The following is a 55,464-nucleotide window of genomic DNA, read 5'->3' as shown; positions in this document are numbered from 1 at the left end:
GCCGTGATCCACCGCGTCGTTCGCTCGTCGGGGGCGCGGGTCGCCTCGTAGAGGGTGACCTCGGCGGGGCCGTTCCCCTCCTCGGTCCGGCGGGCGACGAGCTCCGGCGGCTCCTCACGGAACGCACGCGTGGATGACGGGGCCATGGTTCCACGTACCTTCGCCATGATATAAGGGGTGTTGGTTTCGACTTCACGTCCCCGGAAACCCGCCGACGGCGAGGTGGGAGACCGAACGACGGCAACAGAAGAGGCGAAACGAGAGCTCGGATGGAGCAGGACGAGGAGCCGGGCGGTCCGGCGTCTACAGCCGGACGGGGACGCCGCGCTCGTCGAGGTACGCCTTCGTCTCCTCGATGGAGTAGTCGCCGAAGTGGAAGATGGACGCCGCGAGGCCGGCGTCGGCGTTCGCCTCGGTGAACACCTCGTACATGTCTTCCGGGCTCCCGCAGCCCGAGGACGCGATGACCGGCGTGGAGACGGCCTCACACACCGCCGTCATGAGCGGGATGTCGTAGCCGTCCTTCGTTCCGTCCATGTCGATGGAGTTGACGAACAGCTCCCCGGCCCCGCGCTCCTCCGCCTCCTTGGCCCACGAGACCGCGTCGATCCCGGTCCCCTCGCGGCCGCCCTTCTTCGTGCATTCGAACCACACCGTCTCGCCGTCGGCGTCCTCGTAGAAGTGCTCTCCCTCGTCGTCGTGGCGGCGGCGCGCGTCGACGGAGATGACGATACACTGGCTGCCGAAGGCGGCCGCGCCCTCCTCGATGAGTTCGGGCCGTTCGAGCGCGCCCGTCGTGATCGACACCTTGTCCGCGCCCGCGCGGAGCGTTTCCTTGATGTCCGCGGTCGTCCGAATGCCGCCGCCGACCGTGAGCGGGATGAAACACTCGTCGGCGACCGCGTTGACGACGTCGAGCATCGTCTCCCGGCCGTCCGCGCTCGCGGTGATGTCGAGGAAGACGAACTCGTCCGCGCCGGCCGTGTTGTACTTCTTCGCCAGCTCGACGGGGTCGCCCGTGTACTCCAGGTTCTCGAAGTTCACCCCGGTGTAGACGGCGGCGTCGCCGTCGTCATCGAGGTCGACGTCGATACAGGGGATGATGCGCTTCGTGAGTCCCATTCGTTGGCGGGGATTGACGACGGGAGGGGTTAAAAGGCGCGGGACGGGGGACGACGGGACGCATCGGCTTATAAACGCCGACGGTCGGGCGATCGCTCTCGAACCCGTCGGTTCCCGCCGCCCACCCTCGCGCGTCATCCGCCGCCGTCCGCCGTCCGTCACCCGTGGTTCGCCCTCGTTCGTCGTCGCCCCCGCTTGCGCCGGCCGAGGCTGGGGAGATTCGAGGTGCCGTGGCGGCGCGGGAGCGATGCGGGAGCGATGCGGGAGCGGCGCGGGAGCGGTGCGAGCGGAGTGAACGACCCCGGCGGACGACCCTCGAACCTCCCGTTGAACCGCCGGGGGGCGGAGACGACGGCCCTTATAAACGGCTCGTGGGCCGGTCCATGGCTGGTCCACGCGCCGACCCGGGAGCGGAGGCGCGTCGTGACGGTTTCCCCGCCCGGAGCCGGGTGCTGCAACCGCCCAGGACCGAGCACTGCAACCGTTCGAGGACGACACCACTTATCAACCCGATCCGCCGTCTCACCAGGTCGGCGGCGAGAAGCCGGCCTCCTCGAGGATCGGCTTCCACCCCTGTTGGACGGAGAGGCGGGAAACGCCCATCGCGTCGGCGACGGCCGACTGCGACCGCTCCTGGCCGCGGATCAGGGCGGCGGCGTAGAGGCTCGCGGCGGCGGTCGCCGGCTTCGACCGATCCGTCTCGGGGACGCCCGAGAGGAACAGGTCCGTCGCCGTCGCACACGCCTCCCCGTCGAGGTCGAGGTCGGCACACGCCGACTCGATCCGCGCCACCCACTCCTCGTTGTCGACGCGATCACTCGCCCGATACATGCGACGACGTTTCGCGGCGACGTATATAAGCGATACGCGGCGACACCGGATCGATGGCGTCGAACCGTCGACACCGGATCGCCGGTACCGGACCGACCCGCGCCGCCGCCAGTCGATACCGGACCGACCCGCGCCGCCGCCAGTCGATACCGGACCGACTCACCCCGCCGCCCCCGTTCGTCAGGTTCTTGAGTCGGTTCCGTCTACGGGGAGGTGCGCGTGGGTAGCCAAGCCAGGAAACGGCGCAGCGCTTAGGACGCTGTCTCGTAGGAGTCCGCCGGTTCAAATCCGGTCCCACGCACTGAACGAGGCCGGGCGACGGACCCGAACCGTCCGTTCGGGCACGCGCCCGTCCGGGCACGGGCTCGTTTCGATCACGGAGACGTTTCAACGGAGAGGCACACCTAAGTGTCGAGTCGCGCAACGTCAGTGTATGTCGCCGAGCGTACTCATGTTGGGATGGGGGTATCCGCCGAACATCACCGGCGGCCTCGACGTCCACGTCGGTGAACTGTTCTCCGGGCTGCGCGACGACCTCGGGGTCGACGCAAGGCTCGTGCTACCCGCGGAGCTCGCCCCCGAAGACGAGCCGGGCGTCGAGGGGGTCGAGACGGGCGAGGGAGACATCGCCACGCGGGTCGGCCGGCTCAGCGACCGGTTCGTCGAGCTGGCGGACGATTACGACGTGATCCACACCCACGACTGGTTCGGCTACGGCCCCGGCCGCAGCGCCGCGCGCGCGTCCGACGCGACGTGGGTCTCGTCGTTCCACTCGCTCGCGAGCGACCGCAACATCGACCCGCCACGGCGGGAGGTCGAGACGGAGCGGCGGCTCGCGAACGCCGCCGACTGCAACATCGCGGTCAGCGAGATCGTCCGCGAGGACATCCGCGAGCTGTACGGGGCCGACTCCCGGGTCGTGTACAACGGCTTCTCGACGCCCGAGTTCAGCGGTACGGACGTCCGCGCGGAGCTCGGCATCGACGGCGAGATGCTCTTTTTCGTCGGTCGCCACACCGACCAGAAGGGGATCTCACACCTCCTGTACGCGATGAAGAAGCTCCGCCGCCCCGGCGTCACCCTCGTCGTCGGCGGGTCGGGCCACCAGACCGGACAGCTGAAGCGGTTCGTCGAGCTGGTCGGCATCGAGGACCGCGTCGAGTTCGCCGGCTACGTCCCCGAGGCGGAGCTCGGCGACTACTACGCCGCGTCCGACGCGTTCGTCTCCCCCTCGCTCGCCGAGCCGTTCGGCATCACGATCACGGAGGCGTTGGAGGCGGGAACACAGGTCGTCTCGACCCGCTGTGGCGCCGCCGAGGTCCTCCCCGAGGGCTGTCTGATCGAAGTGACGCCCGACTCGGAGTCGATCGTCGACGGGCTCGTCGAGGCGCTCGACCGCGAAGAGCCGCCGACGTACGAGCGTCGCGACTGGTCGGCGGTCGCCGAGGACACCCTCGCCGTCTACGAGGACGTCGCATAAGGAGAACGTCGGGTAGGGAGGGCGTCGGGTAAGGAGAACGGTGCGTCAGGAGAACGTCGCTACGCTTCGCGATAGACGTCGATCTCGGTCGGCGACTCGGCGTGGTGGATCCGGAAGCCGTCGGCGGTCGTGATCACGCCCCGAGTGCTCTCCGGAGCCTCGCGGTACGGGCTCTCCTCCTCGTCGCTTCGGGCGTAGGAACTCTGGTACGGCGATCGGTACGGTGACGCCTCGACCGGCTCCTCGAACCCCTCCGGCGGGAGGTAGATCCGCTCGCCCGACGCCGATCTGACGACGACGGTGACGTCCCGAGTTCCGACGACGTCGATGACGGTGCGCTCGTCGCCGACGTGCGTGTCGATGTCGACTTCGGTCATGGGGGTACGTGTGCGGGCGATCGGCTTAGGTGTGGCGACGAACCGCGCGACGACGGGTCGTGCGCGAGGGCCGTAGCCTTTTGTGCGGGCGCGACGAACCCGCGGACGATGGACGTCACCGACCATGCCGAGGAAATCGCCTCCGACCTCGGCGTTGACAAAGAGGAGGTCGAAAGCGACCTACGAGACCTACTGGAGTACAGCGTGCCGATCGGCGAGGCGAAACAGAGCGTCAGGCGGAAACACGGCGGCGGGGGCGGCGGCTCCTCGCCGAGCCCCGACACCGTCGACGTCGGCGGGGTCACCACCGACCACGGCAACGTGACCGTCACCGCCCGCGTGCTCTCGGCCGGCACCCGAACGATCCGCTATCAGGGCGACGATATCACCATTCGTGAGGGCGAACTCGCCGATGGAACGGGGAGCATCTCCTACACGGCGTGGCAGGACTTCGGGTTCGAACCCGGCGACTCGCTGACGATCGGCAACGCCGGCGTTCGCGAGTGGGACGGCCGCCCCGAGCTCAACCTCAACGAGTCGACGACCGTCGCGATCGCCGAGGAGACGGTCGCCGTCGACCGGCCGATCGGTGGAGACCGCGACCTGATCGATATCGAGGCGGGCGACCGCGGCCGAAACGTCGAGGTCCGAGTGCTCGAGGTCGACGAGAAGACCATCTCCGGGCGCGACGGGGAGACCGACATCCTCGAGGGCGTTCTCGGCGACGCGACGGCGCGGCTCCCCTTCACCGACTGGAACCCGCGCCCCGAGCTCCAGGCGGGCGCGGACCTCCGGGTCGAGGACGTCTACGTCCGCGAGTTCCGCGGGGTGCCCTCGATCAACCTCACGGAGTTCTCGACGGTGGCACCGCTTTCGGACGCCGTCTCGGTCGCGGACGACGCCCCGCGGCTCTCCGTCGCCGAGGCGGTCGGGTCCGGCGGGATGTTCGACGTCGAGGTCGTCGGCAACGTCCTCGAGATCCGCGACGGCTCGGGACTCATCGAACGCTGTCCCGAGTGCGGGCGGGTCGTACAGGGCGGCCAGTGCCGGAGCCACGGCGCGGTCGACGCCGAGGACGACCTCCGGGTGAAGGCGATCCTCGACGACGGCACCGACACCGTCACCGTCGTGCTCGACGACGAACTCACCGCCGAGGTGTACGGCGGCGGGCTCGCCGACGCGCTGTCGGCGGCCCAGGAGGCGATGGACAAGGAGGTCGTCGCCGACGCGATCGCCGACCGGCTCGTCGGGCGGGCCTACCGCGTGCGGGGGAACCTCTCGGTCGACGACTACGGCGCGAACCTCGACGCCACGGAGTTCGAGGTCGCGGACGACGACCCGGCCGCCGGGGCCCGTGCCGCCCTCGCGGAGGTGGCGGAATGAGCGACGACGGCCCCGGAGCCCGCGAGGTCGCCTACCGTCCGTTCGCCGCGGAGTTCGACGACGCGTCGCTGTCGTACTCCGAGAGCGACGAGGAGCGCGCCCCGAACTACGTCGTCACCCCGACCGGCGCGCGGGTCAACCGGCTGTTCGTCGCCGGCGTGCTCACCGAGGTCGAGCGGATCAACGACGACACGCGCCGCGGACGGATCGTCGACCCCTCGGGCGCGTTCGTCACCTACGCCGGCCAGTACCAGCCGGCCGCCCAGACGTTCCTCGAACGCGCGGAACCGCCGGCGTTCGTCGCGCTGACGGGGAAGGCCCGGACGTTCGAACCGGAGGACTCCGACCGGGTGTTCACGTCCGTACGCCCGGAGAGCATCAACGAGGTCGACGCCGACACCCGCGACCGATGGGTCGTCTCCGCCGCGGAGTCGACGCTCGACCGGCTCGCGGTCTTCCGGCTCGCCCAGGAGTCGCCGCTCCGCGGTGAGGACCTCCGGCGGGCCTTGGAGGCCGGCGGCGCACCCGCGTCGCTCGCGGCGGGGATCCCGCGCGCGCTCGATCACTACGACACCTCCCCCGCGTACGTGGAAGCGATCCGCCGCCTCGCCGTCGACGCCCTCGAACTGATCGCGGGCGAGCGAGACGACGTCCGCGCACCCGAGATCGCGCCGGACGAGGGCGGCGTCGTCGCCGTCGGTCCGCTCCCCGACACCGACGTCACCGTCGCCGCGGAAACGGTCGATCCCGCGGGGGACGACGCCGACACCGAGACGGCCGACGTCGACGTGGACGACAGCGAAACGGCCGGTGGCGAGACGGCCGACACCGAGACGGCAAACACCGAGACGGCCGACACCGAGACGGCCGACACCGAGACGGCCGACACGGACGTGTTGGACGCCGACGAGGCCGGCGAGACTGTCGAGGCGGACGACGCCGTCGAAACGGCCGACCCCACCGTCGACGACGGCGTTCGGACCGATACGGAGCCGGATGCGGAGCCGGCCGCTGGCGAGACGATCGACACCGCCGACGCCGCAGACATCAGCGACACCGCAGACATCAGCGACACCGAAGACATCAGCGACACAGAAGACGCCAGCGACGGGCTGGGTGACTTCGACGACGGTGGACTCGACGACCTCGAGGGGAACGATCCCAGCGACGCCGAGGGTACCGCCGACGCGGCGGCCGAAAGCGACGCGGACGACACGGCGGCGACGAGCGGCGAGGACGACGCGTCGGACGTCGCGGCCGCGACCGGCGTCTCCGGCGAGATGTACGAGCTGGACGACGCGGAGCGCGAGGAGATCGAAGCGGAGTACGGAACGGACTTCTCGACGGGCTCCGAGGTCGACGACCCGGGCGAGGCGGACATCGACGTCCCCGAGCCGGAACCCGCCACCGACGCCGATGGAGCCGATGAGGTCGATGGACCCGAGAGGGTCGATGAGAGCGGTGGGGACGAGGGGGACGAGGATGTGGACGACGCCGGCGGCGACGACGCGGCAGCCGACGTCGACCTCGAAGCCGTCGCCGTCGAGACGATGGCGGCGCTCGACGAGGGCGACGGCGCGGACCACGACGCGGTCGTCGATGCGGTCGTCGCCGAGTACGGGGCGGACGCGAGCGACGTCGCGGACGCGATCCAGGACGCGTTGATGAGCGGGAAGTGTTACGAGCCGGGCGACGGGGTCCTCAAGGCGATCTGATGGCTCGCGTCGAGCCGGTGGTCGGCGAGCCGGCCGCGGTCGCCGACCTTGGCACCGGACGCGCGCTGCTCGTCGCCGACGTTCACGCCGGCATCGAGGTCGCCCTTCGTTACGAGCGCGGCGTCGAACTCGAGAGCCGAGCCGAGGAGCGGCGCGAGCGGCTGTGCGGGCTGATCGGTCGGACGGAGGCCGACCGGCTCGTCGTGCTCGGCGACCTCGCACACCGGATCGCCGCACCCGACGGCGAGGATCTGGACGAGTTGGATCGACTGATCGGGGCGGTCACCGATCGGGTCCCGATGACGCTCGTCGAGGGGAACCACGACGGCGGCGTCGCGGCGGCGTTCGCGGACGAGATCGACGTGATCGGGCCGGCGGGCGGCACGTTGGGCGATGCGGCCAGCGAGAACTCGGACGGCGGCGTCGGCGTCCTCCACGGACACACGTGGCCGGACCCGAGCCTCCGTGCGACCGACGTCGTCTGCATGGGCCACGAACACCCGCAAGTCCGGCTGGCCGACGCGGTCGGCGGGGCGCGAACTGAACGCGCGTGGCTCCGCGGCCCGCTCGACCCGTCGGCGTGCTTCGAGGGAGACTCACACCCCGATACCCTGGCCTCAGACGTTACGGCATCGGACGTTACGACTCCGGGCGTTACGGCCCCCGATCTCGTCGTCTTCCCGGCGTTCAACGAACGCTCCGGCGGGACGTGGGTCAACGTCGAGGACGGGTCGTTCCTGTCGCCGTTCCTCCCGGACGGGCTCCCGTCCGGCGACGCCTACCTCCTCGACGGGACGCGATTGGGCGATTTCCGGCGGGTGTGATCTCTCCCTACGATACCGTCTTCACACGATTCAGCCCGACACGATACCGTCCCCGCACGACGCCGCCCTACACGACACCACCTTTCATACGACACCGCCTTTCACACGATGCCGTCGTCGAGCGGCGACTCCCGCGCCGGCTTTCCGGCGGTCGCGGCGAACTGCATCGTCTCGGCGAAGTCGGCGACGGTCACGATCCCGGCGACGTCGCCCGCGGCGTCCTCGACGAGGGCGTACTCCGCGCGGGCGGCGTTGATCGCGACGAGCGCCTCGAAGGCGTCGTCTCCGATCCCGACCCGAACCGGCGACGTCGACGACACCTCGGTGACGGTCGTCGTCGACCGGTCGAGCCCCCGGCCGCGCCGCAACGCATCGAGGCTCACGACGCCGACGATCTCGCCGTCGCGCTCGACCGGAAACGAGGTCCGCCGGGTCGCGAACATCCGGTCGGCGAACGCCTCGAGCGTCGCGTCGGCCGGGATCGTCTCGGGCTCGGTCGACAGCAGGTCCCGGACGGTGAGCCCCTCCAGCAGGTCCGCGATCGTCGTGATCCGCGACTCGCTTTTCGCGGCCCCGTAGACGAACAGCCCGACGACCACCAGTATCAGGTCGAACGCCAACACGCCGAACACGACGAACAGGAGCCCGAACCCGATCCCGACGCGGGCGGCGATCCGCGTCGCGGTAGCGTACGGACGGGTGCGCGCCAGGAGCGCGCGGAGGACGCGTCCACCGTCCATCGGGAACGCCGGGATGCAGTTGAAGACGGCGAGGACGACGTTGATCACGCCCAGCCAGCCGACGACGAACAGGAGGACCGGCTGGGACGTCGGGACGACTTGCAGGAGCCCGAGGAAGACGACGCCGACGCCGACGCTCGTGATCGGCCCGATGATCGCGATCCAGAACTCCCGGTCCCACTCCTTCGGAACGGACTCGAGCGCGGCGACCCCGCCGAAGATCCACAGGGTGATCGACTCGATACCGACCCCGTACCGGCGAGCCATCCACGCGTGTCCGAGCTCGTGGAGGAGCACCCCGACGAACAGCCCGACCGACGCCGCGATCCCGATCGTCCAGCGCGAGTCGGCGAGCGCGACGGGGTCCAGCTCGGTCCCCGCGAGGCCGCCGATGATCCCGGCGTACAGGCCGATTCCCTCGCCGCTGCCGATCAGGTAGGCCAGAAGCGGGAGGAAGACGACGAGCGAGACGTTGATCCGGATCGGGATCCCCCAGATCCGGCCGACGGTGTAGCTTCGCATACCCGATCAACCGGGAGCGATCGGCTTAAAAACTGTCCGGGTGGGAGCCACGTCGATGCCGCCCGGTCGCAACTGCAAAGGGGTCAGCGACCCACGGTCGGGTATGGAACTGGACGACACGGACCGGGCGATCCTTCGGCTCCTGCAGGCGGACGCCCGGACGCCGTTCTCGGAGATCGCTCGACGGATAGACATGTCGAGCGCCACGGTCCACGACCGCGTCGGCCGGATGGAGGACGCGGGCGTCATCGAGGGGTATCACGCCAAGGTGAACGCGAAGGCCGTCGGCTACGGCGTCAGCGCGCTCGTCGGCCTCCGGGTCGAACAGGGACGCGAGGAGGACGCGTTAGAGCGGCTCCGGGAGATCGAGGGGGTTCGAGACATCCACCTCACGACCGGCGAGTGGGACGTGATGTTGCGGGTCGTCGCCGAGGACACCGACCGGCTTCGCGAGCTGATGTTCGAGCGCGTCGCCAACATGGACGGCTTCTCCCGCTCACAGACGATGATCATCCTCGGGACCGACTACGAGGCCGCGGGGCTCCCGATCTGACCGGTCGGAGGCGACCGGAACGCTCAACTCCGGGACCCTCCGAACGTGGGGTATGAGTGCTTTCGCCGAGGAGCGGCTCGGGCTCAGCCCCCAACGGGCGTGGGGCGCGGCGGTCGCCGCCGTCACGGCCGTCCTCGCTCTCGGGTCGCTGTTGTTTCCACGACTGGTGTACGACCGGTTCCTCTGGCGGTACTTCTGGGGCCCCGTCGCCGCCGACGGCCAGGGCGCACAGTGTGCCGTTCGCCACGAGGGCGGGGTCACGGAGCTGGTGACGAGCTCCGCCGACTGCGCGGACGCGGTCGCCGCCGGGGCGGTCGTCGCCTTCCCGGGGTACACCACCGTCTCGACGCTGAGTTACGTGTTCATCCTGCTGGCGATGCTCGTCGGCGTCGTCTTCCTCCTCCAGCGGCTGGCGATCGGCGACGAGCTCCGGTTCTTCTACGCGCTGTTCCCCTTCATGCTGTTCGGGGGGGCGCTCCGCACCGTCGAGGACGCGGGCATCTCCGCGACCCGTGCGGGAACCGAGCCGCTGATCGCGTTCCCGTGGAGCGCGCTGATCATCAGCCCATTCATCTACTTCACCGTGTTCGCCGTCACGCTCGCGTGCGTGCTCGCGGCGTACGCACTCGCCGAGCGGGGGTATGCCGACGACTACGCCCGCCCGCTGTTCGGGATGGGCGTCGTCGCGCTCGCGGTCACGCTCGGCTACCTGGCGTTCCTCGCGGTCGTCACCGACCACGTGACTTTCTACCCGCAGGTGCTCGTGTTGACGCTCGTGCTCGCGACGCTGTCGACGTGGGTCACGTGGAAGCTGATCGAGGGCTGGGAGCCGACGATCAACCAAGGAACCGGCTTCGCCGGCTTCCTGATCATCTGGGGACACGCCGTCGACGGCGTCGCCAACGTCATCGGGCTCAACTGGATGCCGGCGCTGACTGGGAGCTCGAACCTCGTCCCGAAACACGTCGTCAACGAGCTCATCGTGACGTGGACCGGGCGGCTGCTCCCGGACTCGGTCGTCGCGGTCACGGGCGACGCGTGGCCGTTCCTGTTCGTGAAGCTCGGGGCCGCCACGTTCGTCGTCTGGGTGTTCAACGACGAGATGTTCGAGGAGACGCCCCGCTACACCCTCCTGCTTCTCATCACCGTGCTCGCGGTCGGGCTCGGCCCGGGGACCCGCGACATGCTACGGGCGACGTTCGGTATCTGATTCGGGACGGACCCGATCCGGGATCCGCCCGTCGAACGGACCGACCCGGTCCGAACGTTCGCCGGTCTAAAGTATCATTATCGCCCCGCGAGAAGCGCCACTATGGGATCTACTGACACTCCCGAAGACGAGCGGCGGAGCGACCTCGAGATCGCTCGCGACGCGTCGCCGCGGCCGATAGCCAACGTCGCCGCCGATCTCGGGCTCGGGCCGGACGACGTCGAAGCCCGCGGTGAGGGCGTCGCGAAGCTCACGCTCGACGCGGTTCGATCCGCGACGGCAGCCGGGTCCGACGACGGCGGGTCCGACGACGGCGGGTCCGACGACGGCGGCGACAACGACGGTCGGACGGTCCTCGTCACGGGAATGACCCCGACGCCGAAGGGCGAGGGAAAGACCGTCACCACGGTGGGGCTCGGGCAGGCGCTGTCGTCGCTCGGCGAGCGCGCGGTCGTCGCGACCCGGGAGCCCTCGCTCGGGCCAGTGTTCGGGATCAAGGGTGGCGCGGCCGGCGGCGGTCGCTCGCAGGTGCTCCCGATGGAGTCGATCAACCTCCATTTCACGGGTGACATCCACGCGCTCAGCGCCGCCCACGGTCTGCTGTCGGCCGCCCTCGACAACCACCTGCATCAGGGAAACGAGCTCGGGATCGACCCGCGACGCGTACACTGGCCCCGGGCGCTCGACGTCAACGACCGCGCCCTGCGCGAGGTCGTCGTCGGGCTCGGCGGGACGACCGGCGGCGTGCCCCGCGAGGACCGGTTCGTGATCACGGCCGCCTCGGAGCTGATGGCCGTCCTCGGGTTAGCCTCGGACCTCGACGATCTGAAGGCCCGAGTCGGCCGGATCGTGGTCGCGGACGACGCGGACGGCGAGGCGGTCACCGCCGCCGACCTCGGCGTCGCCGGCGCGGTAACCGCGCTGTTGCGCGACGCGTTCCGCCCGAACCTCGTCCAGACGATAGAGGGCGTGCCCGCGTTCGTTCACGGCGGCCCGTTCGCCAACATCGCCCACGGGACGAACACGCTCGTCGCCGACCGGGTCGCCGAGTCGCTCGGCGACTACCTCGTGACGGAGGCCGGGTTCGGGGCCGACCTCGGCGCGGAGAAGTTCGTCCACGTCCTCGCCCGCCAGGGGATAGCGCCCGACGCCGCCGTCGTCGTCGCCTCCGTCCGCGCGTTGAAACGCCAGGGGCTCGACCAGTGGCCGGCCGACTACGACCGGCTGGCCGAGACCGACCCCGAGGCCGCCCGCGCGGGCGTCGACAACCTCGCGAAACACGCGCGGATCGTCGAGTCGATGGGGGTCCCGCCCGTCGTCGCGATCAACGTCTTCCCGGACGACGACGAGGCGGAGCTGGCCGCCGTCGAGGAGGCGCTCGCCGAGCGGTCGATCCCCGTCGCCCGTTCGCGCGTCTTCGAGCTGGGCGGTGAGGGCGGGATCGACCTCGCCGAGGCGGTCCGGGACGCCGCCGAACGGGAGTCGACGGTGTCGCCGCTGTACGACCTTGAGGACACGGTCCGTGAGAAGATCGCGACGCTGGCGCGGGAGGTGTACGGGGCCGCGGACGTCGAGTACGTCGACGGCGCGGCCGACGAGATCGATCGGATCGAGGCGGCCGGCCTCGGTGACCTCCCGATCTGCGTCTCGAAGACGCCGTACTCGCTGTCGGACGACCCCTCGCTCACCGGCGTCCCGGAGGGGTGGACGCTGACGGTCCGTGAGGTCTCGCCGTCCGCCGGGGCGGGGTTCCTCGTCGTGAAGACCGCGGACGTCATGACGCTGCCGGGGCTGCCGGCCGAGCCGGCCGCCGAGGGGATCGACGTCGTCGACGGGGAGATCACCGGCCTGTTCTGACGGCACGACCCGTCAGGAGCCGGCGGACGGCGTCTCCCGTGCCGCCGCACCCCCCGCGTCCACTGCGGGCGTGCTCACGTCGTCGCCGACGCGTCGCTTCGTCCGTCGACGCGTCGTCCCGCGACCGTCTCAGGCCGCGTCCGTCTCAGGCCGCGTCCGTCTCAGGCCGCGTCCGTCCGCGACGGGAGCGGGTCCCAGCCGAGCCCTTCACGGACGAGGAACTCCAGGGCGTTGACGACGTAGTGGGCGACGATCACGAGGAGGAGGCTCCCGGTCAGGACGAAGACGGCCGCGAGCGCGAACCCGAGCAGCCCGGTGACGGCGATCCCGAGCCGCCCCTGTGCCCCGTGGCCCAGCCCGAACGCGACCGAGGAACCGACCGCGAGCAGCCACGGGTCGATCCCGAAGCCGAACGCGAACACGCCGATCAGCGCCCCGCGGAACAGCGCCTCCTCGAAGACGGCGATCACGGGTAGCACGACGCCGAGCAGCAGGGCCCACCCTCGGGCGTCGGACGGAGCCATCGCTTCCCGGAGCCGGTCCTCGGGGGCGACGCCGACGCGTTCTGCCGCCCCCGCGACGGCTTCGTTCGCGAGGTAGAGCGCGATCCCGAGCGCGAGTCCGCCGAGGAGGACCGCTCCCGTGAGGTCGGCGGAAGCCAGCCCGAACGCGGACGCCGGGACCCCAGTCCACCACGCGACGACGACGAGCGCCCCGAGCGCGAGCGACTGTGAGACCGCGACGTTCGCCAACAACAGCTCCGTCGTGAGGACGGGGCCGCCGCTGTCGCCGCCGCTCGGGTGTTCTCCGTCGCCCGGGCGCTCGTCGGTCGCGGCGTCGCTACCCGGGTGCTCGGTCGCGCTCGCGACGGCGTCGGCGCACGGTTCGGCCTCGTCGGTGAACGGTTCGGCCTCGTCGGTGAACGGCTCGGACTCGTCGGCGAACGGCTCGGCCGCGTTGGCGACCGGCGGGTCGCCGTGGAAGTCGCGGTCGATCGCGTCGGGGTGATCGAACGTGCGCGGCGGCCCCGCGTCGGCCGCGGCGGTCGCGTCGGCTTCGCGGATCGAACCCGCCGGCTCGTCGCGGTCGACGACGCGGACCCGGTCCAACGTCCGCCGTGAGCGATGGGTGAGATACAACAGCACCGCGGTGAGGGCGACGGTCGCGGCCGCGAACGTCGCCGGAACGGGCATCCGTTACTGCGGGCTCGGGCTGGAGGGCTGGGAGACGCCCTTGTCTTTGAGCGTCGAGCCGGTGATCGACTTGAGCCGGGAGACGAGCGAGTCCTTCTCGGTTTCGCCCTCCAGCGCGATGTCGAGCACCTCGCTGATGTGCGACACCGGGATGACCTCGATCATCTCCTCGTACTCCTCTTCGATCATGACGTCCTGCTCGTTCGCCTTCGGGATGATGACGCGCGTGCAGCCGGCCTTCGCGGCCGCCTCGATCTTGTGTGTGACGCCGCCGACGGGGAGCACGTCGCCCCGCACCGACAGCGAGCCGGTCATCGCGAGGCTCTGGTCGACGCCGACGTCCTCCAAGGCGCTGATGACGGCGGTCGCGACCGTGATGGACGCGGAGTCGCCGTCGACGCCCTGCTGGCCCGCCTGCACGAACTGGATGTGGATGTCCATCTCGGAGATGTTCTCGTCGGAGAACTTCTTGATGATCGCCGAGACGTTCGACACCGACTCCTGGGCCATCTCCTTCAGCTGGCCGGTGGCGATCACCTCGCCGGGCCCCTGTGAGGGCGCGACCTCGGCCATCACCGGGAGCATGATCCCGGAGTCCTCGCCCATGACGGCGAGCCCGTTGACGCGGCCGACGACGTAGCCGTCGGCGACCTGGAGCTCGTAGTCCTTGCGCCGCTCGATGAAGTCGTCGGCGAGCTGCTGCTCGATGGAGCGCGAACGCCCCTTCGCCTGCAGCACGTGGTCGCGCGTCGTCATCTCGGCGTCCTCGCCGCGGGCGATGTCGCCGGCGACGCGGACGAGGCCGCCGAGGTTCCGGAAGTGTAGCGTCAGGTGACCTTTCCGGCCGGAGCGGCGCTTGGCCTCGAGGATGACCTCCTCGATGGCGGTGGCGGTGAACTCCGGCAGCCGGCCGTCCTTCGCGACCTCCTGGGCGATGAAGCGGACGTACTTCCGGCGCATCTCGGGGGTGTCCTCGATGGTGTCCTCCATGTACACCTCGTAGCCGTACCCCTTGATACGGCTCCGCAGCGCCGGGTGCATGTTCTCCATCGCGTCGAGGTTCCCCGCCGCGATCATGACGAAGTCGGTCGGGACGGGCTCGGTCTGGACCATCGCGCCCGAGGAACGCTCGGACTGGCCCGTGATCGCGAACTCGCCCTCCTGGATCGCCGTCATGAGGTGCTGCTGGCTGCGGATGTCGAGCGTGTTGATCTCGTCGATGAACAGCACGCCCTTGTTCGCCTTGTGGATCGCGCCCGCCTCGACGCGGTCGTGGCTGGGCGTCTCCATCCCGCCGGACTGGAACGGGTCGTGGCGAACGTCGCCGAGCAACGCGCCGGCGTGTGCGCCCGTGGAGTCGCGGAACGGCGCGGACTTCGTGTCGCCGTTGTTCACCAGCAGGTTCGGGATCATCGCGTCCGAGCCGCGGTTCAGGTAGCGGAAGACGAGGTAGACGACCCCGGCCGCGATGATGCCGATGAGGATCTGGCCGACGATGATGAGCGCGTAGCCCAACACGACGGCGATGATGATCCACATGAGGAGCGAGCGCATCTGGTTGCGCTTACGGGCCTCCTCGCGGTGGGCGTCGGTGATCTGTTCGCCCTTGCCGGCGGGAACCGTCCGGACCTTCGGCTTGTTCCCGTCGTCGGGGTTGTGGTACACGAGGACGTCCTGCAGCTCCTCTTTCGGGAGCAGCTCGGACATCGCCTTCGCCAGCATCGACTTCCCGGTCCCGGGCGAGCCGATCATCATCACGTGGCGGCGCTGTTTGGCCGCCTTGATGATCACGTCGCGGGCGTGCTCCTGCCCGATGACCTGGTCGACGAGCCGGTCCGGGATCTCGATCTCGGAGGTGGTGCCTATCTTGAGACCGCCGAGGAGGTCGTCCTCGTCGGGGTCCTCGTCGATCTCCGCGCCCTCGACCTCGACGGTGCTGCCGAGGTCGTCGATGTCGCCGTCGTCGATCGGGCCTTCGGGCTCGTCGGGCTCGTCGGAGGTTCCGGGGGCCTCGTCGGGCCCGTCGGAGGTTCCGGGAGCCTGCTCGCCCACCGACTCCGGGTCCGGGTCGGGTTCGACGCCGTCGTCGTCCGGGCGGAAGCGTTCCGGGTCGTCGTCGACCCGGTCCCGCTCCTCGGAGGTGGGGGCGTCCTCGACGGGGGGATCCTCGCCGTTCCTCGTCGGGGTCGGCTCGCTCCGGTCGCCGTCGGTCGGCTCCGGGGCGTCCTCGCCCGCCGGGTCGTTCGTGTCCTTCTCGTTGCTCATAGAATCGGGATTCGCTACCGAAAACGAAGGGAGGGCTACTGATATACTTTCTCCCCGAGGACGGCGCGGATCGGACACGAGAACGGCCGATAGCGGCCGTATCGACGCCGATCGGCCGCCACGGTGCGTCCCGCCGTATTTATAAATCGGGCCCGCGCTAGCTGGATCCATGCGGGGGTTCTACATCGGACGATACCAGCCGTTTCACAACGGTCACCGATACATGGTCGAGGAGATCGCCGACGAGGTCGACGAGGTCGTGTTGGGAATCGGGTCGGCCGGCGACTCCCACAGCACCCGGAACCCCTTCACGGCGGGCGAGCGCGTGATGATGGTGACGAAGGCGATCCAGGACCTCGACGTGACGACGTACGTCGTCCCCATCGAGGACCTGGACCGCAACTCCGTCTGGGTGAGCCACGTCCGCAGCATGAGCCCGCGCTTCGACGTCGCGTACTCGAACAACCCCCTCGTCATCCGGCTGTTCGAGGAGGCCGGCGTCGAGGTCCGCCAGTCGCCGATGTTCCGCCGGGACGTCCTCGAGGGAACCGAGCTCCGCGAGCGGATGATCGAGGGTGACGATTGGGAGGCGTTGGTGCCCGCGGTCGTCGCCGACGTCATCGACGAGATCGACGGCGTCGAACGGATCCGGCGCATCGCCGAGAGCGACACTCCCGTCGACCAGTGAGGCGGTCCCGCCGATGATCACCCTCGCCACCGACTTCGGGTCGCCGTACCCCGCCGCGATGAAGGGCGTCGTCCGACGCCGGACCGATGCCGAGATCGTCGACGTCGCACACGACCTCCCGCGGGGTGACCCGCGCGCGGCCGCCTTCTGGCTCCGGTTCGTCCTCCCCGAGTTCCCGCCCGCGGTCCACTGTGCGGTCGTCGACCCCGGCGTCGGCACCGATCGGGCCGCGATCGCGGTCCGTGCGGGCGGACACGTCCTCGTCGCCCCGGACAACGGGCTCGCGCTCCCGCCCGCCCGTGCGCTCGCCGCGGCCGTCGACGCGGGCATCGACGTCTTCCGGATCGATCCCGGCGACCCCGCGAGCGCGACGTTCCACGGTCGCGACGTGTTCGCCCCCGCGGCCGCGGCGATCCGCGACACGCGGGGGACGGCCGGCGACGACGGCTGGGCCGCCGACCCGCCGACCGCGGCGGAGCTCGCGGCGCTCCCCTCGCTGACGCCGACCGACTCGTACGTCGACCGCCGGCTCCCCGAGCCCGACGTCGCGGACGGGGAGCCCGACGTGGTTACCGGCGAGGTCCTCGTCGTCGACGGCTTCGGCAACGCGATCACCAACGTCCCGGAAGCGTACCTCCACGGGCGCGACCGGGTTCTCGTCAACGGCGAGCCGATCCCCGTCGGCGCGACGTTCGCGTCGGTGCCCGCCGGCGACCGGCTCGTTACGGCCGGGAGCCACGGCTACGTCGAGTGTGACGTCAACGACGGCCGCGGCGACGACGCGTTCGGGCTGGAGCCGGGCGATCCAGTCCGGTTCGAGGGGTAGCGTTTCGGCGGCGACGACGCGAACCCACCAGGCCTCCCACGACGCCAGGCCTCCCACGACCTCGCCAGCCCTCCCACCCCGCCAGGCCTTCCACGACCTCGCCAGCCCTCCCACCCTGCCAGCCCTTATCGGCCCCGGACGCGTAGGGAGAACGTATGATCGAACGTGTTCTCGTTCCGATGGACGGCTCCGAGGCGGCCGAACGGGCCCTTCGGTACGCCCTCGAAGTCCATGACGACGCCGAGATCGTCGTGTTTCACGTCTCCGGGGAGCCCTCGTCGATGATGGGGAAGGCCGCCGGCATCGCGCTCTCGGACGACGCCGACGATTCGGTGCACGAGGACGCCCGTGGAGTGATCGACCGCGCTCGGGCGATCGCGGCGGAGTACGGCGCATCGATCGACGTCGAGGTCACGGTCGGACAGCCCGCACAACGGATCGTCGATCGGGCGGAAGGAGGTGATGGAGACGGTGGAGGCGATGGAGGCCACGAACGCGGCGAGGGCGACGGGATCGATGCGGTCGTGTTGGGAACCCACGGCGGCTCCCTCGTCGATCGGCTGATGGTCGGGAACGTCGCCGAGTCGGTCGTCCGGCGATCGCCGGTACCGGTCACGGTCGTACGCTAACGGGCCGGCGACGTGGAGAACGCCACGAGCGTGGTCACAGCCGTCGACGCGGCGAAACGCGACGGTTCGACGGTCTTTCGAGGCTATTCGGCGGCGATGACGTCGTCGATGCGGAGGATCATCGTCGCGGCCTCGGTCGCGGAGTCGACCGCCTCGCGCTTGACCGCGGCGGGGTCGACGATCCCGGCCGCGAGCGGGTCGCCGACGCGGGCGGCACGGCCCTCGGCGATGACGCCCGCGCGGCCCTCCTTGTCGTGGCGGGCCCGGAGGTCGACGAGCGTGTCGATCGGGTCCGCGCCCGTGTTCTCGGCGAGCGTGCGCGGCAGTGCGTCGACCGCGTCCGCGAACGCCTCGATGGCGAGCTGCTTCCGCCCCTCGACGCCGGCGGCCGCCCCGCGGACCTGGCTCGCGATGGCGATCTCCGTCGCGCCCGCGCCGGGAACGACGCCGCCGTCGTCGAGCGCGGCGACGACGACGTCGACCGCGTCGTTCATCGCGCGCTCGAGCTCGTCGACGACGTGTTCCGTCGAGCCGCGAACGAGCAGGGTCGCCGCCCGCGAGTCCTCGCCGCCGCGGACGAACGCGAGCTCGTCCTCGCCGTACGTCTCGATCTCGATCGATTCGACGCGCCCGAGGTCGGACGCCTCGATGCCGTCGAGCGTTCCGAGCCGCTTCGCGCCGGTGACGCGGGCGACGTCGCTCGCGTCGTCGGAGCCGACGCTCTCGAACGCGAGGATCCCGGCGTCGGCGAGGAAGCCGGCGACGCGGTCGTCGATCTTCTTCCGGCAGAAGAGGACGTCGACGCCCGCCTCGGAGAGCGTTTCCGCGTAGCCGCGCAGCTCCGCGTCCTCGGCGTCGATGGCGGCGCTGAGCCCTTCGACGGAGGTGATCGAGTACTCGGCGTCGACGTCGCTCTGGCGAACCTCCAGTTTCGCGTCGAGGATCGCGACGGTCCCGTCGGTCACGCTCCGGGGCATGTTGTCGTGGGCGGGCTCCTCGTCGATGACGACCCCGTCGACGACCTCGGTCGCCGAGGAGGCGGCTCCCGCCCGCGGGTGGATGTGGACGTGGTCACGGTTCACGCGCGCGCCGTCGTCGGTCGCGACGCTCCGGACCGCCTCGACGACGAGCGCGGCGAGGTCGCGGGCGGCGACGTCGCCGGTCCCCTTTCCGGTCATCGACGACTCGGCGACGGACACCAGCAGGTCGTCGTCGAGGTCGTCGTCGAGTACCTGCTCGTCGATCGCGTCGTGGGCGAGGCGGGCGGCCTCGGCGTATCCCTCGACGATCACGGTCGGGTGGATGTCGTCGTCGACGAGGTCCTCGGCGCGCGCGAGGAGCTCGCCGACCAACACGGCGGCGGTCGTCGTCCCGTCGCCGACGACCTCCTCCTGGGACTCCGCGACCTCCACGATCATCTGGGCGGCGGGGTGGTCGATGTCCATCTCCGCGAGGATGGTCGCGCCGTCGTTCGTTATCACGACGTCGCCGGTCGAATCGACCAACATCTTGTCCATTCCCCGGGGACCGAGGGTGGTCCGTACCGCCTCGGCGACCGCCTTGCCGGCGGCCACGTTCGAGTCCTGCGCGGCCCGACCGCGCGTTCGGGTGCTGTCCTCCGAGAGAACGTACATGGGTTGTCGCATACGGGAAGCCATACTCAATCGAACAGATGGTTTGCGGTTCTATATATACTTTTCTACCCTGGGTGCCGAAAAACGGGGGATGGCGTCGGGGTAGCGCGTGTCATGCCATGGCGTGTTCGTGACGATCGTTGCCCGCCGCATCGACGCGTGTCGACCACACCGACGACGTGTCCGCCACATCGACAGCGCGTGTCCGACGGACCGACAGGCACATGTCCGCCGAACGGGACGACTCGGTAGATGCTGGGGCTGGAACACGACTTCCGGATCGTCGACGCCCACGCCACCCTCGACGCCGACGAGGCCTCCGTGGCCGTCCACGGGCGCGACATCTCCCCCGAACGCTTGGAACGTGAGATGCATCAGGCCGGGGTCGTTCGCGCGGTGGCGAGCCCCGGTCGGCGCGCGTCCGGGCGGAGCTACCTCCGCGCGAACAACGCGGTCGCGCGGCTCTCCGTCGACCGGTCGTTCCTCGCGTTCGCGCGGCTCAACGGGCCGCGAGACCCGCGGGATCACCCGATCGCGAGGCTCCGGAACCTCCGTGCGGAGCGCGGCGACCACCACACGCGCCCCGACGACGTCGAGCAGTACTCCTACGACGACCGCTATCACGGGTTCACCATGGTGCCGGCGTACGACGGGCTCCCGAACGCGGACGTGCTGGAGCGATTGGAGACCGCGGACCTCCCCGTCCTCGTCCACGCCGGGACGCGGTTCCCGCCGGCCGCCGTCGAGCGCGAGCTGCTCGGGTACGAGTTCCCCGTCGTCCTCTCGAGTTTCGGCGGCTACCCGCTCGACACGGAGCTGATGAACCGGACGCTCGACCTCCTCGACGACCACGACCGGCTATACGTGGACACGAGCGCGGTCCGCTACCGGGAGGTGTTAGAGCGGGGGGTGTTGGAACACCCGGACCGCGTCCTCTTCGGCTCCGGCGCGCCGGGCGTCCACCCGAACGTCGGCGTGATGGAAGTGCTCACCCTCGACGTCCCCGAGGACCTGATGCGGCGCGTGTTCACGAAGAACGCCGCGCGGCTGATCCCGGGGCTCGCCGAGGGCGCTGATTTATAAGTGATCGACGCCGGATCGGACCGTATTGATAAAGGATCGAGCGGTCGGCGTTCCGAGATTATAAGGGATCCAGCGGCCGACTCTCCGGACTTATAAGCGACCGGCGTCGAACGCCACCGATTTGACCGCGGGTCGCCGACGGGAGCGTATGCCCGATCAGGAGGGCCGCCTCGTCGAGGAGATCCGCGCGAGGGGCCACGAGAACGTCACCGCCGAGCACGCGAGCACGTTCGAGTTCACGACCGACGACTGGCTCACGCCGGCGGGCGACTGCATCCTCGCCGTCGGCGCCGACCGGACTCCCCGCGACTTCGACTCGGCGTTCAAGGCGGCCTGCCGCGACGCCGACGCGACGATCTCGGCCACGATCGTCGTGGAGGGGACCGACGATGGCGAGCGGCACACGGCCACGATCGTCGGCCGCGGCGATCCCGACCTGACGCTGGTCGACGACCGATCGATGGTGGGTCGAACGAGCGACTACACCGACGACGAGCGAACGGTTCTCGTCGGCGCGGACGCGGCCGCCGCCGACCTCGACCGTGACCTCGTCGCCGCGCTCGCGGACGGCGCGGCGGCGACGCTGCGGCTCGCCGTCGAGGTCTGAGCCCGGCCCCATGCTCGCGGACCCTTATCAGTGACCGGCCCCATGCTCGCGGACCCTTATCAGTGACCGACCCCACCCTCGCGGACTCTTATCAGTGATCGCGCCCAACGGGGGCGTATGTCCGACGAGCCCCGCGAGGGCGTCGACGAGCCCGCGGAGAACATCAGCGGCGGGGCGACCGGCGGCGGCGCGTTCGACGAGTTCGCGCCCGGCGACGGCGACTCCCGCGCGGAGGCAGTCGTCGACGCGCTCGGCGACCTGTACTGGCAGAAGGCGTACGGCGGGAGCGACGGCTTCGAGTGTCTCGTCCGCACGATCCTCTCACAGAACACCTCCGACAAGGCGAGCCAGCCCGCCCACGACTCGCTGATGGCACGCTACGGCCCGGCCGACGGGCTCGCCGAGCGGCTCGCGGACGCCGACCGCGACGAACTGGCCGAGACGATCGCCGCCGCCGGGCTGTACAACCGGAAGTCGGCGGTCATCCAGGAGGGCGCGGTGTGGGCGCTCGCGGAGTTCGGTTCGACCGCGGGCTTCGACGAGTACGTCGAGCGAGGCGATCCCGAGGACGTCCGCGAGACGCTGCTGTCCGTCTCCGGCGTCGGCCCGAAGACGGCCGACTGCGTCCTGCTGTTCGCCGGCGGTCGCGGCGGCGTCTTCCCCGTCGACACCCACGTCCACCGGATCGCGCGGCGGATGGGATTGGCCCCGCCGGCGGCCGATCACGAGGGCGTTCGGGAGGCGATCGAGGCGGCGGTACCGCCCGGGAAGTGCGGCTTCGGGCATACCGCGATGATCCAGTTCGGGCGCGAGTACTGTCCCGCCCGGAAGCCGGCGTGTCTGGAGGGGCCGGAGGCGTGTCCGCTGTACGACCTGTGTGACCGCGTCGGGATCGACGAGGTCGACGGGTCGTTCGTCGACCCGGCGGACGCGCCGGCCGACGACTGAGTCCGACTCCGAGATGGCCCGTGCCGATCCACGACCCCTGCGCTCACACCGGCAGGTCGGCGTCGGGGTCGACGACGCGGTCGACCTCCGGGGGCATCCGCCAGTCGGTCGTTAACTCGAGGAGCTGCACCACCATCCGCCCGGTCGCGCCCCACACGGTGTAGCCGTCGACGTGGAAGAAGTGGATCCGGTGGTCCCCGTACTGCGGGTGGTCGCGCCGCTCGGACTCGTAGTTCGCGGGATCGATCAGCCCGGCGACGGGGAGGACGACGATCTCGGCGACCTCCGACTCGTCGGGGACGTACTCGCGGTCGGGCGCGACGGCGACGAAGGGGCGCACGGCGTACTCCGAGGAGGTCCGGATGTCGTCGATCCGGCCGACCACGTCCACCTCGTCGGCGCGGAGCCCGACCTCCTCGTCCGCCTCCCGGAGCGCCGTCTCGTTGAGCGTCCGGTCGATCACCTCGCGGCCGCCGCCCGGGAAGCTCATCTGGCCTGGGTGTCTCCCGAGGTGTTCGGCCCGCTTCGTGAACAGGAGATAGGCGTCGCCGCCGCGCTCGATCACCGGGGCCAACACCGCGGCCTCGCGGCTCGCGGTCGTGATCGACAGCGGCTCGTGTCGACGGAGCCCCGACAGGTCCATACCGGCCGAACGCGCTCACGGGGTGTTAACGTTTCTCCGTCTCCGACCGAACGGGAACGCCCGGGTCTGGACGGACGGAGTAAGCGGACGGGCCCTAACAGGGCCGAAACTTCCGCTTCAGTCGTCGAGCGCCTCGACGATCCGCTCCCGGATCCCGACCGTGTCGACGGGAGCCCACGCCTCGACGTCGTACGCCACGTCGAGCAGCGTCTCCAACCGGTCGTGGTCCGTCCCGTCAGCAATTTCGTCGGCCTCGCTTCCCTCGGCCGACGTTGCCTCGTCCCCCTCCCCGACCGACGTTGCCTCGTCACCCTCCCCGAGCGCCGCCTCGACTTCCGTTTCCAGTCGGTCGAGGACCGCCACGGCCAACGGCTCCCGGTCGACCGTGCGGTCTGGAACGTCGAGGATGTGCGGCAGGTCCTCGGCGTTCGGGGGCAACGACGGGAACGCGGCCGGCCCGACGGCGAGCGCGTCGGCGTCCGGCGGGAGCGGCTCCACCGATCCGGTCGGCGCGGGGACGAGGAAGTACTCCGCGACGGCGACGTCGATCGCCGCGGCGATGGCGTCGTCGTCGGCCTCGGCGCGGCGTTTGAACGCCAGCTCGGCGAGGGCGTCAGCCAGCTCCTCGCGGGTGAGCGCGCCGAACAGGTCGACGATACCGGCGAGGTCGTCGCGGGCGGCGACGCTCGCGCGGTCGGCACCCGTGTCGGCGTCATCGGCAGCGTCCGCGCCCGCGTCGTCCGCGCTCGCGTCACCGGTAGCGCCGTCCGCGTCCTCAGTCATCGTTCCCCCGTCGCCCTATCCTGCCGGGGGCGTTCGTCGCATCGGGGCCGTCACGGACCGCCGCGAGGTCCTCGCGGGCCGCGGCGGCCACCGCCGCCGGCGACACGGGCGCGTCGTTCCACGGCGGGAGCCGGGTGTCCGGCCCCGGCTTCGCGATCGCGTCGGCGTACGTCGCCACCTGTTCCCGCTCGCCCTCCCGATCGTACGTCAGCCCGTTGAACGCGGCGTCGGTCTCGTAGCCCCGGATCAGCCGGTCCGCGGCCTCGCGATACCGGTCGGGGAGGCTCCCGTAGTCGACGTCGACCCCGTGGTCCTCGACGGCCCGCAGCGTCGCCGCCGCGACCGCCTCGCTCATGTCGGCGAGCCCGGTCGGCCCCTCGACCGAGCGGTGGTCGTGTTCGTATCGGCCGAGGTCGACCTGTGCGCTCCCGGCGAACCCCGCGTGGGCGAACGCCTCGCCGAGGGTGCCGACCTCCAACCCCCAGCCGCGCTGGAGTCGCAGCCGCCCGATCAGCTCGCTCGTCGCGGCGAACTCGCCGGCGAGCGCGTATCGGAACGACTCGAGGTACCCGAGCACGTCGCTGTCGGGCGGGTCGTCGCCACCCGCCGTGCGGCCACGCGGGCGACCTTCCAGGCGATTTCCCTGACCGCCCTCCGGCCCCTCGGCGAGCGCGCGGACGAGCGGCCTGAAGAAGAGACGGAACAGCCGCCCGTAGAGCGCGTCGTCCTCGACGCGGGCGTAGTACCCCTTCGAGAAGTCGTGGCCGTGTGCGAGCGGGAACAACAGTCGGGTCACGAAGGAGGGCGAGTAGGTGCGCGTGTCGGCGTCGTGGACGACGACGAAGTCCTCCGCCAGCGCCCGCCCGAGCCCGAGCCACACGTCGCGACCCTTGCCGCGGTCGCCGTCGACGCCGGCGTCGGCGAGGAGGTCCGCGAGCCGGGGGCCGTCACACCACAGCGTCTCCACCTCGAGATCGAACCCGTCGAGCCAGTCCGCGAACGGGCCGGCGCGTTCGGCGGGAGCCCGGAGGGGGACGATCACCCGCGCGGGGTCGACCGCCTCGAGCGTCGACAGGACGTGCTCGGCCGCGAGCGTCCCGTACTCGCGCTCCGTCATCGGCACCACGACGGCCGCGCGGTCGGTCGGCGCGTCCGGGCGGTGGTCCGTCAGCGCGTGCAGCGTCGTCACGCGCTCTTGGACGTACTCCATTACCGATCCCAACGGGGAGAACCGCCTAAATACGCACGGTACCCGTCGGCGGTGCCGCGTTCGCGGGACGGTGGCGACGCCGGCGGCGCGGGAGGTGCCGCGTCCGTGAGACGGTGGCGACTCCGGTGGCGTGGGAGGTGCCGGCGGCGCCGGCGGCGTGGGAGGTGCCGATGACCCCGGCGACGTCCGCGGGCGAACGGTCAGTTCCCGACGCCGTCGCCCCTGTCCCCGCCCGACGACCGGTCGGAGGACCCGCCGGGAACGCGACCGAGGCGATCGAGGACGGCGTAGGCGACGACGAGGAGGGTCAACCCGCCCGCGAGCGCGAGGAAGACGGCGTCGTAGGCGATACCCGCCTCGACCGCCTCGCCGACGGTCCACGAGCCGACCGCCTGCGTCGTCATCGCGCCGGCCGAGAAGACCGCGTACGCGGACGCCCGAGTCTCGTCGGGCAGCGAATCGAGGATGTACGTGTCCGTCGCGGGGTAGAGCATGTGGATGGTGAAGCCGACGAGGACGCTGGCGACCACGACCGTCGCGAGCCCGGAGGCGAACACGACGAGGACGACGCTCGCGATGAACGCCGTCACGATCCCGAGGATGTACGGGACGTGCGGGAGCCGGTCCGCGAGGTCGCCGGCGATGAGGAAGGCGGGGACTCCGGCGGCGAAGACGACCGTCAGGAGGTTGCGCGCGGTCGTCGGCGGGAGCCCCTTGTCGATCATGTACAGCTCGTAGAAGTTGAACAGCCCCTGCCAGACGAAGCTGGTGAGCCCCATGATGACGACCCCGGCGACGATCAGCTTCCACGCGGAGCGCGCGCCGCCGAAGAAGTCGGTGTCGTCCCGGCCGGCGTCCGGGAGGTCCGTCCGCCCGGCGAGGAGGACGACGAGGAGCGTCGTCGCCGCGGCGACGACCGCCAGCCCGTAGAAGGCGTACCGCCAGTCGTACCACAGCGCCACCGTGACGACCGGCGCGGCGGCGACCGCGGCGAGCTGGCTCGCCATCCCGTGGATGCCGAGGACCCGCCCGACGTGGGAGGGGAACAGCTCGGAGACGAACGGGTTCGCCGCGATGAAGTAAATGCCGGACGCGCTGCCGACGAGGAACGCCGCGACCATCAGCAGCCGCACGTCCGGCGCGATCGCGACGCCCACCGCGCCGGCGGTGAGGATGACTCCCGAGAGGAGGACCACGCGGACCCGGCTCGTCCGGGTGAGCAGCCAGCCGGTCGGCAGTCGCGGGGAGGCGGAACCGAGCCACGTCAGCGTGACGATCAGTCCGGCGGTCCCCTCGCGGATGGCGAACTCGTCGATGAACTCGCCGACGAGCGGCGCGAACACCACGCGCGCGAAGCTGGCGAGGAAGACGAGCCCGCACAGCGATCCGAACAGCCGGGTTCGTGACACGGCGGCCGTTTCACGCGGGTCGGCACAAGCGTTCCGAAACGTCCCGACTCGGCCGGGGCGTCGGTTCGGCCGCCGTGTCGGGGCGTCGGTTCGGCCGTCGTGTCGGGACCTCGGTTCGGTCGTCGTGTCGAGCGTCGTTCCCGCACCGCGACGCCGGGCGGGGTTTTTATCCCACCCCGCGCCCAACCCCGGCGTATGAAATCCACCAGGAAGGCGCTCCGGGACGGCGACCTGTTCAAGGACACCTACGAGCGGCTCAACTGTTCGGAGTGCGAACAGGTGCTCAAGAAGAAGAACGACCCCGACGAGGTGTTTTCCGTCCGGATCTGCCCGGAGTGTAACACGAAGTACAAGGAGCTCCGCTAGCCGCCGGACCAACCTCCTCGAGGACCCGTCCCCGCGAATCGACCGTCCCCGCCTCTCCCCTTCTTCGTTCCGTCCGCGTCTCACTCGAAGACGGCGTCGAACGCGCTCGCCCCGAGCGGGTCGAACGTTCCGGCGGCGACGTTCTCGCGGACGTGGTCGACGTCGCTCGTGCCGACCAGCGAGCAGGTCACCCCGGGCGCGCTTCGCGCGAAGTTGAGCGCCCGCTGGGCCGGCGTGTCGCCGGACAGCTCGCCGTCGACGCCCGCCGGGATCGCCCCCGGGACGGCCAGCTCCCCCTGCGCGATGCTCGCGCTCGTGAACACCGACAGCCCGGCCTCGTGGGCGAACGCCAGCGTCGAGACGGGAGCTGGATCCGGTTCCGCCTCGCCGTCGACGGCGTCGCGGTTGCCGCCGCGGTCGACGCCGGCCGCCGGCCGGTGGTTCCGTCGCGTGAACGCGTCGGCCATCGCGACGTTGAACGGGAGCTGCACCGCCGCGAACCCGTGGTCGTCGTCCGCCCCCACCGCCGCCCCGGCGGCCTCGGCGCGCGCGAGCACCTCGGGCAGCGAGAGGTAGGCGTCATCGGTCGGGGACGCGCGGAAGGCGTCCCACGTCGCGACCCCGTAGCACCCGACGTCGCCCGCGAGCCGCCGCCGCTCTAACGCCTCGAAGGCGGCCTCCAGCGCGTCGTACACGTCCTCCCGCGACCGGGCCGCGAGCTGCGTCTCCGGGTTGTGGACGTAGTAACAGTCGACCTGATCGAGGCCGAGCCGGTCGAGCGACCGGTCGAGCGACCACTCGAGGTACGCCGGCGCGAGGCAGTGTGCCCCCCCGGCGAGGTCGTCGACGTCGACGATCCCCGGATCGACGAACCGATCGCGGACGTACGCCCCCGGGTCGTCGGGGCGGCTCCCGTCGAAGGGGAGGAACCCGCCCTTCGTCGCCACCACGACCGCGTCACGGTCGATCCCGGCGTCGCGGACCGCCTCGCCGACGACCCGCTCGGCGCGGCCGCAGCGGTAGTTGGCGGCGGTGTCGACGACGTTGACGCCGGACCGGAGCGCGAGCCCGATCGCCTCGCGGGAGGCGTCGTCGACGGCCGCGGTCGGCTCGCCGAGGTACGTCCCCAGCCCGACGCTGGAGATCACTCCCGGCCCGAACCGTCGGAAGTAGGTGCGGCCGAACGCGTCGCCGAACTCGTTACGGTAGTTCCAGAGGGCCTCGCGGGTCGCCATCGCTACCGGTCCGGACGGGCCGTTCGGTTATAAGCTACGGGTGACGGTGACGGGACGAGGGGTGACGGGACGAGGGGTGACGGGACGAGGGGTGGCGGAACGAGGGATGGCGGGATGAGGGATGGCGCTAGCCGGCGGCGAGGACGGGCGCGGTGTCGTCGGCCACCGACACAGCTCAAAACAGCAGGAGGAACGTCGCGTACGAGCCGATCGTCGCGAATATCGGGACGACGTTCTGCATGACGATCACGCGCGCGGTCGTCGAGGGATCGAAGAGGTCGGAGGCCGACGGCACCTCCTCCGGTTTCCCCTCGCCGATCGGCTCCGGTTCCGGTTTCGTCTCCTCGGAGACGGTCGGGTCCCCGACGGTCGCGGTCCCCTCGTCGGCCGCCAGCGCGCCGACCGACGCCCGAGGGGCTTCCTCGCCGGTGACGCCCTCGGAGAGCGTCGTCGTCCGCGTGGCCCGCCCCCAGCCGAGCCCGACGATCGACATCGTCGCGATGACGACGAAGCTCGCTGGGATCCCGACCGCCGACAGCCCGACGACGAGTACGGAGCTGATCGACGCGACGACGATCGCCGCGGTGAGCGGGAGGTGCGTGATGTCGTTGCCGAGCGTCTCCATCGTCCGTCGCGCGATGGTGAACGCGCCGACCGCGACCGCGATCGAGCCGATGACGATGCCGACGTTGATGTCCAGCTGGCCGCTGCCCACCAGCGGCGCGATCGCGTTGGCGATGTTGCTGGTGCCGGAGCTGAACGCCATCAGACAGCCGATGGCGATGACGATGAGGGAGCCGACCAGCTCGCGACGCGTCGTGTTCGGGCCGGCCACGACCTTCGGCACCGCGCCGCTCCGATCGAGCTCCACGAGCGCCCCCTCGGTCTGGTTTATCGCGATGAGGTCGTCGAGGTAGACGTAGAAGTAGCGGCCGATGATGCCCGCCACCCAGAACCCGACGATCGGGGCGACGATCCACCACGTGACGATCTCGCCCATCACCGCCCAGTTCAGCTGTCCCGACGCGAGTCCGAGCCCGGCGATGGAGCCGACGGCGGTCATCGACGTCGACGCCGGGACGCCGAACACGTTGCCGACGAACAGCGCGCCCCCGATGAAAAAGAGGACGACGATGCTCGCCGGGAGCGTGAAGATCGCCGGGTCGTGGATCAGCTCCTCGCCGAGCGTGTCAACGACGCGCCGCCCGATCGTCCACGCCCCGACGAAGAAGAAGACTGACATGAGCGCCGCGGCGGCGACCTTCGTGAGGACCCCCGCCCCGACGGCGGGAGCGAAAGCCGGTCCCGTCGTCGCCCCGCCGATGTTGTACGCGACGAAACAGGCGACGGCGACGCCGAGCACCAACAGGGCCGAATCTATCATTGTTCAGTAATTAACTCGTTCCCGACGCACAAATACGTGTCCACTCGTCGCTTCGTGGTCGCGCCGTTTCGGCTTCGACGTCCCGTCCGTCGGGGCGTCGGTCGAACGGAGAGCCGACTCAAACCCCCCAGAAGAACAACAGCCCGAGCGTCGTCACGACCGCCAGTATCAGCTGGAGCGGCGCGCCGACGCGGAAGAAGTCGCCGAACCGGTAGCCACCGGGGCCGTACACCATCAGGTTCGTCTGGTAGCCGATCGGCGTGAGCATCGCGGTCGACGCGCCGAACGTCACCGCGAGGACGAAGGTGAACGGGTCCGCGCCGATCGCGAGCGCGGCCTCGATGGCGACCGGGATCATCAACACCACGCTCGCGTTGTTGCTGACGACGTTCGTGACGAGCGCGGTGAACAGGTAGAACAGCCCCAACACCACCGCCGGGGAGAGCCCGACCGCGAACACGAGGACCGTCGTCGCGAGCCATTCGGCCGCCCCCGTCCGCTCCATGGCGACGCCCAGCGGGATGAGCCCCGCGAGCAGGAAGATCACGCTCCAGTCGACCGAGTCGTACACCTCGTTCGGCTTCACACAGCCCGTCGCCACCATCGCGACGATCCCGCCGAGCGCGCTGATGACGATCGGCAGGACGTCGAGCGCCGCGAGCCCCACCACGGCCGCGATGATCCCGAGCGCGACCGGGATACGCCGGTACCGGAAGTCCGGGAGCGTCAGCTCCTGTGCAACGATGAACTCGCGGTCGTTCGCGAACCGCTGAACGGTCCCCTCGGAGGCCTGAATGAGGAGCGTGTCGCCCGCCCGGAGCCCCCGCTCGTCCATGCGCGCGTGAATGATCTCGCCGCCGCGACGCAGCGCCAACACCGTCGCGTCGTACCGCTGTCTGAAGTTCAACGACTCCAGCGTCTGCCCGAGGATCCTCGCCTCCGGGGAGACGACGATCTCCACCAGCCGCTGGTCGTCCTCCGGTTCGACGTCCTCCTCTTCGGCCTGGAGCCGCTCCTCGGTGACGTCGGCGTCCGGCGCGAGCTCGAGGCCCTCGGTTTCGATCAGCGTCAGCAGACTCTCGCGGTCGGTCCGCAACACGAGCACGTCGCCGGGGCGGACCTCCTTGCGCGCCAGCGGCTCCGTGAAGACCTGGTCGTGGCGCACGAGCTGGACGATGTCGGCGTCGAGGTCCAGCTCGGCGAAACACTGGTTGACGGTCTTCCCCACGAGGTGTGACTCCTCGGTGACGACGACCTCCGTGAGGTACTCCGTCATGTCGAAGCCCTCGATCAGCTCGTCGTCCATCTTGATCCGTTCGGGGATCAGCAGCCGGCCGACGGTCGCCAGGTAGACGACGCCCGTGACCAGGACGATCAGCCCGAGCTGGGTGAACTCGAACATCGAGAAGGGGCGGCCGATGAGCCGCCCGGAGACGTCGGAGGCGAGGATGTTCGTCGAGGTGCCGATGAGCGTCAGCATGCCGCCGAGCATCGCCGCGAACGACACCGGCATGAGCAGCTTCGACGGGGAGATCCCGGTCTTCCGGGAGAGCGTGTTCACCATCGGGATCATCACGGCGACGACCGGCGTGTTGTTGATGAACCCCGCGCTCCCGCCGGAGAGCCCGAGTACGGCGAGCAGCTGCTTGTACGGGCTCGTTCCGTACCGCTCGGCGATCTCCGTGCCGACGATGTTTATCAGCCCGGAGCGGCGGATCCCCTCGCTGAGGACGAACATCGCGAGGACGGTGACCGTCGCGGTGCTGGCGAAGCCGCCGATCCCGGTCGCCGCGTCGACGCCCGTCCACGGTTCGAGGACGACGAGCGACACCATCACCGCGATCGCGACGACGTCGATCGGGACCGGCTCCGTGATGAACAGCACGAGCGCGACCGCGATGATCCCGAACATCAACAGGATCTCCGGCGTGAGCGCCGGTATCTCGCCCGTCGACTGTCCGATCACGGATCCACGCATCTACGTTACGGAACACCGACGGAAGGTAAAAACGGTGCGGCTCTCGACCTCGGCCGACCCCGGTCGGCCCCGACCACCCTCACGTGACACCGCCCTCACGCGACGTTCCGCTCCACGGGTCCGTCGCCCGACTCGAACCGGTCGCTCGCGAGCGCGTCGACCCCGTCGAGCGAGGCCGCACCGTCGACACACAGCTCGGCGACGACTTGTCCGGTCGCGGGCGCGTGCTGGAAGCCGTGCCCCGAGAAGCCCGCGGCGGTGACGAAGCCGGGGAGCGTCTCCTCGAGTATCGGGTGGTGGTCGGGCGTCACGGCGTACAGCCCGGCCCAGCCCCGCTTGAGCCGGGACGCCTCGCCGAAGTACGACGCGTAGTCGGCGGCGCGGTCGAGGGCGGTCGCCGCCCAGTCGAACGCCATCGACTCCCCGTAGGCGTCGGGGTCGACGTCGGGGTCCTCGTCCGTGAAGTGACCGCCGACGAGGGCGGTCCCCTCGCGCTCCGGGCGGAAGTACGACCCCGTGTCGATGTCGATCGTCAGCGGGACCGTCTCGGGGATCCCGTCGGACGGCTCGACGATCGCGACCTGTCGCCGCCGCGGGGCGATGGGCAGCGAACGACCGGCCAGGCTGGCGATCCCCGCCGCCCACGCGCCGGCGGCGTTGACGACGGCGTCGGCCGCGATCGGGCCGTCGTCGGTTTCGACGCCCGTCACGCGCCCGTCGGCGACTCGGACGTCCCGGACGGCGGTACCCGCCCGCAGGTCGGCCCCGCCCTCGCGGGCGGCCCGGGCGTAGCCTTGGACCGCGAGGTTCGGATCGGCGTAGCCGTCGCGGGCGTGGTACGTCGCCGCGCGGAACGGCTCCGGATCGAGCCCCGGACACCGCTCGGTCGCCGCCCGTGGCGTCAGGAGCTCGCTGTCGACGCCGAGCCGGTTCTGCATCGCCACGTGCTCCGCGAACGCGTCGGCGCTCGCGGCCGTTCGGGCGAGCAGGAGGTACCCGTGCTGTCGGAAGCCGACGTCGACCCCGAACCGCTCCTCGAACGACTCCCAGACCGGGAGGCTCTCCCGGGAGAGCCGGACGTTGATCGGGGTCGAGAACTGCGCCCGGATCCCGCCGGCCGACCGCGCCGTGCTCCCCGCGCCGAACGACCCGCGTTCGAGGAGGGTGACGTCGACCCCCGCCTCGACGAGCGCGTGTGCCGACGACAGCCCGACGATCCCGCCACCGATCACGACGACGTGCATACGGCCCGCAGGGAAGCCGGCGGGATAAGCGTTCGAGTCGGGGAAGACGCTTCGGAGAGCGGGGACGCGCCGGAGCGGCACGAAAGGGACCCCGACCGGTTTGAGGAAGGTTCCGTCGGCGTGACCGGATTACCGCTCTTCGGAGTCGAGCACGCGGATCTGGTCGCCGCGGACCGTCACGGGGATGGGGACGGTGGCCTCGTACAGCTCGACGGTCACCTGGTCTTTGCCCTCGTCGATGCGCTGGACGCGCGCCTTCTCGCCCTTGAACGGGCCGGCGATGAGCTCGACGATGTCGCCCTCGCCGATCCCCTCGACGTCGGGGGTCGGCGAGAGGAAGTGTTCGACCTCGGAGAACGGGCTCTGGGCGGCCCCGTCGGGGCCCTGAATGACGCCGCGAGCGTGCGGGATCTCGTCGAGGATGCGGGCGAACACGTTGCCGTCGGAGGCCTCGACCATCACGTAGCTCGTGAGCTGGTCGGGGGCGATGACGGCGTGGATCTCCGGCATCTCCTTTTCGGCGAGCATGTCCGCGACGGTGCGCTCCTGTCTCGCGGTGGTCTTGACGGAGAAGATCGGCATCAGACTCCGACCCCCGGGAGGAGGCTCATCACCGCGAAGATCATGAAGCCGAGGAACCCGACGAGCACGATGCCGGCACCGGCGATCTTCGACACCTGGAGGAACTCGTCGGTGCTCGGCGTGCTGGCCAGCTTCAGCACCCGAATGTAGCTGTTGAGGTCGTACGGAACGTCCATGTTACGAGCGGCTTCGAGACGAGACGGTTTTTACCTTTTGATGCGGTCCGGTCGCCGACGTCGGTTCGGCTCGACGCGTGCGCGATCGTGGCCCGTGACCGTGACCGCGAGCCCCGAGGCGGCGTCACGGGTCGCCGACGTGCCCGAACAGCCACCCGACCCCGCCGGCGATCGCGGCCGCGGTCAGCGCGTTCGAGACGACGCCGGGCGCTTCGCTCCACGTGACGGGGTCGCCGGTCAGCCTCCCGACGACGACGAGCGTCGTCAGGACGGCGGCGAACGCGATAACGGACACGTCGACGCCGTCGGGGAAGCCTCGATCCGTGTCCGGCTCGGGAGCGTCGACGGGCGGTACGGCGTCGGGGCTCGTGCCGGGAATGGCGGTGCGGATGGACATCGTGGAGGGGGCGGCAGCGGACCGGAGGGGTCAAGCGGCGGGGTGAAGGGGGACGGAAGCGGACTGGAGGGGTCAAACGGCGGGGCGGCCGGGAGCGGCGGGAGCGAGAACGTTCGGAAGGGCCTACTCGACGTAGTCGATGTCTTCCATCTGCTGGGCGGCCTCCTCGTCGCCCCCGTTTCGGCCGTAGATCTGCGGGGAGTCGACGCCGGTGACGACGATCATCGTCCGCATCTCGCCCTCGAGCTCCTCGTCGACGGAGGTGCCCCAGATGATCCGGGCGTCGGGGTCGATCCGGTCGTAGATCTCCTCGACGACGCCCTCCGCCTCCTCGATCGACATGTCGGTGCCGCCCGTGACGTTGACGAGCGCGGAGTTCGCGCCGGAGATGTCGACGTCGAGCAGCGGCGAGCGGAGCGCCGACTTCACGGAGTCCTGCGCCTTCGAGTCGGAATCGGACTCGCCGAGGCCGATCATCGCGACGCCGCCCTTCTCCATGACGGTGCGGACGTCGGCGAAGTCGAGGTTGACGAGGCCGGGTTTCGTGATGAGCTCCGTGATCCCCTTCACCGAGCGCATCAGGACCTCGTCGGAGACCTTGAACGCCTGCCGGACCGGGAGCTTCCCGACGGCGTCGAGCAGGCGGTCGTTGGGGACGACGATGACCGTGTCGGAGACGTCACGGAGCCGCTCCAAGCCGGCCTCCGCGTTCGTCCGGCGGACCTCCCCCTCGGCGGTGAACGGCGTGGTGACGATGGCGATGGTGAGCGCGCCCGACTCGCGGGCGGCCTTCGCGACGACGGGGGCCGAACCGGTGCCGGTGCCGCCGCCGAGGCCGGCGGTGACGAACACCATGTCGGAGCCGTCGATCGCGTCCTGGATCTCCTCTTGGGACTCTATCGCGGCCTCCTCGCCGACCTGCGGGAGCGACCCCGCGCCGCGTCCCTGGGTCTTCTGTTGACCCATGAGGATCTTCGTGTCCGACTCGATGTTGACGAGGTGTTGCACGTCCGTGTTGGCGGCGACGAGCTTCGCGCCGTGGATCCCCTCCTCGGTCATCCGGTTGACGGTGTTGCCGCCCGCCCCGCCGCAGCCGACCACGGTGATGTTGGTCTGGAGCTCCTTGAGAACGTCCTGAAGCTCGTCGTCGGTCATCGTCCCGGTTCGAGGGGTCCCGCCGGAGGGGTTGCCGCCGTCGCCGGACCCGCCGCCGAACCCGTCGTCACCCTCCGCGGGTGACTCCTCGGCCTCGTCGATCGCGTCCTCTACGATAGAGTCCATTATGTGGACCAGTTGCGACCCCCGCCTATTTATCTTTGCCCAATCGTCATACGCGGGTCAGACGCCCCGTGGCGTGCGAACGGCCGGGTTTCACGCGCCGGATCCGCCGGCCGGATCACCGGTGCCCCTCTCCCCGGCCTCGAGGGCGTCGCCGGCGACCGGGAACCGGTCCGCCGTCGAGCGGGTGACGTCGGCGGGCGTGACGACCTCGCCGTCCACCTCCACGGGCTCGCCGGCCGAGAGCCGGCCGAACGCCGGCCCCTCCGGGACGCCCCGTCGGGCCGCGAGGGCCGGGTCGAACGCCGCCTCGCGGGCCACCACCGCGCCGCCCTCGATCGCGACCTCGTCGTATCGCCCGCGGAGGACGTCGACGAGGTCGGCGACGAGCCGGGCGTACCCGTCCGCTCCCGCCGGGAACGCCGCGCGGCCGGCGGCCACGGTGCCCGCCTGCTCGGTCTCGAACGCGACGGTCCGCGACCTCACCGCGGCACGGGCTGCCTCGGCGTCGATCCCCTGCGCCCGCGCGAGCAGCTCGCCCGGGAGCCGCCGGACGACGACCGCGTCCCGAAACCGACGAGGGTCGACCGGGGCTCGGTCCGGCGACGGCGTCCCTTCCGCGGTACGGTCGATCGACGGGAGGACGTCGCCGAACCGAAGCCCGTCGTCGACCGGACACAGCGCCTCCTCCAGCGCCGACACGAGCGCCAGCGGCCGGTCCCCGACCGCCCGGACCCACGTCTCGCCGACGACCCGATAGCCGAGGTCCTCGATGACCGCGGCGAGGGCGGGGCGGTCCCCCTCGATAACGGCGTGCTCGGCGCGGCTCCGCTCGAACGCGCGAGCTATCACGTCGCGGTTCGCCTCGGGCGCGCCCATCGCCGCCAGCGCCCAGTCGACCCCGACGTGGCCCACCGCCCACTCCGTCTCGGCCACGATCCGGGTGAACCGGGGCGCGTAGTGGCCGCCGCCGAAGCCGACCACGTGGCGGGGCTCGCCGTCCGTGCCGAGCAGGTCGGGGCCGGCGGACGGGTCGTCGTCGCCGTGCTCCCGGACCGGTTCGCTCGTCCCGTCGCCATCGCGCCCGCCGTTCGCGGCGTCGCGGAGGTCCAGTACCGCCCTCGCGACCGCGCGGGCGGCCTCCTCGTCGGCCCATTGGGGCTCGTCGGAGCCGAGCTCGACGAACAGGGACGGGACCGACACGTCCGTCGGGCCGTGGTGGGTTCCCTCGATGCCGACGTCGTAGCCGTCGGGGGCGTGTCGCGCGAGCGCGTCGACGACGCGTTTCTGGGTGCCGGGGGCGGCCCGCGCCAGCCCCCCGTCGTCGCCGCCGTACTCCGCGGGCCCGAAGTTCCCCGTGAAGTGGGCCGTCAGCAGCGGGCCGGTGTCGCCGGAGTGTCTGGAGACGAAGACGAGCAGGTCGGGCCCGGCGGTCCCGTCGGCGGCGTCTCCGCCGTCCTTCGCCGTGCGATCCCCATCGTCGCCATCGTCCTCGTCGCCCCCGCCGAACGCGGGCGCGGGGTCGTCGAGCGAGACGTGGATCCCGTCGAACGACCGGAGCTCGAAGCCCTCGGTCCGGTAGTACGTCCCGCCGCCGTCGCCGTCGGGCCGGCTCCCGTCCTCGTGAGCGGCCCACGGTTCGAGCTCGAGCAGGTGCTCGCCGATGTGTTCGGAGGCGCTGTCGGCCCGGCTGACGACGATCGCTATCACGGCCCGACCGTGGGGCGTCGGCCGCCGAATAGCCATCGGTTCGCCGACGGACCGTCGCGGGCGGGGTGATCGCTACGGTAACAGCTGGGAGACGAACAGGACGTACGCGACGACGAGCACCGCGCCGTCGACGCGGGAGAGCCGCTTCCCGCGGTACATCAGGCCGACGACGAGGAGGGTGAATGCGACGAGCGCGGGGAACTCGAACGCGCGGACGCCGGCGCTCACCTCCACCGGGGTGATCACCGCGAGGATCCCGATGACGGCGAGCACGTTGTAGATGTTCGAGCCGACGACGTTGCCGACGCTGAAGGTCGCCTCGTCGCGGACGGCGGCGACGACGCTGGCGGCGAGTTCGGGCATCGACGTGCCGATCGCGAGCACGGTGAGCCCGATGAACAGGTCGGAGAAACCGGCGGCGGCCAGCAGGTCGCGACCCCCGCCGATCAGCCAGCGCGACCCGACGAGGAGCGCCACGATGCCGCCGAGGACGAGCGCCACGTCCCGCGGCTTCGCGTCGGGCATGCGGTCCCGCTCGGCGGCCGTGATCCCCGACTGGGTGCGCTGGATGCGGCGCAGCACGACGAGCGTGAACACCCCGAGCGCGACGAGGAGGACGACCCCCTCGGCGGCCCCGATCCGCCCGTTCCAACCCAGCGCGACGAGGAGGAACGCCGCCAACACCATGAACGGGACGTGGCGCTCGAACACGGTTTCGGAGACGTCGAGCGGGCGGATCAGCGCCGAGAGCCCGAGCACCAGCCCGATGTTGGCGACGTTCGACCCCACGATCGCGCCCAGCCCGATGTCCGTCGAGACGGTGACCGCGCCGACGACGGCGACGAACAGCTCCGGCGCGGTCGTCGCGAACGCGACGACGGTCACCCCGACCGTCGAGGCCCGCAGCCCGATCGCGAGCGCGAGGTCGGCCGCGCCCTTCACCAACAGCTCCGCGCCGACGTACAGCAGCGCGACGCCCGCCGCCAACAGCAGGAGTTCGGTGACCGGCGACCCGAGAGGCACGTTCGAGGGTTCACGCGGTTCGACTAAAAAGGGCCGCGGTGCGGGCCGGTTCCCTATCACAGGACGCGCTACGGCCCGGCTCCCCGTTACAGGACGCGCCTACGGCCCTCGTCACGAGGCCTGCCCAGCCTCACGGCGGTCGCTCCGGCGCCTTTTAAGTCGAACCGTCCGCTCGTTCGGGCATGGACGTTTACGGACTGATCGGCAACCCGGTGGGGCACTCGCTGTCGCCGCCGATGCACGAGGCCGGCTACGAGGCGCTCGGGCTCGACGCGCGCTACGTCACCTTCGAGCCGCATCGCGACGGAGCCGTCGCGGCCGTCGAAGGCGCGGCCGCGCTCGGTGTCAGCGGACTCAACGTCACGATTCCCTTCAAGCGAGACGTGCTCGACGCCGTCGCCGTCGACCCGCTCGCCGAACGGATCGGCGCGGTGAACACGATCGACTTCGGTCCCGTTTTCGGCGACGCCCTCGATGACGGCGACGATCCCCGTCCACGCGGCTACAACACCGACGCGGCCGGCGTCGTCCGTGCGTTCGCCCGTCACGACGTCGCGCTCGAGGGCACCGACGCGGTCGTCGTCGGCGCGGGCGGCGCGGGGCGGGCGGCGGCGTTCGCGCTGGCGGACGCCGGCGCGACGGTCCACGTCGCCAACCGCACCGCGGAGCGCGCGACCGGGCTCGCCGCCGACGTTCCCGGCGCGACCGGCGGCGGCCTCGACGACCTCGGCGCGCGCGTCGCCGCCGCGGACGTCCTCGTCAACGCGACGAGCGTCGGGATGGACGACCCCGAGGCGACTCCCGTCCCGGCGGCACACCTCCACGCCGACCTCGCCGTGCTCGACGCGGTGTACTCGCCGATCGAGACGCGGCTGTTGCGGGAGGCGGCCGCGGCGGGCGCGACGACCGTCGACGGCGCGTGGATGCTGCTGTTCCAGGGCGTCGAGGCGTTCGAGATCTGGACCGGCGAGGACGCCCCCGTCGACGAGATGAACGAGGCGCTGCGGGCGGGCCTAAAATAACGAGGTCGAATCGAGCCGTCAGAACCCGAAGGGGTTCGCGAGCAGCCCCGCGGTGACGATGAGTCCGACCGAGAGGGCGGCCGCGCCGTAAAAGAGGGGTTTCGCGTCGCGGGCGGGCTCGCGGAGCTTCCCGGCGTCGAGCCCCGAAACGAGCTTCCCGCCGGCGGCCTCGACGAGGCCGGTCGCGAGGAACCAGAGGGCCAACATCGTCAACACGAGGTGCCCGCGCCCGGTGCCCGTGAGCGTCTCGACGGTGTAGAGGGTCCCCGCCATGTGGCCGCCGGTGACGAGGAACGCGACCGCCGCGATCCGCGTGATCCATCGGAGGCGGCCGACGAGGGACGCGAGCGCGTCGGCACCGATCTCCCCCCGCGTCGCCGGCGGGAGCACCGCGACGGTGACGAACAGCACGCTCCCGGTCCACAGGACCGCGAAGCCGACGTGGAGCGACCACATGACCGCATGGATGAGTTCCATACCCGACGGTCCGTCTGACGAACCTTATAAACAGGCGGGACGGACGCGGTCGCCGAAATGTCGCCACGGTTACCGGCTTTTAAATATCCACCATGCGTAGCCGTCACCAATGGCCCTACTGCAGAAACTCAAGGAGAAGCTCGGGCTCGGGGGCGGGTCCGCCGAGGACGGAACCGGGGAGACGGAAGTGACCGTCGAGCGGGAGGCCGACGGAGACGACCGGAAGACCGCTACGGACGACGAGCGAACCACCACGGACGACGAGGGAACCGCCGCACACGGCGAGGAACCCGCCGTGGACGAGCCGGTCGGTGCTGATGACGCGTCGGGCGCTGATGGCGCGTCGGGCGCTGATGACGCGTCGGGCGAGGACGCCGCCGCGAGCGGTACGGAAGCGGCCGCCTCGACCGACTCTCTCGTCGACGACACCGGCGAGCCCGCGGGGGCAGCCGAACCCGCCGAGGCCGCCGGACCCGAAGCCGACGACGTCGCCGTCGGGGACGAAGCCGAAGCCGAGCCGGCCGCGGACCTCGAATCGGCCGCGGACCTCGAATCGGCCGCGGACCTCGAATCGGATGGGGACCTCGAACCGGACGACGAGGCGGAGCCGGTCGACGACGAAGGCGATGAGGGTGGCGAGGGTGACGACGAAACCGACGACGGAGTCAACGACGAGGCCCGCGACACCACCGCTGACGACGGCGAGCCGGTCGACTCGATCAAGGGCATCGGGCCCGCCTACGCCGAGCGGCTCTCGGCGATCGGGATCGACAGCGTCACCGACCTCGCGGCGGCCGATCCCGCCGCCGTCGCCGAGGGTGCGAGCGTCGGCGAGAAGCGCGCAGCGACGTGGATCGACCGCGCGAAGGCGCGCTAACCGCGACCGACGCTCCCCCGCGGCGGGCCCTCCATCGACCGCAACCGTTTCACCCTCCCCGCCGAACGGTGTGGTAGATGACCGAACGCGTCCACACGGACCGGGAGCGCTTCCGCGAGGTCGCCGCCGCGGCTTCCACGGGAACCCGTGTCCCGGTCGAGGTGCGGGTCGCCGTCGACGACCCGTTCGACGCCTACCGGCGGGCCCGCGACGGCCCGGGCGGTTTCTTCTACGAGACGACCGGCGGCCAGTCCGGCTGGGGCTACTTCGGAGTCGACCCCGTGGAACGGCTCCGCGTCGCCCCGGACGCCGTCGTCGCCGACGGCCCCGGCGACGGCCGGAGTCCGACGGGCGACTACCGGCGGGCGACGCCGACGCTTTCCGCGCTCGACGGCCTGCTCGACGGGGAACGGCTGGCCCGCGGCGACTGCGACGTCCCGTACCCCTGCGGGGCGTTCGGGTGGCTCTCCTACGACGTCGCCCGCGAGCTGGAAGCCTTCCCCGCGCCGCCGCCGGAGGGTCCCGGCGCCGTCGACGACCGCGGGCTCCCGCGCCTGCAGGTCGGCGTGTTCGACCGCGTCGCGGCGTGGGAGTGTCCCGTGGAGGGGTCGGAAACCACGGGTGTCGAGGTCCCGCTCCGAGTCACGGCCTGCCCGCCCGTGCCGGCCGGAGCGGACGACCCGGACGCCGACCGCGCGGCGCTCGATGCGGCGTACGACGCCGGCGTCGAGCGGGCGCTCGCGCTCGTCGAGCGGATCCGGACGGGGGATCCGACCGTCGATCCCACGCCGACCGCGTCGTCGAGCGCGTCGTCGGACACGTCGCCAAGCACGTCGCCAAGTGCGTCGTCGAGCGCGACGTTCGAGAGCGACGTCGGGCGGGAGGCGTACACCGAGGCGGTCCGCCGGGTCAAGGCGTACGTCCGCGACGGCGACACGTTCCAGGCGAACGTCTCACAGCGACTCACCGCGGCCGCGGCGGTCCATCCCGTCGAGGCCTACGACGCCCTGCGGCGGGTGAACCCCGCGCCCTACTCCGGGCTGTTGGAGTTCGGGCTCGACGGGCGCGGCGCGGACCTCGTCAGCGCGAGCCCGGAGCTGCTGTTGGAGCGCGTCCCGAGCGACGACCCGAACCGCGGCGCGCGGCTCCGAACCGAACCCATCGCGGGGACGCGCCCCCGCGGCGGGACGTCCGAGGCGGATGCAGCGATGGAGGCGGAGCTGACCGGGGACGCGAAGGAACGCGCGGAACACGCCATGCTCGTCGACCTCGAGCGGAACGACCTCGGGAAGGTGTCCCGGTTCGGCACGGTGTCGGTGCCCGAGTACCGCCGCGTGGACCGGTACTCCGAGGTGATGCACCTCGTGAGCCTCGTCACGGGCGAGGCGCGGCCGGACGTGGGGCTCGCCGAGGCGATCGCCGCGTGCTTCCCCGGCGGGACGATCACGGGGGCCCCGAAGCCCCGGACGATGGGGATCATCGACGAGCTGGAGGGGACCCGCCGCGGCCCCTACACCGGATCGATGCTCGCCGCCGGGTTCGACGGGCGCGCGACGCTGAACATCGTGATCCGGACGCTCGTCCGACACGCGGACGAGTACCACCTCCGCGTCGGCGCGGGGATCGTTCACGACTCGAACCCCGACGCCGAGTACGAGGAGACGCTCGCGAAGGCCCGGGCGCTCGTGACCGCGGTCGACGAGGCGCTCGCCGCCGGCGACCTCGACGTCGAGGGGGAGGGGGTGAGCGGGGAATGACCGCGGCCTGGCGGTCCGGCGCGGGCGACTCCGACGCGCGGGTGCTCGTCGTCGACAACTACGACTCGTTCGCGTACAACCTCGTCCAGTACGTCGGGGAGGTCGCCGGCGCGGTGACGGTGCGCCGGAACGACGCGGTCGACCTCGACGGGATCCGCCGGCTGGACCCGGACGGGATCGTCGTCTCGCCCGGCCCGGGGACCCCCGAATCGGCGGGCGTCTCGATGGACGTCTTCGATCTCGACCGCCCCGTGTTCGGCGTCTGTCTCGGCCACCAGGCGCTCTGTGCGAACCTCGGCGCGCCGGTCGGCCACGCTCCGGAGGTCGTCCACGGGAAGCCGTCGGTCGTCACGCACGACGGTGGCGGCGTGTTCACCGGGCTGCCCGACCGCGTCGAGGTCGGCCGCTACCACTCGCTGTGCGTCGAGCGCGAGGACCTCCCCGACGAGCTCGTCGAGACCGCCCGCACCGAGGACGAACGCGAGGTCGTGATGGGGGTCCGTCGCCGCGACCGGCCGCATATCGGCGTCCAGTTCCACCCCGAGAGCATCCTGACGCCCCTCGGGAAGCGGATGGTGCGGAACTTCGTGGGGTCGTGTGAGCCGTGAGCGGACCGACCGACGGTCCGGGGGACGGTGCGAGGAGCGACGGTCCGGGGGACGCCGCCGGAGACGCCCCGGACGACGAACCCGTCTACCACGTTGACGGCGAGCTCGTGCCCGCCTCGGCGGCGACGGTGTCGGTGGAGGACCGCGGGTTCGCCTACGGCGACGCCGCCTTCGAGACGATGCGCGCGTACGGCGGGACGGTGTTCCGCTGGGAGGCACACGCCGAGCGGCTCGCGGCCACCTGCGGGACGCTCGCGCTCGACCACGGGCTCGACGACGTCGACCTGCGGGCGCGGATCGACGCGACGCTCGCCGCGAACGACCTCGCGGACGCGTACGTCAAGCTCTCGATCACGCGCGGGGTCCAGCCCGGGACGCTCGACCCGCGGCCCGAGGTCGACCCGACCGTGGTCGTGATCGCGAAGCCGCTCGCGCGCGGCGGGGTCGGCTCCGAGCCCGTCTTCGACGGGGCCGCCACGCTCCAGACGACGAAGACGCGAAAGGTCCCGAACCGGGCGATCCCCGCCGCGGCGAAGACGCACAACTACCTCAACGGGATCCTCGCCCGGCTCGAGCTCCGGGTGACCGGCGCGGACGAGGCGGTCATGCTCGACGAGGACGGTCACGTCGCCGAGGGGGCGACCTCGAACCTGTTCTTCGCCGACGGGACGGCCCTGAAGACGCCGTCGCTCGACGGGCCGGTGCTCCCGGGGGTCACCCGCCGAACCGTGATCGAGATCGCGGAGTCGGAGGGGATCCCGGTCGAGGAGGGCCGGTACACGCCCGACGAGGTGCGCGGCGCGGACGAGGCGTTCTGTACCAACTCGACGTGGGAGCTCCGCCCCGTCGAAACCGTCGACGGCATCGCGGTCGACGGCGACGGCGACGGCGTCGCCGGCCCGCTGACGACGCTGCTCTCGCGGCTCTACGACCGCCGGGTCGAGGAGCGACACTACGACGGCGAGCGCTTATAAACGGGAGGCCGTCCCCGGTGGATGCTGCTTATCACAGATCCGAACGGCCCGGCCGTCCTGCGTCGGCGCGCGCGGTTCCCGCGGGCGACCGACGGGAGCCCGCGAGCGTGCGCGAGGGAGGTCAGCGGGCCGCCGCCGAGCAGCGTCCGGCGGCGGCCCGCTGCCGAGGCTGGGGAGGTGGAGGCCGACGCTCGACCGACCGCCGACCACCGCCGATGGCCTGCCGCCCACCGGTCACTTATAACGCCCCGCCTGCCATCCATCATCGCTTATAAAGAGTCCGCCGGCCGCCCACCGATCACTTATAAGCGACCCGTCGGCCGGCCGAACGCGCAACGTTTTCACCGGCCCCGGACCACGGCCGGGTATGGACGCGGACCGCCGGATCGTCGCCGTCGAGGAGGTTCCCGAGGACAGCACGCTGCTCGTGACGCTTCGCCTCGTCGACCCGGACGCCGTCACGGACGACACGGGCGACGTCGGCGCGGACGACGACGGGACCCCGGAGGCGGAGGCGATCCTGATCCGGCTCGCCGACGGGGTCGCCGCCTTCCGGAACTACTGTCAACACTGGACCGACGTCCGGCTCGACAGGGACGACGGCGCGTTCGTCCGGAACGGCGAGATCTTCTGTCAGAAACACGGCGCGACGTTCCAGGCCGACACCGGCTACTGCGACTTCGGCCCGTGTGAGGGCTCCGTCCTCGAGACGGTCGGCGTCGCCGTCGCCGACGGGGCGGTGTACCTCGACGACGACGCCTACGAGTTCGTCCGGCTCGGTCCGGCCGCGAACCGCGAACACGAACAGGGCTCCCGGATCGACTTCACCGGGAACTGATCGCCATCGGAAACGGATCCTCATCGGGAACAGATCCTCATCGGAACTGACGGAGGCGGCGGTTCCCGTGCGGCTCCCGTGCCGGCCCCACAACGACTCACTCCGTCAGAACCGCTGTCTGGAGCCCCCGCGACCGCCCCCGTCGCGGCCGAGCGCCTTCCGGAGGAAGCTCATCCAGCGCTTCTGGTCGGCCGCCGACTGCCGTTGCGCCTCGGTTTCGGGCCCCGGCGCGTCGAGCCCCTCCAACGCCTCCAGCGCGCGGTCGATCCCGATGATCGACGCCGCGAGCGCCTCGCCCTCCTCGTAGCTCACCTCGTTCCCCTCGATGCGCTCCACGCGACGGAGCCGCTCGCGGCGGAGGTTGCGCTTGGCTCGATCGACCCGATCGCGCTCGCCGGGCGGCACCGAATCGCGCCGCTTGATCTCGAAGACGAACGACCGCAGGTCGATCGGCTCGCCTTGGACCTCGATCTCGTCGGGGATGTCCGCGCCGACGGTCGCCGCCTCGCGGTTGATCCGCTCGAGGAGCCCCTTCCGCTCGTACTCCTTCACGCCCGACCGGTAGGGCCCGATCGTACTTTTCTCCTTCGACGAACCCGCCCGCGAAGGGACGGCGTTAACCCGCCTCCGGCCGATCCGAGGGTATGGAGCGCCTCGAAACCGAGCTCAACCGGGCCCGCGACCTCCAGGTCGGGGACCTGGCCGACGCGATCGAGACGATCGGCTTCGAGTGTACGCGCTGTGGCGGCTGCTGTACGGGTTACGCCCCCGACGAACCCGGCGGGGCCCCGGCCGGCGAGGGCGTGGCAGAAGGCGACGGTGAACGGATCGGTGGGGGCGTCGACGAAGGCGACGGTGAACGGATCGGTGAGGCCGTCGACGAAGGGACGGTCACTCCCGACGAGGTCGAGACGGGCTGTCACGGCGGGGCTGGTGCGGACCATGCCGGGGCGGACGACGACCGCGAGCCACACACCGCGACCGTCTTCCCGGACGAGGTCCGGGCGGTCGCGGACGCCGCCGAGGCGGCGTTCGGGGAGGCGTACGACTGGCGCGACGTCGCCCGCCCGATGCCCTACGGGCTCGCCACGGACGGCGACGGCGATCCCGTCGGCGAGACGTTCGAGTGGGCGCTCGCGACCGACGACTGCGGCGACTGCACGTTCTACGAGGAAGCTGACGGCCAGGGGGCGTGTACCGTTCACGACGCTCGCCCACTGATCTGCCGGACGTACCCGTTCAGCGTCGCGCTCGGCGGGACGAGTCAGCCGATGGGCGAGCCGGTCGACGCCGCGGGGGTCGTCCGCGCGCACGAGTGTGAGGGGCTCGGACGCGACATCGACCGCGACGACGCCGAGGCGCTGGCGGCGGCGCTCAAGGAACGGGCGGTCCGCGAACTGGAGGAGGCGATCGGGGTCCGCGACGGGTACGACCCGGCGATCGGAGCCGGAACCGACGCGCCCGTCGTCGTCTTCGACTCCGAGGGCGCGAAGCGCGCGGACGGGACGCCAATCGGTGGCACGGAGCGGCCCTCGAGCGGGTCTGACGACCGCGACTCCCGGTAACCGGCCTGTTCGGTCGGTTCGGCCGGCTCGGTCGATTCAGTCGGTTCGGTTGATTCGGTCGATTCGGTCGGTTCGGTCGGTTCGGTCGGTTCGGTCGGTTCGGTCGGTTCGGTCGGCTCGATCAGATCGGTCGGCTCGGCCACGGGCGATGTCGGCGGTACAACTATATTCACCGGTCGCTACGTACGGGTGGAGTCTACTATGGAAATCTCCGAGAAGCTCCTTTGTCTGTTCAGCGCCGACGTTCGCGAGGACGACGACGGCTACGTCGTCGACGTCCCGCCGCGAGAGATCGAAACCGGATCCATCGATCCCGGCGACACCTATCGGGTCGCGCTCATCTCCCGGGCGGGCGACGACGGGGCGTCCGACGGCGGAACCGAGACGTCTTCCTCGCGCTCGAGCGACGGCCCACAGCCGCCCGTCGAGCCGGGCGAGATGCGCTACGTCGAGATCGAGGACCTCGGCAAACAGGGCGACGGGATCGCCCGCGTCGAGCGCGGCTACGTGATCATCGTGCCCGGCGCGGAGGTCGGCGAACGGGTGAAGATCGAGGTGACGGAAGTGAAGTCCAACTTCGCGGTCGGCGAAGTCGTCGCCGAGGACGTCTGACGACGCCGGACCGCGGCGGCGACGTGCGCCGCGGCGACGACGGTCGCGCGCTTACTCCGACGCGGCCGACGACCCGGACGACGACCCGGACGACGACACGGCGGTGTTCCAGTAGGACACCGATGCCACGTAGTCGCCGGGAACCGTGTTCCCGATGAGCTCGTCGACGGCGCGGAACGGTTTCGCGACGGCCCCCGGCAGCTCGCGGTAGAAGCCGTACGGCAGCACGAAGTCGTGCTCCTCGTTCACGAGCGTGAGGTCCGCGGCGCGGAGCATCTCGACGACCTGGTCCTCCGAGTAGAGCCGTGAGCCCATCGGAAGCAGCCACGTGTACAGCACCCGGAGGCTCCGTCTGTTGAACGTGTCGAAGAACACTTGCTCCTTGCTTACACGTTGCAGCTCCTCGATGAACGGGATGGGGTCGTCCATCAGGTGGAAAAAGCGCATCGCGACGACCGAGTCGAAGTGGTCGTCAGGGAACGGGAGCCGCGAGGCGTCGCCGCGCATGAACTCGACCCGGTCGGCGAGCCCCGCGTCGGCGGCCTTTTCGCGCCCCTGTTCGAGCATCTCGCGGGAGATATCGAGCCCGACGATGTCGGCCCCTTGGTCCGCGAGCATCGTCGTGAACCGACCGGTGCCGCAGGCGACCTCCAGCACGCGGTGGCCCTCGTCGATCGGGCCGAGCGCGGAGAGGACCGCCTCCTTCTCGCGCCGGTCGATAAGCGCCCCGCCGCCCGAAAAGCGGACGTCATCGTACTCCTCGGCGACCGCGTCGGCCTGATACCAATCCTGTCCCTTCACGGTATCCGTGTTCCATGCCGGACGACCAAAACCGTACTGGATGCGACCGGACCGTGTCGCGCTCTCCCACCGTGGTATTATGACCTTATATTGTTCCTATCGGATCCCCCCATATGTAGCCAACCTTTACCAACAGGCGGGGGGTTTGCGTGAAACATGAGTACCAGTCACGTGGAGACCGCAGAACAGGACCGCCTCTCCGAGAGCGAGTACCGCGAGCGGTTACGCGAGCTGCCGCCGAGCGCCAAGCTCGTCGCGAAGGTGTTGGAGAGCGACGCTCCCCTCTCGCAGGGCGGCCTCGCCGAGGAGTCGCTGCTCCCCGATCGGACGGTTCGGTACGCGCTCAACCGGCTGGAGGAGCAGGGGCTCGTCGACTCGCGGTACAGCTTCAAGGACGCCCGGAAACAGGTGTACTTCCTGACGGTCTGATCCCGGAACCGCCCTTCGAGCGACGATGGCGACGACGGCGACGACGACGCCCTTTTTAACTCCACGGGACGACACGACCACGTATGGACCTCTCGGTAGTCGTCCCGACGCTCAACGGTCGGGATCAGCTGGCCGCGTGCCTCGACGCGCTCGCGGTCCACGCGCCCGACGCCGAGGTGATCGTCGTCAACGGCCCCTCGGCCGACGGGACCACCGGGATGGTGCGCGAACGGGACGACGTCGACGTGCTGGTGGAGATCTCCGACCGGACCGTGAACGTCGCGCGCAACGCCGGCATCGAGGTGGCGACCGGCTCGGTCGTCGCCTTCGTCGACTACGACAACCGGATCGGCGCGTCGTGGGTCGGTGCGCTCGAACGCGGCCTCGAACGCGGCGACGTCGTAACGGGACCGATCCGGATGGTCCCGACCTCGGAGGGATCGGATCCGACGGACTCGGGCGACGCTGCCGACGTCGCGGACACCACGGACGCCACGGATGCCGCGGACGCCGCCGACACCACGGATCCTGCGGAGGCCGTTGACGCCGCAGATTCCGGCGGCTCGAACGGTCGTGACGGCCGCGACGGTCCCGAGCGCCGTCGGATCGCCGGGCGGGAGGTGACCTACTTCGCGGGCGGCAACGTCGCCTTCCGTCGCGACACGCTCCGCGACCTCGACGGCTTCGACGAGTACCTCCACACCGGCGGCGCGCGCGACGTCGCCCACCGACTCGCGAGCACCGACCACGCGGTCGTCTGGGAACCCGAGCTGTCGGTCCTCGAGGAGCCCGCCGACTGCAGGGCGGCCGACGGGGGGCGTGACTCCCGCGACTGGGGCTGGAAGTACCGCGCGCTCGCGTACCGGCTGTTGAAGAACTACGGGATCCGCCCCGGCGTCCTCGTTCGGACCGGAACCCATGCCGTGAAGGACGCGGTCGCGGTCGCCCGCGACGTGGTTCGCGGCGACACGACCCCGTCGGGGTGGGCGGGGAACGGCCGCGACGTCGTGTTCGGGATCGCGACCGGGGTGTCGGACGGGATCGTCGCCCGAACGAAGGACCGGTCGCCGGCGCGGAACCCGAACGGCCTCTCGCGGCGGGCGGACCGCGCGGTCGCGAAGTACGACCAGCGGGAGTGAGGCGTCGCCGTTGGGGATCGGTCGGACGGGCGGGCGGTCATGTACCGAGCCGTCACTCGAACGGCCAGCCGTCCGACCGAGCCGTCACTCGAACAGCCGGTCGACGGTCCGCACGAACCGGTCGACGACGCGGTTGGGCAGCGACGGCGAGACGGCGTCGAGGAGCTCCGCGGTCCGGTCCGGGTCCGCGAGCGACACCCGCATCGGGGTCGACTCCGACCGCTCGATCACGCCGGCGTCGGCGAGGTTCGAGACGTGGTACGCGACGGTGCTGCGGGCGACGCCGAGCTCGGCCGCGAGGTCGACCGGACGGGCGGGGCCGTTCGCATGGAGCCGCACGACGATCCCTCGCGACGTCTCCCGGCGGAGGTACGCGAGGGCCCGGCGCTCCCACGGGTCGAACTCGGGGACGAAGTAGTGGGTCCGCCCGCCGACCTCCTCGGCGACCAGCTCGTCCTCGCGCACCAGCCGGCGGAGGTGGTACTGGACCTGGCCGGTCGCCAGATCGAGATCGCGCCCGAGGCGACTGAAGTGGACCCCCGGCGTCAGGCGGACGTGCCGGCGGATCCGGTCGCGCGTCGTCGTCATTCGATACCGATACTTCGGGCTCTCGGAGTAAAGCCTCTCCCGGATTCTCACCGCGTGGTGACGGCTTCCCGCGCCCGTAAGCTCTTAACCCTCCCGCACGGACGCTCGCGTATCCGTGACGTACGTGTCCGCGCTCGTACCGACCGCGGCGAACGGGTGGGGCGTCGAGGGGTCGCTCCCGCTTCTCGCGGTCGTCGCCGTCGCCGGGATCGGCACCGGGATCCTGTTCGCCGTCAGCCTCGTCGCGTACGCGAGACGCCGACGCAGACAGTACCTCCTGATCAGCCTCGCGATCGGGGCGCTGTGGTTCCGCTCGGTCGTCGGCGCGGCGACCGTGCTCGGCTACGTCCCGATGCCGATCCATCACTTCCTCGAACACAGCCTCGATTTCCTCATCGCCGCCGTCGTGCTCTACGCGGTGTACGCGCACACGCCGGGGTCGTTTCGCGGCGAGGACGACGCGAGCTGATCGTCGACGGGTGGCGGGGATCGCGGAGCGTCGCCGGCGATCGGGCCGCGCGGTCGGAGGGGTGGTCCCCGCTCCTCACTCGAGGTCGCCCTCCGAGGTGAACACCTCGTCGAGGTCGACGTTCGGCTCCCGGCCGGCTTCGGGCTCGCGCGAGGGGAGACGGTCCTCGTCGGGAGCGGTCTCGTGTGCGCGTGCCATCAGCGCCTCGTGTGTGTCACGGACCGGCTCCCCGGCCGCCGGTCTCGCCTGGACGTAGCTGCCGTCCGGTCGCATGGTCCAGCGCCGGCGGTTGTCCTCGAGCATCGTGTCGAGGATCACGTCGAGTTCGGCCTGGAGCACCGGATCTTCGACCGGCGCGACCGCCTCCACCCGCCGATCGAGGTTGCGGGTCATCCAGTCGGCGGAGCCGGCGAAGTAGTCCGGGTCGCCGGCGTTGCCGAACCGGAAGACCCGCGAGTGTTCCAGGAAGCGCCCGACGACGCTGTGGACGCGGACGCCGTCGGTGACGCCCGGCACGCCCGGACGGAGCCGGCAGATCCCCCTGACGATCAGGTCGATCTCGACGCCGGCGCTCGCCGCCTCGTACAGCTTCTCGACGACCGCCGGGTCCTCCAAGGCGTTCATCTTCGCGACGATCCGGCCGCCCCGGTCGTCGACGCCGCCGACACCGTCGCCGTTCGCGCCATCCTCCCCGTCGTCGTTTCCGCCGTCGCCGTTTCCGCCTCCCCTGCCGTCGCCGTTCTCGCCATTCCTCCCGTCGCCGTTCCCGTCATCCCTGCCGTCGCCGTTCGCCTCCGCCTTGCTGGCTTTCGCGTGGGCGATCTCGCGGTCGATCAGCTCGTACAACCGTCCGCGAAGGGTTTCGGGGGCGACCAACAGCTTCCGGTACGTCTGGTGCCGCGAGTGGCCCGTAAAGGAGTTGAACAGCCGAACGAGGTCCTGTCCGACGTCCGGGTCGGCCGTGAACAATCCGAGGTCGACGTAGCCGTTCGCCGTCCCGGAGTGGTAGTTTCCGGTGGCGACGTGCGAGTAGATCCGGACGTCGTCGCCCTCCTCGCGAACCGCGAGCGCGACCTTGCTGTGGGTCTTCAGCCCGACGGAACCGTACGCGACGTGGATCCCCTCCTCCTCCAGCCGCTTGACCCAGCGGAGGTTGTTCTCCTCGTCGAACCGCGCCTTCAGCTCGACCATCACCGCCACCTGCTTGCCGTTCTTGGCGGCGTCGATCAGGCTCCGGATCACTCGCGAGTCCGGTGCCGTCCGGTAGATCGCCGCCTTGATCGCGAGCGTGTCGGCGTCGTAGGCCGCGGCGTCGAGGAACGTCTGGACGGTGTCGGAAAACGAGTGATACGGGTGGTGAACCAACGCGTCGCCGTCGCGGATCTCGGCGAACAGCTCGTCCGGGCGCTTCGAGTCGAGCCCGGCGAACCGCGGGTGTTGCTGTGGCGTCCACCGCGGGTGTTTGAGGTCCGGCCGGTCGAGGTCGTACGGCTGGGTGAACCCGCTCAGCGCCAGGGGGGCACGACGTTCGAACACCTCGGCCTCCGAGACGTCGAGGTGCTTGACGAGGAGGTCGCGCACGGCGTCGGAGGTGTCCTCGTCGACCTCGAGACGGACCAGGGTCGCGAAGCGCCGCTGTCTGAGGACGTCCTCGATCCGCTCTATCAGCCCCTCGGCGACGTCCTCGTTGCGGCGGACCTCGGCGTTGCGCGTCACGCGGAACGTCGAGTGGCCCACCACCTCCACGTTCGGGAAGACCAGGTCGAGGTTCGCCGCGATCACCCGCTCGACGGGTATCAGCCGTGTCCCCTCGACGTTGGATGTACGGTCGGCGTCCGGGGTGTTCGGGATGTTCGGGGTTCCCGAGGCGTCCAGGGCGTCCGGGGCGTCCGGGGCGGACGCGTCGGCGTCGCCCCCGTTGCCCCCATCGCCGTCGGGGAGCGTCGGCACCAGCCGGGGGAGGTTCTCGGGGACCTTGATCCGGGAGAACCGCTCCTCGCCGTCGTCGTCGCGGGTCCGCACCGCGAGCGACAGCGAGAGGTTCGAGAGGAACGGGAACGGGTGTGCGGGATCGAACGTGAGCGGCGTCAGCGTCGGGAGGATCGAGGACTCGAACCGCTTCCGGAGGTGGGCCCGTTCGGCCGCCGACAGGTCGTCGTACCCGAGGATCTCGACCCCGGCCTCCGCGAGCCGCGGCCGGACCGCGCCGTGATAACACCGCGACGCCGTCTCCGAGAGGTCACGGGCGGCGTCGAGGACGGCCTCCCACTGCGCTTCGGGGGTCGCCCCGTCGACGGTCGGCTCCGTGGTCCCGGCGTCGATCTGCTGTTTCAGCCCGCCGATCCGCTTCATGAAGAACTCGTCGAGGTTGCGCGTGAGGATCGAGAGGAACCGGAGCCGCTCCAGCGGCGGTTGGCGCTCGTCGAGCGCCTCGTACAGCACCCGCCACTGGAAGGAGAGTTCGGAGAGCTCGCGGTTCAGGTACCACCCCGCCTCGTCGAAGGGTGCGCCCGTCGGCGGGGGCGTCGAGGCGATGGGGGGCGTCCGCGGCGGGGTCGCGTCACGCCACGAGTCCGGCGAGAGGACCGTCGGATCCGACGGCGGGTCGGCCGGCTCGCCGTTGTCGTCGTCGGCTGGAGCGTCGTCGTTGCCCGCAGAGTCGTCGGCGAGGGAGCCATCGGCTGGAGCGTCGTCGTTACCCGTGCCGTCGGCCACCTCCCCGTTCGCGTCGACCATCTCAGTCGAGTTCCGCGACGGAGACGATCTTCGCGTCGCTGCGGTCCACGCCGCCGCGCATGGCCGGCACCGTGGTCAGCGTCCCGCGCCGCAGGTCGTACGCCGTGAGCGTCCCGCCGTACACACAGCCCGTATCGAGCCCGACGGCCCACTCGGAGACCGTCGGCTCGTCGAGGACGGTGTGACCGAAGAACACCCGCGGTGGACCCGCGTACTCCTCGTACCAGTAGGGCGGGTCGTAGCTCCCGCCCGGCGCGAGCGACCGGGTGTTCTGGAGGTCGTCGATCGTGTGTTCGGCCAGCGGCTTCCGCGGGTCCACGCCGCCGTGAACGATCAGGTCGTCCCCGACGGAGATGGCAACCGGCAGCGACCGGATCCACGCGAGGTCGTCGTCGGACAGCCCCGGGAGCGACTTCTCGCCCCGAAGGAGCTTCTCCTCGTTGTTCCCCCGAACGGTGAAGGCGTTGGGGGCGTCACGGACGCGCTCGACGACGGCGGCGCTGTCCGGGCCCTTCCTGACGAGATCGCCGACGAACAGGAGCAGGTCGTCGTCGGTGACGCCGAGCGTCGACAGGAGCCGGTCCAGCGGCTCCGGACAGCCGTGCACGTCGCCGATCACGTACGCGTCGTCGAAGTCGTCGAGGTCGATCCGCCGGTGGTGCGGCGCGACCTCCGGGTGGAACTGTCGATCCATTCAGTTCCACCTACGCGCCATCCCCGTTTAAGCGCCGCTAAGAGCCGTATATATTCCTATATACTCCGTCGACGCAGCCAGCCGCGAACCCGGTCCGTGATCGAGCGCCTCGCGGCGGGGGTTCGCGGACTGTACGACGACGTCGAGGCGCTCGACCGACTCGCGGACCACGCGACCGTCGGCCTCGTCAGCAACAACTACGATCCCACCGTCGCGTTCGTCGTCGACCACTTCCGCCTGGACGCGTTCGGGTTCGCCCGCGGCCGCGACCTCGGCCCGGAAGGGTTCGCCCGCCGGAAACCCGACCCACACTACCTGAACGAGGCACTCGATGCGCTCGACGCGACGAACGGGCTCTACGTCGGCGACCGCGAGAGCGACATGCGCGCCGCCGAGAACGCCGGCCTCGACGGCGTGTTCATTCGGCGCGACCACAACGCGAGCCTGGAGCTCGACGTCGAGCCCGTCGCCGAGATCCGGAGCCTGGAGGACCTGCTTCCGTTCGTCACGGAGCGAACGTGAGCGAGAACTGAGAGGGACGACCCACGTTTCGGCGGACCTGCCGTTTCGGACGAGAACGCGTCTCGGAAATCGAGCCCCAACAGCCGTTCAAACCTAAAGCGAAGGTGTCCATCGCTGATTCGGTCGGACAGTCACGGTACGTTATGCCGTGTGCTATCGTAGTTATCTCATGCCGAGTATGGACACCGATATCGACAACGAGCCCGCCGGACGAAGCGAACGGCGAACGAGCGAGTCGGAAGCAGGGCTGATATCGATCGAAACGAACCCACTGTTGCAGTGGGTGCTGGTCAACGGAAACAGATGGGTCGTCTCCGCGGTCGCGTTGGTACTCGTCGGCCTCGGATTCATCGGGAGCGGTGTGATCTGGTCGGACGAGCTCGTGACCCTGTTCACGGAGGAACAAGTGGTTCAGACGATCCTTCTCGCGCTTTTCAGTGGGATCATTTTGCTCGTGTCGATCGCCCTTTCGGTGAATTCGATCGTCCTTTCACAGGAGATCACTGCGCTCGGTGATCAAGAAGAGGAGATCGAGGAGACGTTCTCGTTTCGTGATTCGGTTCGGGAGCACACGAATTCGGACGTCAGCCCAGCCCGCCCGGCAGCGTTCCTTGAAGCGATTTTCGACTCGATCCGAACCAACGCAGAGGAACTCTCCGAGAGCACCTCGAACGACGGTGCGGCGCTTACGTCTCAAGTCGGACTCATTGCGGATGATATCGTCACCCAGGTGGACACCGTTGAAGGCCGCTTAGAGAACGCAGTTGGGATATCCGAGGTGATGTTCGCCGGGATTCAGTATAACTACTCACGACAGATCTATGCCATCCGCCAGCTCCGAGTTGACCACGAAGGAACGCTCACCGATAGCCAACTGGAGAACATCGACGAACTTCTCACAACCCTCAAATACTTCACGATCGGTCGGGAATACTTCAAGACGCTCTATTTCAAGCAGGAACTGGCGAACCTTTCTCGTGGGTTGCTGGTCATCGCTTTTCCTGCCCTCGTGTATCTCGTCTACGCGATACTCTCGCTCAGAGCGGGGCTGTTACCGGAGTTCCCGATCGTCGGCGTTCCGTCGATCATCTGGTTCGTCGGCTTCACGTACATCGTCGGGATGATCCCGTACACGTTGTTTTCGGCATACGTACTCCGCACGGCCACGATCTCCATTAGGACACTGGCGGCTGGACCGTTCATTTTGGATAGCAGTGACGGCTCTACTCGGTTCAGCGAGAACGATGAATCGACGTAACAACGTGCGAAAAGACGATTTGCGGGCGGTACGGTGGGTCGAGCGGATAAGTCGGGCGGGTCGAGCGGGTGGGTTCGGGTGGGTTACCCGAGGAGGTAGCGGAGGGCGGGGTAGCGTTCGATGAGGGGTTGGCCGCCGACGTCGAGGGTTTCGAGGTGGGCGTCGACGCCGAGGATGCGGCCCGCGCCGAAGG

At 70.5% G+C, this 55,464-nt stretch carries 55 protein-coding genes, 1 tRNA gene and 1 pseudogene (1 of these 57 only partly in view); 28 read left to right on the top strand and 29 right to left on the bottom strand.

Annotation, left to right across the window (positions count from 1 at the left end; genetic code table 11):
* The 3 genes from GRS48_RS00745 to GRS48_RS00735 all read right to left on the bottom strand — a co-directional run.
* Positions 1 to 146 carry the 5' portion of a hypothetical protein gene (locus GRS48_RS00745; protein ID WP_159483033.1) on the bottom strand. Its footprint begins 40 nt before the window's first position, so the window shows 146 of its 186 coding nt (coding positions 1-146); its start codon is at positions 144 to 146; its stop codon lies off the left edge, out of view.
* Positions 147 to 303: 157 nt separating this feature from the next.
* Complete coding sequence (gene hisF / locus GRS48_RS00740; protein ID WP_159483032.1) at positions 304 to 1,122, bottom strand: imidazole glycerol phosphate synthase subunit HisF; 819 nt, start codon at positions 1,120 to 1,122, stop codon at positions 304 to 306.
* Between the two features lie 522 nt (positions 1,123 to 1,644).
* Positions 1,645 to 1,953, bottom strand: a complete 309-nt coding sequence (locus GRS48_RS00735; RefSeq protein ID WP_159483031.1) for a transcription initiation factor IIB family protein — start codon at positions 1,951 to 1,953, stop codon at positions 1,645 to 1,647.
* 217 nt (positions 1,954 to 2,170) lie between these two features.
* On the opposite strand from GRS48_RS00735, the gene GRS48_RS00730 reads away from it, so the two are divergent.
* Positions 2,171 to 2,254: transfer RNA gene (locus GRS48_RS00730), tRNA-Leu, on the top strand.
* A 150-nt stretch (positions 2,255 to 2,404) separates the two neighbouring features.
* The gene (locus GRS48_RS00725; protein ID WP_159483057.1) at positions 2,405 to 3,433 is read left to right on the top strand and encodes a glycosyltransferase family 4 protein; all 1,029 of its coding nucleotides are present in this window, start codon (positions 2,405 to 2,407) and stop codon (positions 3,431 to 3,433) included.
* Between the two features lie 59 nt (positions 3,434 to 3,492).
* On the opposite strand, the gene GRS48_RS00720 is transcribed toward GRS48_RS00725, so the two are convergent.
* Positions 3,493 to 3,810: a hypothetical protein gene (locus GRS48_RS00720; RefSeq protein WP_159483030.1), complete on the bottom strand. Its 318-nt coding sequence runs from the start codon at positions 3,808 to 3,810 to the stop codon at positions 3,493 to 3,495.
* A gap of 108 nt (positions 3,811 to 3,918) precedes the next feature.
* Between GRS48_RS00720 and GRS48_RS00715 the strand changes: the two genes are divergently transcribed.
* Genes GRS48_RS00715 through GRS48_RS00705 form a run of 3 tightly spaced genes read left to right on the top strand, consistent with a single transcriptional unit; the run spans position 3,919 to position 7,732 of the window.
* Entirely contained in the window at positions 3,919 to 5,193 is a 1,275-nt protein-coding gene (locus GRS48_RS00715; RefSeq protein WP_159483029.1) for a Single-stranded DNA binding protein, read from the top strand.
* Positions 5,190 to 6,908 (top strand): hypothetical protein, encoded by a 1,719-nt coding sequence (locus tag GRS48_RS00710; protein ID WP_159483028.1) that lies wholly within the window; start codon positions 5,190 to 5,192, stop codon positions 6,906 to 6,908. Before GRS48_RS00715 ends, GRS48_RS00710 begins: the two co-directional genes overlap by 4 nt.
* Positions 6,908 to 7,732, top strand: a complete 825-nt coding sequence (locus GRS48_RS00705; RefSeq protein WP_159483027.1) for a metallophosphoesterase — start codon at positions 6,908 to 6,910, stop codon at positions 7,730 to 7,732. Before GRS48_RS00710 ends, GRS48_RS00705 begins: the two co-directional genes overlap by 1 nt.
* 101 nt (positions 7,733 to 7,833) lie before the next feature.
* Here GRS48_RS00705 and GRS48_RS00700 read toward each other — a convergent pair whose 3' ends face one another.
* Positions 7,834 to 8,994: a site-2 protease family protein gene (locus tag GRS48_RS00700; protein ID WP_159483026.1), complete on the bottom strand. Its 1,161-nt coding sequence runs from the start codon at positions 8,992 to 8,994 to the stop codon at positions 7,834 to 7,836.
* Positions 8,995 to 9,097: 103 nt separating this feature from the next.
* Here GRS48_RS00700 and GRS48_RS00695 point away from each other — a divergent pair, with 103 nt between their 5' ends.
* From GRS48_RS00695 to GRS48_RS00685, 3 genes are all read left to right on the top strand, one after another.
* Positions 9,098 to 9,547, top strand: coding sequence for an Lrp/AsnC family transcriptional regulator (locus GRS48_RS00695; protein ID WP_159483025.1), 450 nt, complete (start codon positions 9,098 to 9,100; stop codon positions 9,545 to 9,547).
* Positions 9,548 to 9,599: 52 nt separating this feature from the next.
* A complete protein-coding gene (locus GRS48_RS00690) occupies positions 9,600 to 10,757 on the top strand; it encodes a DUF63 family protein (protein ID WP_159483024.1) in 1,158 nt (385 codons plus the stop codon).
* 102 nt (positions 10,758 to 10,859) lie between these two features.
* Entirely contained in the window at positions 10,860 to 12,614 is a 1,755-nt protein-coding gene (locus GRS48_RS00685) for a formate--tetrahydrofolate ligase (protein WP_159483023.1), read from the top strand.
* A gap of 161 nt (positions 12,615 to 12,775) precedes the next feature.
* Here GRS48_RS00685 and GRS48_RS00680 read toward each other — a convergent pair whose 3' ends face one another.
* Complete coding sequence (locus GRS48_RS00680; protein WP_159483022.1) at positions 12,776 to 13,807, bottom strand: CPBP family intramembrane glutamic endopeptidase; 1,032 nt, start codon at positions 13,805 to 13,807, stop codon at positions 12,776 to 12,778.
* A 3-nt stretch (positions 13,808 to 13,810) separates the two neighbouring features.
* On the bottom strand, positions 13,811 to 16,072 hold the full coding sequence (gene lonB / locus GRS48_RS00675; protein WP_159483021.1) for an ATP-dependent protease LonB: 2,262 nt from the start codon (positions 16,070 to 16,072) through the stop codon (positions 13,811 to 13,813).
* A 169-nt stretch (positions 16,073 to 16,241) separates the two neighbouring features.
* On the opposite strand from lonB, the gene GRS48_RS00670 reads away from it, so the two are divergent.
* The 3 genes from GRS48_RS00670 to GRS48_RS00660 all read left to right on the top strand — a co-directional run bounded on the left by GRS48_RS00670 (position 16,242) and on the right by GRS48_RS00660 (position 18,215).
* Entirely contained in the window at positions 16,242 to 16,760 is a 519-nt protein-coding gene (locus GRS48_RS00670; protein WP_159483020.1) for a nicotinamide-nucleotide adenylyltransferase, read from the top strand.
* Positions 16,761 to 16,773: 13 nt separating this feature from the next.
* Entirely contained in the window at positions 16,774 to 17,586 is an 813-nt protein-coding gene (locus GRS48_RS00665) for an S-adenosyl-l-methionine hydroxide adenosyltransferase family protein (RefSeq protein WP_159483019.1), read from the top strand.
* A 155-nt stretch (positions 17,587 to 17,741) separates the two neighbouring features.
* On the top strand, positions 17,742 to 18,215 hold the full coding sequence (locus GRS48_RS00660; RefSeq protein ID WP_159483018.1) for a universal stress protein: 474 nt from the start codon (positions 17,742 to 17,744) through the stop codon (positions 18,213 to 18,215).
* An 83-nt stretch (positions 18,216 to 18,298) separates the two neighbouring features.
* On the opposite strand, the gene thsA is transcribed toward GRS48_RS00660, so the two are convergent.
* Entirely contained in the window at positions 18,299 to 19,861 is a 1,563-nt protein-coding gene (gene thsA / locus GRS48_RS00655; protein WP_159483017.1) for a thermosome subunit alpha, read from the bottom strand.
* A 240-nt stretch (positions 19,862 to 20,101) separates the two neighbouring features.
* Between thsA and GRS48_RS00650 the strand changes: the two genes are divergently transcribed.
* The 3 genes from GRS48_RS00650 to nth all read left to right on the top strand — a co-directional run bounded on the left by GRS48_RS00650 (position 20,102) and on the right by nth (position 22,487).
* Entirely contained in the window at positions 20,102 to 20,932 is an 831-nt protein-coding gene (locus tag GRS48_RS00650; RefSeq protein WP_159483016.1) for an amidohydrolase family protein, read from the top strand.
* A gap of 148 nt (positions 20,933 to 21,080) precedes the next feature.
* Positions 21,081 to 21,539: a DUF371 domain-containing protein gene (locus GRS48_RS00645; RefSeq protein WP_159483015.1), complete on the top strand. Its 459-nt coding sequence runs from the start codon at positions 21,081 to 21,083 to the stop codon at positions 21,537 to 21,539.
* Positions 21,540 to 21,656: 117 nt separating this feature from the next.
* Positions 21,657 to 22,487: an endonuclease III gene (gene nth, locus GRS48_RS00640; RefSeq protein WP_159483014.1), complete on the top strand. Its 831-nt coding sequence runs from the start codon at positions 21,657 to 21,659 to the stop codon at positions 22,485 to 22,487.
* Between the two features lie 43 nt (positions 22,488 to 22,530).
* On the opposite strand, the gene GRS48_RS00635 is transcribed toward nth, so the two are convergent.
* The 4 genes from GRS48_RS00635 to GRS48_RS00620 form a co-directional block, all read right to left on the bottom strand.
* Positions 22,531 to 23,130 (bottom strand): CoA pyrophosphatase, encoded by a 600-nt coding sequence (locus tag GRS48_RS00635; protein WP_159483013.1) that lies wholly within the window; start codon positions 23,128 to 23,130, stop codon positions 22,531 to 22,533.
* 117 nt (positions 23,131 to 23,247) lie between these two features.
* Entirely contained in the window at positions 23,248 to 23,913 is a 666-nt protein-coding gene (locus GRS48_RS00630; protein ID WP_235027958.1) for a hypothetical protein, read from the bottom strand.
* On the bottom strand, positions 23,906 to 25,123 hold the full coding sequence (locus tag GRS48_RS00625; RefSeq protein ID WP_159483012.1) for a glycosyl transferase family 2: 1,218 nt from the start codon (positions 25,121 to 25,123) through the stop codon (positions 23,906 to 23,908). Before GRS48_RS00625 ends, GRS48_RS00630 begins: the two co-directional genes overlap by 8 nt.
* Before the next feature lie 200 nt (positions 25,124 to 25,323).
* A complete protein-coding gene (locus GRS48_RS00620; RefSeq protein WP_321168221.1) occupies positions 25,324 to 26,532 on the bottom strand; it encodes an MFS transporter in 1,209 nt (402 codons plus the stop codon).
* A 195-nt stretch (positions 26,533 to 26,727) separates the two neighbouring features.
* Between GRS48_RS00620 and GRS48_RS14975 the strand changes: the two genes are divergently transcribed.
* Complete coding sequence (locus tag GRS48_RS14975) at positions 26,728 to 26,898, top strand: HVO_0758 family zinc finger protein (RefSeq protein ID WP_200840179.1); 171 nt, start codon at positions 26,728 to 26,730, stop codon at positions 26,896 to 26,898.
* A gap of 80 nt (positions 26,899 to 26,978) precedes the next feature.
* On the opposite strand, the gene GRS48_RS00615 is transcribed toward GRS48_RS14975, so the two are convergent.
* The 10 genes from GRS48_RS00615 to GRS48_RS00570 all read right to left on the bottom strand — a co-directional run bounded on the left by GRS48_RS00615 (position 26,979) and on the right by GRS48_RS00570 (position 37,905).
* Entirely contained in the window at positions 26,979 to 28,133 is a 1,155-nt protein-coding gene (locus tag GRS48_RS00615) for an aldo/keto reductase (protein WP_159483011.1), read from the bottom strand.
* A 175-nt stretch (positions 28,134 to 28,308) separates the two neighbouring features.
* The gene (locus tag GRS48_RS00610; RefSeq protein WP_394351178.1) at positions 28,309 to 29,514 is read right to left on the bottom strand and encodes an inorganic phosphate transporter; all 1,206 of its coding nucleotides are present in this window, start codon (positions 29,512 to 29,514) and stop codon (positions 28,309 to 28,311) included.
* Positions 29,515 to 29,635: 121 nt separating this feature from the next.
* Complete coding sequence (locus tag GRS48_RS00605; RefSeq protein WP_159483009.1) at positions 29,636 to 31,495, bottom strand: SLC13 family permease; 1,860 nt, start codon at positions 31,493 to 31,495, stop codon at positions 29,636 to 29,638.
* Positions 31,496 to 31,590: 95 nt separating this feature from the next.
* Complete coding sequence (locus GRS48_RS00600; protein WP_159483008.1) at positions 31,591 to 32,739, bottom strand: FAD-binding oxidoreductase; 1,149 nt, start codon at positions 32,737 to 32,739, stop codon at positions 31,591 to 31,593.
* Between the two features lie 129 nt (positions 32,740 to 32,868).
* Entirely contained in the window at positions 32,869 to 33,321 is a 453-nt protein-coding gene (locus GRS48_RS00595; protein ID WP_159483007.1) for a transcription elongation factor Spt5, read from the bottom strand.
* The gene (locus GRS48_RS00590; protein ID WP_159483006.1) at positions 33,321 to 33,497 is read right to left on the bottom strand and encodes a protein translocase SEC61 complex subunit gamma; all 177 of its coding nucleotides are present in this window, start codon (positions 33,495 to 33,497) and stop codon (positions 33,321 to 33,323) included. Before GRS48_RS00590 ends, GRS48_RS00595 begins: the two co-directional genes overlap by 1 nt.
* Positions 33,498 to 33,621: 124 nt before the next feature.
* Positions 33,622 to 33,894 carry a hypothetical protein gene (locus tag GRS48_RS00585; RefSeq protein ID WP_159483005.1) on the bottom strand — a complete coding sequence of 91 codons (273 nt, stop codon included), beginning with the start codon at positions 33,892 to 33,894 and terminating at the stop codon, positions 33,622 to 33,624.
* Positions 33,895 to 34,017: 123 nt separating this feature from the next.
* Positions 34,018 to 35,175: a cell division protein FtsZ gene (gene ftsZ / locus GRS48_RS00580; protein WP_159483004.1), complete on the bottom strand. Its 1,158-nt coding sequence runs from the start codon at positions 35,173 to 35,175 to the stop codon at positions 34,018 to 34,020.
* Between the two features lie 90 nt (positions 35,176 to 35,265).
* Positions 35,266 to 36,882, bottom strand: coding sequence for a D-aminoacyl-tRNA deacylase (locus tag GRS48_RS00575; protein WP_321168220.1), 1,617 nt, complete (start codon positions 36,880 to 36,882; stop codon positions 35,266 to 35,268).
* Between the two features lie 72 nt (positions 36,883 to 36,954).
* Complete coding sequence (locus GRS48_RS00570) at positions 36,955 to 37,905, bottom strand: calcium/sodium antiporter (RefSeq protein WP_321168219.1); 951 nt, start codon at positions 37,903 to 37,905, stop codon at positions 36,955 to 36,957.
* Between the two features lie 182 nt (positions 37,906 to 38,087).
* Here GRS48_RS00570 and aroE point away from each other — a divergent pair, with 182 nt between their 5' ends.
* Positions 38,088 to 38,927 carry a shikimate dehydrogenase gene (aroE, locus tag GRS48_RS00565; protein ID WP_159483002.1) on the top strand — a complete coding sequence of 280 codons (840 nt, stop codon included), beginning with the start codon at positions 38,088 to 38,090 and terminating at the stop codon, positions 38,925 to 38,927.
* Positions 38,928 to 38,945: 18 nt separating this feature from the next.
* Here aroE and GRS48_RS00560 read toward each other — a convergent pair whose 3' ends face one another.
* Positions 38,946 to 39,404, bottom strand: coding sequence for a transporter (locus GRS48_RS00560; protein ID WP_159483001.1), 459 nt, complete (start codon positions 39,402 to 39,404; stop codon positions 38,946 to 38,948).
* Between the two features lie 109 nt (positions 39,405 to 39,513).
* Here GRS48_RS00560 and GRS48_RS00555 point away from each other — a divergent pair, with 109 nt between their 5' ends.
* From GRS48_RS00555 to GRS48_RS00535, 5 genes are all read left to right on the top strand, one after another.
* Positions 39,514 to 40,281, top strand: a complete 768-nt coding sequence (locus GRS48_RS00555; protein WP_159483000.1) for a helix-hairpin-helix domain-containing protein — start codon at positions 39,514 to 39,516, stop codon at positions 40,279 to 40,281.
* Between the two features lie 77 nt (positions 40,282 to 40,358).
* Positions 40,359 to 42,038 (top strand): anthranilate synthase component I family protein, encoded by a 1,680-nt coding sequence (locus tag GRS48_RS00550; protein WP_159482999.1) that lies wholly within the window; start codon positions 40,359 to 40,361, stop codon positions 42,036 to 42,038.
* The gene (locus GRS48_RS00545; protein ID WP_159482998.1) at positions 42,035 to 42,646 is read left to right on the top strand and encodes an aminodeoxychorismate/anthranilate synthase component II; all 612 of its coding nucleotides are present in this window, start codon (positions 42,035 to 42,037) and stop codon (positions 42,644 to 42,646) included. Before GRS48_RS00550 ends, GRS48_RS00545 begins: the two co-directional genes overlap by 4 nt.
* Positions 42,643 to 43,620 (top strand): aminotransferase class IV, encoded by a 978-nt coding sequence (locus GRS48_RS00540; RefSeq protein ID WP_321168218.1) that lies wholly within the window; start codon positions 42,643 to 42,645, stop codon positions 43,618 to 43,620. Before GRS48_RS00545 ends, GRS48_RS00540 begins: the two co-directional genes overlap by 4 nt.
* 367 nt (positions 43,621 to 43,987) lie before the next feature.
* Positions 43,988 to 44,458 (top strand): Rieske 2Fe-2S domain-containing protein, encoded by a 471-nt coding sequence (locus tag GRS48_RS00535; RefSeq protein ID WP_159482997.1) that lies wholly within the window; start codon positions 43,988 to 43,990, stop codon positions 44,456 to 44,458.
* A gap of 105 nt (positions 44,459 to 44,563) precedes the next feature.
* On the opposite strand, the gene GRS48_RS00530 is transcribed toward GRS48_RS00535, so the two are convergent.
* The gene (locus tag GRS48_RS00530; RefSeq protein ID WP_321168217.1) at positions 44,564 to 45,010 is read right to left on the bottom strand and encodes a DUF5788 family protein; all 447 of its coding nucleotides are present in this window, start codon (positions 45,008 to 45,010) and stop codon (positions 44,564 to 44,566) included.
* Positions 45,011 to 45,102: 92 nt separating this feature from the next.
* On the opposite strand from GRS48_RS00530, the gene GRS48_RS00525 reads away from it, so the two are divergent.
* Complete coding sequence (locus GRS48_RS00525; RefSeq protein WP_159482996.1) at positions 45,103 to 46,023, top strand: YkgJ family cysteine cluster protein; 921 nt, start codon at positions 45,103 to 45,105, stop codon at positions 46,021 to 46,023.
* 201 nt (positions 46,024 to 46,224) lie between these two features.
* Entirely contained in the window at positions 46,225 to 46,635 is a 411-nt protein-coding gene (locus tag GRS48_RS00520; RefSeq protein ID WP_159482995.1) for a TRAM domain-containing protein, read from the top strand.
* A 51-nt stretch (positions 46,636 to 46,686) separates the two neighbouring features.
* On the opposite strand, the gene GRS48_RS00515 is transcribed toward GRS48_RS00520, so the two are convergent.
* On the bottom strand, positions 46,687 to 47,436 hold the full coding sequence (locus tag GRS48_RS00515) for a class I SAM-dependent methyltransferase (RefSeq protein WP_321168216.1): 750 nt from the start codon (positions 47,434 to 47,436) through the stop codon (positions 46,687 to 46,689).
* 156 nt (positions 47,437 to 47,592) lie between these two features.
* On the opposite strand from GRS48_RS00515, the gene GRS48_RS00510 reads away from it, so the two are divergent.
* Both GRS48_RS00510 and GRS48_RS00505 read left to right on the top strand, forming a co-directional pair.
* Complete coding sequence (locus tag GRS48_RS00510; RefSeq protein WP_159482994.1) at positions 47,593 to 47,865, top strand: helix-turn-helix domain-containing protein; 273 nt, start codon at positions 47,593 to 47,595, stop codon at positions 47,863 to 47,865.
* An 83-nt stretch (positions 47,866 to 47,948) separates the two neighbouring features.
* Positions 47,949 to 49,004 carry a glycosyltransferase gene (locus GRS48_RS00505; RefSeq protein ID WP_159482993.1) on the top strand — a complete coding sequence of 352 codons (1,056 nt, stop codon included), beginning with the start codon at positions 47,949 to 47,951 and terminating at the stop codon, positions 49,002 to 49,004.
* Positions 49,005 to 49,088: 84 nt separating this feature from the next.
* On the opposite strand, the gene GRS48_RS00500 is transcribed toward GRS48_RS00505, so the two are convergent.
* Positions 49,089 to 49,592, bottom strand: a complete 504-nt coding sequence (locus GRS48_RS00500) for a winged helix-turn-helix transcriptional regulator (protein ID WP_159482992.1) — start codon at positions 49,590 to 49,592, stop codon at positions 49,089 to 49,091.
* Between the two features lie 115 nt (positions 49,593 to 49,707).
* On the opposite strand from GRS48_RS00500, the gene GRS48_RS00495 reads away from it, so the two are divergent.
* Positions 49,708 to 50,061, top strand: coding sequence for a hypothetical protein (locus tag GRS48_RS00495; protein ID WP_394351177.1), 354 nt, complete (start codon positions 49,708 to 49,710; stop codon positions 50,059 to 50,061).
* A gap of 75 nt (positions 50,062 to 50,136) precedes the next feature.
* Here the strand turns inward: GRS48_RS00495 and GRS48_RS00485 are convergent, their stop codons facing one another.
* On the bottom strand, positions 50,137 to 52,797 hold the full coding sequence (locus GRS48_RS00485; RefSeq protein WP_235027957.1) for a polyphosphate kinase: 2,661 nt from the start codon (positions 52,795 to 52,797) through the stop codon (positions 50,137 to 50,139).
* 1 nt (position 52,798) lies between these two features.
* The gene (locus GRS48_RS00480) at positions 52,799 to 53,491 is read right to left on the bottom strand and encodes a metallophosphoesterase family protein (protein WP_159482991.1); all 693 of its coding nucleotides are present in this window, start codon (positions 53,489 to 53,491) and stop codon (positions 52,799 to 52,801) included.
* A gap of 96 nt (positions 53,492 to 53,587) precedes the next feature.
* Here GRS48_RS00480 and GRS48_RS00475 point away from each other — a divergent pair, with 96 nt between their 5' ends.
* Positions 53,588 to 54,013, top strand: a complete 426-nt coding sequence (locus GRS48_RS00475; RefSeq protein WP_321168215.1) for an HAD-IA family hydrolase — start codon at positions 53,588 to 53,590, stop codon at positions 54,011 to 54,013.
* Between the two features lie 178 nt (positions 54,014 to 54,191).
* Positions 54,192 to 55,271, top strand: coding sequence for a hypothetical protein (locus GRS48_RS00470; RefSeq protein WP_159482990.1), 1,080 nt, complete (start codon positions 54,192 to 54,194; stop codon positions 55,269 to 55,271).
* An 83-nt stretch (positions 55,272 to 55,354) separates the two neighbouring features.
* On the opposite strand, the pseudogene GRS48_RS00465 reads toward GRS48_RS00470, so the two are convergent.
* A pseudogene (locus GRS48_RS00465) lies at positions 55,355 to 55,464 on the bottom strand (DoxX family protein); the annotation flags it as partial.

The organism is Halorubrum sp. JWXQ-INN 858 (assembly GCF_009806985.1).
Classification (GTDB): domain Archaea; phylum Halobacteriota; class Halobacteria; order Halobacteriales; family Haloferacaceae; genus Halorubrum.
Note: the sequence above shows the minus strand (reverse complement) of the source record. Positions and strands in the feature narration are given on the sequence as shown.

Bases quoted from the DNA above. Each gene is read 5' to 3' on its own strand.
- GRS48_RS00560 (WP_159483001.1), bottom strand. From the start codon at position 39,404: ATGGAACTCATCCATGCGGTCATGTGGTCGCTCCACGTCGGCTTCGCG.
- GRS48_RS00660 (WP_159483018.1), top strand. From the start codon at position 17,742: ATGATCGAACGTGTTCTCGTTCCGATGGACGGCTCCGAGGCGGCCGAA.
- GRS48_RS00520 (WP_159482995.1), top strand. From the start codon at position 46,225: ATGGAAATCTCCGAGAAGCTCCTTTGTCTGTTCAGCGCCGACGTTCGC.
- lonB (WP_159483021.1), bottom strand. From the start codon at position 16,072: ATGAGCAACGAGAAGGACACGAACGACCCGGCGGGCGAGGACGCCCCG.
- GRS48_RS00630 (WP_235027958.1), bottom strand. From the start codon at position 23,913: ATGACTGAGGACGCGGACGGCGCTACCGGTGACGCGAGCGCGGACGAC.
- GRS48_RS00710 (WP_159483028.1), top strand. From the start codon at position 5,190: ATGAGCGACGACGGCCCCGGAGCCCGCGAGGTCGCCTACCGTCCGTTC.
- GRS48_RS00625 (WP_159483012.1), bottom strand. From the start codon at position 25,123: ATGGAGTACGTCCAAGAGCGCGTGACGACGCTGCACGCGCTGACGGAC.
- thsA (WP_159483017.1), bottom strand. From the start codon at position 19,861: ATGCGACAACCCATGTACGTTCTCTCGGAGGACAGCACCCGAACGCGC.
- aroE (WP_159483002.1), top strand. From the start codon at position 38,088: ATGGACGTTTACGGACTGATCGGCAACCCGGTGGGGCACTCGCTGTCG.
- GRS48_RS00685 (WP_159483023.1), top strand. From the start codon at position 10,860: ATGGGATCTACTGACACTCCCGAAGACGAGCGGCGGAGCGACCTCGAG.
- ftsZ (WP_159483004.1), bottom strand. From the start codon at position 35,175: ATGGACTCTATCGTAGAGGACGCGATCGACGAGGCCGAGGAGTCACCC.
- GRS48_RS00500 (WP_159482992.1), bottom strand. From the start codon at position 49,592: ATGACGACGACGCGCGACCGGATCCGCCGGCACGTCCGCCTGACGCCG.
- GRS48_RS00705 (WP_159483027.1), top strand. From the start codon at position 6,908: ATGGCTCGCGTCGAGCCGGTGGTCGGCGAGCCGGCCGCGGTCGCCGAC.
- GRS48_RS14975 (WP_200840179.1), top strand. From the start codon at position 26,728: ATGAAATCCACCAGGAAGGCGCTCCGGGACGGCGACCTGTTCAAGGAC.
- GRS48_RS00695 (WP_159483025.1), top strand. From the start codon at position 9,098: ATGGAACTGGACGACACGGACCGGGCGATCCTTCGGCTCCTGCAGGCG.
- GRS48_RS00485 (WP_235027957.1), bottom strand. From the start codon at position 52,797: ATGGTCGACGCGAACGGGGAGGTGGCCGACGGCACGGGTAACGACGAC.
- GRS48_RS00585 (WP_159483005.1), bottom strand. From the start codon at position 33,894: ATGTCCATCCGCACCGCCATTCCCGGCACGAGCCCCGACGCCGTACCG.
- GRS48_RS00670 (WP_159483020.1), top strand. From the start codon at position 16,242: ATGCGGGGGTTCTACATCGGACGATACCAGCCGTTTCACAACGGTCAC.
- GRS48_RS00545 (WP_159482998.1), top strand. From the start codon at position 42,035: ATGACCGCGGCCTGGCGGTCCGGCGCGGGCGACTCCGACGCGCGGGTG.
- GRS48_RS00715 (WP_159483029.1), top strand. From the start codon at position 3,919: ATGGACGTCACCGACCATGCCGAGGAAATCGCCTCCGACCTCGGCGTT.
- GRS48_RS00650 (WP_159483016.1), top strand. From the start codon at position 20,102: ATGCTGGGGCTGGAACACGACTTCCGGATCGTCGACGCCCACGCCACC.
- GRS48_RS00470 (WP_159482990.1), top strand. From the start codon at position 54,192: ATGGACACCGATATCGACAACGAGCCCGCCGGACGAAGCGAACGGCGA.
- GRS48_RS00645 (WP_159483015.1), top strand. From the start codon at position 21,081: ATGCCCGATCAGGAGGGCCGCCTCGTCGAGGAGATCCGCGCGAGGGGC.
- GRS48_RS00600 (WP_159483008.1), bottom strand. From the start codon at position 32,739: ATGCACGTCGTCGTGATCGGTGGCGGGATCGTCGGGCTGTCGTCGGCA.
- GRS48_RS00525 (WP_159482996.1), top strand. From the start codon at position 45,103: ATGGAGCGCCTCGAAACCGAGCTCAACCGGGCCCGCGACCTCCAGGTC.
- GRS48_RS00735 (WP_159483031.1), bottom strand. From the start codon at position 1,953: ATGTATCGGGCGAGTGATCGCGTCGACAACGAGGAGTGGGTGGCGCGG.
- GRS48_RS00615 (WP_159483011.1), bottom strand. From the start codon at position 28,133: ATGGCGACCCGCGAGGCCCTCTGGAACTACCGTAACGAGTTCGGCGAC.
- GRS48_RS00700 (WP_159483026.1), bottom strand. From the start codon at position 8,994: ATGCGAAGCTACACCGTCGGCCGGATCTGGGGGATCCCGATCCGGATC.
- GRS48_RS00665 (WP_159483019.1), top strand. From the start codon at position 16,774: ATGATCACCCTCGCCACCGACTTCGGGTCGCCGTACCCCGCCGCGATG.
- GRS48_RS00720 (WP_159483030.1), bottom strand. From the start codon at position 3,810: ATGACCGAAGTCGACATCGACACGCACGTCGGCGACGAGCGCACCGTC.
- GRS48_RS00595 (WP_159483007.1), bottom strand. From the start codon at position 33,321: ATGCCGATCTTCTCCGTCAAGACCACCGCGAGACAGGAGCGCACCGTC.
- nth (WP_159483014.1), top strand. From the start codon at position 21,657: ATGTCCGACGAGCCCCGCGAGGGCGTCGACGAGCCCGCGGAGAACATC.
- GRS48_RS00480 (WP_159482991.1), bottom strand. From the start codon at position 53,491: ATGGATCGACAGTTCCACCCGGAGGTCGCGCCGCACCACCGGCGGATC.
- GRS48_RS00605 (WP_159483009.1), bottom strand. From the start codon at position 31,495: ATGCGTGGATCCGTGATCGGACAGTCGACGGGCGAGATACCGGCGCTC.
- GRS48_RS00535 (WP_159482997.1), top strand. From the start codon at position 43,988: ATGGACGCGGACCGCCGGATCGTCGCCGTCGAGGAGGTTCCCGAGGAC.
- GRS48_RS00680 (WP_159483022.1), bottom strand. From the start codon at position 13,807: ATGCCCGTTCCGGCGACGTTCGCGGCCGCGACCGTCGCCCTCACCGCG.
- GRS48_RS00510 (WP_159482994.1), top strand. From the start codon at position 47,593: ATGAGTACCAGTCACGTGGAGACCGCAGAACAGGACCGCCTCTCCGAG.
- GRS48_RS00505 (WP_159482993.1), top strand. From the start codon at position 47,949: ATGGACCTCTCGGTAGTCGTCCCGACGCTCAACGGTCGGGATCAGCTG.
- GRS48_RS00635 (WP_159483013.1), bottom strand. From the start codon at position 23,130: ATGGACCTGTCGGGGCTCCGTCGACACGAGCCGCTGTCGATCACGACC.
- GRS48_RS00550 (WP_159482999.1), top strand. From the start codon at position 40,359: ATGACCGAACGCGTCCACACGGACCGGGAGCGCTTCCGCGAGGTCGCC.
- GRS48_RS00555 (WP_159483000.1), top strand. From the start codon at position 39,514: ATGGCCCTACTGCAGAAACTCAAGGAGAAGCTCGGGCTCGGGGGCGGG.
- GRS48_RS00725 (WP_159483057.1), top strand. From the start codon at position 2,405: ATGTTGGGATGGGGGTATCCGCCGAACATCACCGGCGGCCTCGACGTC.
- GRS48_RS00690 (WP_159483024.1), top strand. From the start codon at position 9,600: ATGAGTGCTTTCGCCGAGGAGCGGCTCGGGCTCAGCCCCCAACGGGCG.
- hisF (WP_159483032.1), bottom strand. From the start codon at position 1,122: ATGGGACTCACGAAGCGCATCATCCCCTGTATCGACGTCGACCTCGAT.
- GRS48_RS00590 (WP_159483006.1), bottom strand. From the start codon at position 33,497: ATGGACGTTCCGTACGACCTCAACAGCTACATTCGGGTGCTGAAGCTG.